General features: G+C 34.9%; 50 protein-coding genes, 1 rRNA gene, 1 pseudogene and 1 other annotated feature (1 of these 53 running past the window's edge). Of the genes and pseudogenes, 45 read left to right on the forward strand and 7 right to left on the reverse strand.

The window, feature by feature from the left end; translation table 11 throughout:
* Nucleotides 1-12: 12 nt before the first annotated feature.
* Nucleotides 13-127 (forward strand): 5S ribosomal RNA (rrf, locus tag E2558_RS10065).
* Between the two features lie 122 nt (nt 128-249).
* Here rrf and pdxR read toward each other — a convergent pair.
* Nucleotides 250-1,614: a MocR-like pyridoxine biosynthesis transcription factor PdxR gene (gene pdxR, locus E2558_RS10070; protein ID WP_126566068.1), complete on the reverse strand. Its 1,365-nt coding sequence runs from the start codon at nt 1,612-1,614 to the stop codon at nt 250-252.
* Nucleotides 1,615-1,712: 98 nt separating this feature from the next.
* Here pdxR and pdxS point away from each other — a divergent pair, with 98 nt between their 5' ends.
* Nucleotides 1,713-2,600: a pyridoxal 5'-phosphate synthase lyase subunit PdxS gene (gene pdxS / locus E2558_RS10075; RefSeq protein WP_126566066.1), complete on the forward strand. Its 888-nt coding sequence runs from the start codon at nt 1,713-1,715 to the stop codon at nt 2,598-2,600.
* 3 nt (nt 2,601-2,603) lie between these two features.
* Nucleotides 2,604-3,158 (forward strand): pyridoxal 5'-phosphate synthase glutaminase subunit PdxT, encoded by a 555-nt coding sequence (gene pdxT, locus E2558_RS10080; RefSeq protein WP_126566064.1) that lies wholly within the window; start codon nt 2,604-2,606, stop codon nt 3,156-3,158.
* A 104-nt stretch (nt 3,159-3,262) separates the two neighbouring features.
* On the opposite strand, the gene E2558_RS10085 is transcribed toward pdxT, so the two are convergent.
* Entirely contained in the window at nt 3,263-4,477 is a 1,215-nt protein-coding gene (locus E2558_RS10085) for a NupC/NupG family nucleoside CNT transporter (RefSeq protein WP_126566061.1), read from the reverse strand.
* Between the two features lie 156 nt (nt 4,478-4,633).
* On the opposite strand from E2558_RS10085, the gene E2558_RS10090 reads away from it, so the two are divergent.
* From E2558_RS10090 to tuf, 28 genes are all read left to right on the forward strand, one after another.
* A complete protein-coding gene (locus tag E2558_RS10090) occupies nt 4,634-5,095 on the forward strand; it encodes a CtsR family transcriptional regulator (RefSeq protein WP_103297547.1) in 462 nt (153 codons plus the stop codon).
* Between the two features lie 24 nt (nt 5,096-5,119).
* On the forward strand, nt 5,120-5,683 hold the full coding sequence (locus E2558_RS10095; protein WP_126566059.1) for a UvrB/UvrC motif-containing protein: 564 nt from the start codon (nt 5,120-5,122) through the stop codon (nt 5,681-5,683).
* Nucleotides 5,676-6,683, forward strand: coding sequence for a protein arginine kinase (locus E2558_RS10100; RefSeq protein ID WP_126566056.1), 1,008 nt, complete (start codon nt 5,676-5,678; stop codon nt 6,681-6,683). The genes E2558_RS10095 and E2558_RS10100 overlap by 8 nt, the downstream gene beginning before the upstream one ends.
* Before the next feature lie 15 nt (nt 6,684-6,698).
* Nucleotides 6,699-9,173: an ATP-dependent Clp protease ATP-binding subunit gene (locus E2558_RS10105; RefSeq protein ID WP_126566054.1), complete on the forward strand. Its 2,475-nt coding sequence runs from the start codon at nt 6,699-6,701 to the stop codon at nt 9,171-9,173.
* A gap of 200 nt (nt 9,174-9,373) precedes the next feature.
* On the forward strand, nt 9,374-10,738 hold the full coding sequence (gene radA, locus E2558_RS10110) for a DNA repair protein RadA (protein ID WP_103297551.1): 1,365 nt from the start codon (nt 9,374-9,376) through the stop codon (nt 10,736-10,738).
* Nucleotides 10,739-10,764: 26 nt separating this feature from the next.
* Nucleotides 10,765-11,832, forward strand: a complete 1,068-nt coding sequence (locus tag E2558_RS10115; RefSeq protein ID WP_126566052.1) for a PIN/TRAM domain-containing protein — start codon at nt 10,765-10,767, stop codon at nt 11,830-11,832.
* 383 nt (nt 11,833-12,215) lie between these two features.
* Entirely contained in the window at nt 12,216-13,670 is a 1,455-nt protein-coding gene (gltX, locus tag E2558_RS10120) for a glutamate--tRNA ligase (protein ID WP_126566050.1), read from the forward strand.
* Between the two features lie 380 nt (nt 13,671-14,050).
* Entirely contained in the window at nt 14,051-14,692 is a 642-nt protein-coding gene (gene cysE, locus E2558_RS10125; RefSeq protein WP_103297554.1) for a serine O-acetyltransferase, read from the forward strand.
* Nucleotides 14,676-16,076, forward strand: coding sequence for a cysteine--tRNA ligase (gene cysS, locus E2558_RS10130; protein WP_126566047.1), 1,401 nt, complete (start codon nt 14,676-14,678; stop codon nt 16,074-16,076). The genes cysE and cysS overlap by 17 nt, the downstream gene beginning before the upstream one ends.
* 1 nt (nt 16,077) lies before the next feature.
* Nucleotides 16,078-16,467, forward strand: coding sequence for a Mini-ribonuclease 3 (locus E2558_RS10135; protein ID WP_126566070.1), 390 nt, complete (start codon nt 16,078-16,080; stop codon nt 16,465-16,467).
* Between the two features lie 5 nt (nt 16,468-16,472).
* The gene (gene rlmB, locus E2558_RS10140; protein WP_126566045.1) at nt 16,473-17,222 is read left to right on the forward strand and encodes a 23S rRNA (guanosine(2251)-2'-O)-methyltransferase RlmB; all 750 of its coding nucleotides are present in this window, start codon (nt 16,473-16,475) and stop codon (nt 17,220-17,222) included.
* Nucleotides 17,219-17,746 carry an NYN domain-containing protein gene (locus tag E2558_RS10145; protein ID WP_126566042.1) on the forward strand — a complete coding sequence of 176 codons (528 nt, stop codon included), beginning with the start codon at nt 17,219-17,221 and terminating at the stop codon, nt 17,744-17,746. The genes rlmB and E2558_RS10145 overlap by 4 nt, the downstream gene beginning before the upstream one ends.
* Before the next feature lie 70 nt (nt 17,747-17,816).
* Nucleotides 17,817-18,407 carry a sigma-70 family RNA polymerase sigma factor gene (locus E2558_RS10150; RefSeq protein WP_126566039.1) on the forward strand — a complete coding sequence of 197 codons (591 nt, stop codon included), beginning with the start codon at nt 17,817-17,819 and terminating at the stop codon, nt 18,405-18,407.
* 95 nt (nt 18,408-18,502) lie between these two features.
* Nucleotides 18,503-18,646, forward strand: a complete 144-nt coding sequence (gene rpmG, locus E2558_RS10155) for a 50S ribosomal protein L33 (RefSeq protein ID WP_126566037.1) — start codon at nt 18,503-18,505, stop codon at nt 18,644-18,646.
* A gap of 63 nt (nt 18,647-18,709) precedes the next feature.
* Nucleotides 18,710-18,910 (forward strand): preprotein translocase subunit SecE, encoded by a 201-nt coding sequence (gene secE / locus E2558_RS10160; RefSeq protein WP_103297561.1) that lies wholly within the window; start codon nt 18,710-18,712, stop codon nt 18,908-18,910.
* A 91-nt stretch (nt 18,911-19,001) separates the two neighbouring features.
* Nucleotides 19,002-19,550, forward strand: a complete 549-nt coding sequence (gene nusG, locus E2558_RS10165) for a transcription termination/antitermination protein NusG (RefSeq protein ID WP_103297562.1) — start codon at nt 19,002-19,004, stop codon at nt 19,548-19,550.
* A 200-nt stretch (nt 19,551-19,750) separates the two neighbouring features.
* Nucleotides 19,751-20,173 (forward strand): 50S ribosomal protein L11, encoded by a 423-nt coding sequence (gene rplK / locus E2558_RS10170; protein WP_001832298.1) that lies wholly within the window; start codon nt 19,751-19,753, stop codon nt 20,171-20,173.
* Between the two features lie 299 nt (nt 20,174-20,472).
* Nucleotides 20,473-21,168, forward strand: a complete 696-nt coding sequence (gene rplA / locus E2558_RS10175; protein ID WP_126566036.1) for a 50S ribosomal protein L1 — start codon at nt 20,473-20,475, stop codon at nt 21,166-21,168.
* 153 nt (nt 21,169-21,321) lie between these two features.
* Nucleotides 21,322-21,472 (forward strand) — a sequence feature (ribosomal protein L10 leader region).
* Between the two features lie 39 nt (nt 21,473-21,511).
* Nucleotides 21,512-22,012: a 50S ribosomal protein L10 gene (gene rplJ, locus E2558_RS10180; RefSeq protein WP_103328829.1), complete on the forward strand. Its 501-nt coding sequence runs from the start codon at nt 21,512-21,514 to the stop codon at nt 22,010-22,012.
* Nucleotides 22,013-22,051: 39 nt separating this feature from the next.
* Nucleotides 22,052-22,420, forward strand: coding sequence for a 50S ribosomal protein L7/L12 (gene rplL, locus E2558_RS10185; protein ID WP_126566033.1), 369 nt, complete (start codon nt 22,052-22,054; stop codon nt 22,418-22,420).
* Between the two features lie 176 nt (nt 22,421-22,596).
* Nucleotides 22,597-23,205, forward strand: coding sequence for a class I SAM-dependent methyltransferase (locus tag E2558_RS10190; protein ID WP_126566030.1), 609 nt, complete (start codon nt 22,597-22,599; stop codon nt 23,203-23,205).
* Between the two features lie 210 nt (nt 23,206-23,415).
* Nucleotides 23,416-26,967, forward strand: a complete 3,552-nt coding sequence (gene rpoB, locus E2558_RS10195) for a DNA-directed RNA polymerase subunit beta (protein WP_126566028.1) — start codon at nt 23,416-23,418, stop codon at nt 26,965-26,967.
* A 197-nt stretch (nt 26,968-27,164) separates the two neighbouring features.
* The gene (gene rpoC / locus E2558_RS10200; RefSeq protein WP_168210249.1) at nt 27,165-30,758 is read left to right on the forward strand and encodes a DNA-directed RNA polymerase subunit beta'; all 3,594 of its coding nucleotides are present in this window, start codon (nt 27,165-27,167) and stop codon (nt 30,756-30,758) included.
* 198 nt (nt 30,759-30,956) lie between these two features.
* Nucleotides 30,957-31,217, forward strand: a complete 261-nt coding sequence (locus tag E2558_RS10205; RefSeq protein WP_103297568.1) for a ribosomal L7Ae/L30e/S12e/Gadd45 family protein — start codon at nt 30,957-30,959, stop codon at nt 31,215-31,217.
* Nucleotides 31,218-31,306: 89 nt separating this feature from the next.
* Nucleotides 31,307-31,720 (forward strand): 30S ribosomal protein S12, encoded by a 414-nt coding sequence (gene rpsL, locus E2558_RS10210; protein WP_103328833.1) that lies wholly within the window; start codon nt 31,307-31,309, stop codon nt 31,718-31,720.
* 70 nt (nt 31,721-31,790) lie between these two features.
* Nucleotides 31,791-32,261, forward strand: a complete 471-nt coding sequence (rpsG, locus tag E2558_RS10215) for a 30S ribosomal protein S7 (protein ID WP_001137495.1) — start codon at nt 31,791-31,793, stop codon at nt 32,259-32,261.
* A 126-nt stretch (nt 32,262-32,387) separates the two neighbouring features.
* A complete protein-coding gene (gene fusA / locus E2558_RS10220; RefSeq protein WP_126566023.1) occupies nt 32,388-34,469 on the forward strand; it encodes an elongation factor G in 2,082 nt (693 codons plus the stop codon).
* 210 nt (nt 34,470-34,679) lie between these two features.
* Nucleotides 34,680-35,864, forward strand: coding sequence for an elongation factor Tu (gene tuf, locus E2558_RS10225; protein ID WP_126566021.1), 1,185 nt, complete (start codon nt 34,680-34,682; stop codon nt 35,862-35,864).
* A 113-nt stretch (nt 35,865-35,977) separates the two neighbouring features.
* Here tuf and E2558_RS10230 read toward each other — a convergent pair whose 3' ends face one another.
* Complete coding sequence (locus E2558_RS10230) at nt 35,978-37,141, reverse strand: M20 family metallopeptidase (RefSeq protein ID WP_126566019.1); 1,164 nt, start codon at nt 37,139-37,141, stop codon at nt 35,978-35,980.
* A 257-nt stretch (nt 37,142-37,398) separates the two neighbouring features.
* Between E2558_RS10230 and E2558_RS10235 the strand changes: the two genes are divergently transcribed.
* The 4 genes from E2558_RS10235 to E2558_RS10250 all read left to right on the forward strand — a co-directional run bounded on the left by E2558_RS10235 (nt 37,399) and on the right by E2558_RS10250 (nt 40,976).
* A complete protein-coding gene (locus tag E2558_RS10235; protein ID WP_126566016.1) occupies nt 37,399-38,589 on the forward strand; it encodes a glycine C-acetyltransferase in 1,191 nt (396 codons plus the stop codon).
* Nucleotides 38,590-38,717: 128 nt separating this feature from the next.
* Complete coding sequence (locus E2558_RS10240) at nt 38,718-39,224, forward strand: GNAT family N-acetyltransferase (RefSeq protein ID WP_126566015.1); 507 nt, start codon at nt 38,718-38,720, stop codon at nt 39,222-39,224.
* Nucleotides 39,225-39,236: 12 nt separating this feature from the next.
* Nucleotides 39,237-39,656, forward strand: coding sequence for an NUDIX hydrolase (locus tag E2558_RS10245; protein ID WP_126566013.1), 420 nt, complete (start codon nt 39,237-39,239; stop codon nt 39,654-39,656).
* A gap of 363 nt (nt 39,657-40,019) precedes the next feature.
* A complete protein-coding gene (locus E2558_RS10250; protein WP_126566010.1) occupies nt 40,020-40,976 on the forward strand; it encodes an ornithine cyclodeaminase family protein in 957 nt (318 codons plus the stop codon).
* A 75-nt stretch (nt 40,977-41,051) separates the two neighbouring features.
* Here the strand turns inward: E2558_RS10250 and E2558_RS10255 are convergent, their stop codons facing one another.
* Entirely contained in the window at nt 41,052-43,988 is a 2,937-nt protein-coding gene (locus E2558_RS10255) for a 5'-nucleotidase C-terminal domain-containing protein (RefSeq protein WP_126566007.1), read from the reverse strand.
* Nucleotides 43,989-44,274: 286 nt separating this feature from the next.
* Between E2558_RS10255 and E2558_RS10260 the strand changes: the two genes are divergently transcribed.
* Together E2558_RS10260 and E2558_RS10265 are read left to right on the forward strand one after the other, a co-directional pair.
* The gene (locus E2558_RS10260) at nt 44,275-45,231 is read left to right on the forward strand and encodes an L-threonine 3-dehydrogenase (protein WP_126566004.1); all 957 of its coding nucleotides are present in this window, start codon (nt 44,275-44,277) and stop codon (nt 45,229-45,231) included.
* A gap of 473 nt (nt 45,232-45,704) precedes the next feature.
* Nucleotides 45,705-46,781 (forward strand): branched-chain amino acid aminotransferase, encoded by a 1,077-nt coding sequence (locus E2558_RS10265; protein ID WP_126566001.1) that lies wholly within the window; start codon nt 45,705-45,707, stop codon nt 46,779-46,781.
* A gap of 438 nt (nt 46,782-47,219) precedes the next feature.
* Here E2558_RS10265 and E2558_RS12620 read toward each other — a convergent pair whose 3' ends face one another.
* Nucleotides 47,220-47,345, reverse strand: a complete 126-nt coding sequence (locus E2558_RS12620; protein ID WP_371869285.1) for a BPTI/Kunitz-type proteinase inhibitor domain-containing protein — start codon at nt 47,343-47,345, stop codon at nt 47,220-47,222.
* A gap of 396 nt (nt 47,346-47,741) precedes the next feature.
* Here E2558_RS12620 and E2558_RS10275 point away from each other — a divergent pair, with 396 nt between their 5' ends.
* The 3 genes from E2558_RS10275 to E2558_RS10280 all read left to right on the forward strand — a co-directional run bounded on the left by E2558_RS10275 (nt 47,742) and on the right by E2558_RS10280 (nt 49,332).
* A complete protein-coding gene (locus E2558_RS10275) occupies nt 47,742-47,891 on the forward strand; it encodes a hypothetical protein (protein WP_168210246.1) in 150 nt (49 codons plus the stop codon).
* Between the two features lie 478 nt (nt 47,892-48,369).
* On the forward strand, nt 48,370-48,528 hold the full coding sequence (locus E2558_RS12380; protein WP_168210247.1) for a hypothetical protein: 159 nt from the start codon (nt 48,370-48,372) through the stop codon (nt 48,526-48,528).
* 105 nt (nt 48,529-48,633) lie between these two features.
* Nucleotides 48,634-49,332 carry an HAD family hydrolase gene (locus E2558_RS10280; protein ID WP_126565997.1) on the forward strand — a complete coding sequence of 233 codons (699 nt, stop codon included), beginning with the start codon at nt 48,634-48,636 and terminating at the stop codon, nt 49,330-49,332.
* 71 nt (nt 49,333-49,403) lie between these two features.
* On the opposite strand, the gene E2558_RS10285 is transcribed toward E2558_RS10280, so the two are convergent.
* Complete coding sequence (locus E2558_RS10285) at nt 49,404-50,066, reverse strand: deoxynucleoside kinase (protein WP_126565994.1); 663 nt, start codon at nt 50,064-50,066, stop codon at nt 49,404-49,406.
* Nucleotides 50,059-50,676, reverse strand: a complete 618-nt coding sequence (locus E2558_RS10290) for a deoxynucleoside kinase (RefSeq protein WP_126565991.1) — start codon at nt 50,674-50,676, stop codon at nt 50,059-50,061. The genes E2558_RS10285 and E2558_RS10290 overlap by 8 nt, the downstream gene beginning before the upstream one ends.
* Nucleotides 50,677-50,739: 63 nt before the next feature.
* On the opposite strand from E2558_RS10290, the gene tadA reads away from it, so the two are divergent.
* The 5 genes and pseudogenes from tadA to E2558_RS10325 all read left to right on the forward strand — a co-directional run.
* Nucleotides 50,740-51,213 (forward strand): tRNA adenosine(34) deaminase TadA, encoded by a 474-nt coding sequence (gene tadA, locus E2558_RS10295; protein WP_126565989.1) that lies wholly within the window; start codon nt 50,740-50,742, stop codon nt 51,211-51,213.
* Nucleotides 51,214-51,349: 136 nt separating this feature from the next.
* Complete coding sequence (locus E2558_RS10300) at nt 51,350-52,222, forward strand: Cof-type HAD-IIB family hydrolase (protein WP_126565986.1); 873 nt, start codon at nt 51,350-51,352, stop codon at nt 52,220-52,222.
* Between the two features lie 18 nt (nt 52,223-52,240).
* Nucleotides 52,241-52,807 carry an NADPH-dependent FMN reductase gene (locus tag E2558_RS10305; protein ID WP_103329973.1) on the forward strand — a complete coding sequence of 189 codons (567 nt, stop codon included), beginning with the start codon at nt 52,241-52,243 and terminating at the stop codon, nt 52,805-52,807.
* A gap of 498 nt (nt 52,808-53,305) precedes the next feature.
* Nucleotides 53,306-56,257: pseudogene (locus tag E2558_RS10320) on the forward strand (SdrD B-like domain-containing protein).
* A 185-nt stretch (nt 56,258-56,442) separates the two neighbouring features.
* Nucleotides 56,443-57,671, forward strand: the 5' portion of a protein-coding gene (locus E2558_RS10325) for an MFS transporter (RefSeq protein ID WP_126564934.1). 76 nt of this gene lie beyond the right edge of the window; the window shows 1,229 of its 1,305 coding nt (coding positions 1-1,229); it begins with the start codon at nt 56,443-56,445; the stop codon falls past the right edge of the window.

The following is a 57,671-nucleotide window of genomic DNA, read 5'->3' on the forward strand; positions in this document are numbered from 1 at the left end:
ATCATTCACTTGTCTGGTGACAATGGCAAGGAGGTCACACCTGTTCCCATGCCGAACACAGAAGTTAAGCTCCTTAGCGCCGATGGTAGTTGGATTTACGTTCCGCTAGAGTAGGACGTTGCCAGGCAATTAAATCGTATGGATGCGATGAGCCAATATCGAGACCGCAAGGTCTCTTTTTTTTATGTCTAAAAGAAGGGTGAAGCACAAATCAGTAATTAAAATGATTCGTACTTCACCTTTCTTTTCTTATATAGTTAATGCTTTTATTAATGCGTTTGTATGTGTTTCTAATTCGTCGTTTGGTATACCTCCAAAACCTAATATAAATTTTGGATGTTTTTGTACGATATTGTCATAATGATAGACTTTTAATTTTAAACTTAATTGTTCTGCATTTTCCATACATTCTTTTAATGTGAGACCATTTATAACTTTGATAGTAAAATGCATCCCCGTAAGCGCACCTTCTACGAGTAGTTGATCGTTATATGGTTTTAAACGTTTAAGTATATAATCTAGTTTCTCCCGATATATTCTTCTCATTTTATTTAAATGTCGCTCAAAGCTACCTGAAGCCATGAAATTAGCTATAATGTGTTGAATATGAACGGGAACCGTATTACTTTCTTTATGTGGCATGTCATAATATCTTTGTAATAATTTATTTGGAAGTACAAGATAAGCAATACGACAACTTGGAAATAATGATTTTGAAAATGTACTAATATAAATGACTTTTTCGTTTTTATCTAAACTTTGTAGAGCAGGTATAGGTTTACCATAGTATCTAAATTCTGAATCATAGTCGTCTTCAATAATATAATGTTCTTCTTTTTGATGTGCCCATTTAATCAGTTGGGTTCTTTTTTTTAAATTCATCACATAGCCAGTTGGAAATTGATGAGAAGGTGTAATATATAATATATCATTATTTGAATGAATAACTTGATTAGTGTTTATGCCATCTTTTTCTACTGTAGCTTGGATATAATCATGATTTTTCTTATCTAATACTTGTTTAATAGGAGGATAACTTGGCTTTTCTATAATAAATGAGGAATCTTTCAATAATTCTGTGACCATATTTAATAGTTGTTCTGTCGAAGAACCTATAATGATTTGTTTAGGATGAGAAGACACGCCACGACTATTAAATAAGTAATGAGCGATTTGTTGTCTTAATGACAACTCTCCTTGTATATCGCCCTTATCTAAAAGCGCTAATTGATTATCTTCAAATACTTCTTTAGCATATTTTCTAAATAAATGAAGAGGAAAATATTCTGCATCAATTTCAGCTAAATTAAAAGCATATTGATAGTGAGATTCGATGTATTCTTCTTTGTCAGTATTTATTTGAAAGTCATTTGTATTAACGATAGGAAGGGCTTGAATATCTGAAACATAATAACCTGAACGTGGTTTTGAATATATAAATCCCTCATCTAACAAAAGTTGATAGGCGTGTTCTATAGTAGTATGACTTAAAGATAAGTGTTCACTTAATTGGCGTTTAGATGGGAATTTATCATTGGCTTGATACTGACCCTCGATAATTTGGTTTTTTAACTTTTCATAAAGTGAAATATATAATTTTTGTTTATTAGACATAGTAAACTGGCCCCTAATTTTATAAATAAATTGTACCTTTTTAAATATCAGTTTATAACTTAAAATAGATTTAATCAATCGGAAAAGGGGTAAATGATATGTCTAAAATTGTTGGATCAGATAGAGTTAAACGAGGAATGGCTGAAATGCAAAAAGGCGGCGTTATTATGGACGTTGTCAATGCAGAACAAGCTAGAATTGCTGAAGAAGCAGGTGCAGTAGCAGTTATGGCTTTAGAACGTGTACCATCTGACATCAGAGCAGCTGGTGGGGTAGCACGTAGCGCTAATCCAAAGATTGTTGAAGAAGTTATGAATGCAGTATCTATTCCTGTTATGGCTAAAGCACGTATTGGTCATATTACTGAAGCACGCGTGTTAGAAGCAATGGGCGTAGACTATATTGATGAATCAGAAGTGTTAACTCCTGCTGATGAAGAATATCACTTAAGAAAAGATCAATTCACAGTACCTTTCGTTTGTGGTTGCCGTAATTTAGGTGAAGCAGCACGTCGTATTGGTGAAGGTGCAGCAATGTTACGTACTAAAGGTGAACCTGGTACTGGTAACATCGTTGAAGCAGTAAGACATATGAGAAAAGTTAACTCTGAAGTAAGTCGTTTAGTAGTAATGAATGATGATGAAATCATGACTTACGCTAAAGAGTTAGGTGCACCATATGAAGTGTTAAAACAAATTAAAGATAATGGCCGTTTACCAGTAGTTAACTTTGCAGCTGGTGGGGTAGCAACACCTCAAGATGCTGCATTAATGATGGAATTAGGAGCTGACGGTGTATTCGTTGGTTCAGGTATTTTCAAATCAGAAGACCCTGAGAAATTTGCTAAAGCTATTGTTCAAGCTACAACTCATTACCAAGATTATGAATTAATCGGTAAATTAGCAGCTGAATTAGGTACTGCTATGAAAGGTTTAGATATGAACAAAATTTCATTAGAAGAACGTATGCAAGAGCGTGGTTGGTAAGCTATGAAAATTGGTGTATTAGCATTACAAGGTGCCGTGCGTGAACATATTCGACATATTGAATTAAGTGGTCACGAAGGTATTGCAGTAAAAAAGGTTGAACAATTAGATGAAATAGATGGCTTAATTCTTCCTGGTGGTGAATCTACTACTTTGAGAAGACTTATGGATCTATATGGTTTTAAGGAAAAGTTACAACAGTCTGACTTACCAATGTTTGGTACATGTGCAGGATTAATTGTCCTTGCGAAAGATGTCGAAGGTGAAACAGGATATTTAAAAAAATTGGATATTACCGTTGAACGTAATTCATTTGGTAGACAGGTTGATAGTTTTGAAGCTGAACTTGATATTAAAGGCATTGCTGAAGATATAGATGGTGTATTTATACGTGCGCCACATATCTCTAGCGTAGAAGATGGTGTAGAAGTATTGAGTACTGTAGGTGACAAGATTGTTGCCGTTAAACAAGGCAAATATTTAGGGGTATCATTCCACCCTGAATTAACTGATGATTATAGAGTGACACAGTACTTTATTGATCACATGGTTAAGTAATATAAATTCTTAGGAGGCGCTCAAAATGAGTGCCTCCTTTTTCAAAAATAAAAACCTAGAACTTTCTACATAGTGAAAAGTTCTAGGTTTATTTAAACTCTATATTAAATAAAGAATCCAGCGATTGCTGCTGAGATGAATGAAACTAATGTCGCACCGAATAAAAGTTTAAGACCGAAGCGGGCTACGACGTCACCTTTCTCAGAGTTAAGTGATTTAATAGCACCTGAAATGATACCGATTGAACTGAAGTTAGCGAATGATACTAAGAATACTGAAGTAATACCTTTCGCATGTTCAGAGATACCTTTTAAGTGACCTAATGATTGCATCGCAACGAATTCATTAGATAATAATTTAGTTGCCATTACTGAACCTGATTTAACAGCATCTTCCCAAGGTACACCAGCTAAGAATGCTAATGGAGCAAAGACAAATCCAATTAAAGTTTGGAAATCCCATTTAATTGTACCACCAGATACTAAACTAAAGGCACCACTTACTAAACCATTTAATAATGCGATGATAGCGATATAACCGATTAACATAGCGCCAACGATAACGGCAACTTTAAATCCATCTAAAATGTATTCCCCTAACATTTCGAAGAAAGATTGTTTCTTCGTTTCGCTCTCATCTACTAATAATTTATCTTCTTCTTCATTAACTTTATATGGGTTAATGATTGAAGCGATAATGAAACCACCAAATAAGTTTAGAACAACGGCTGTTACAACGTATTTAGGTTCAATCAATGTAAAGTATGCACCGATGATTGATGCTGATACTGTAGACATTGCTGAAGCGGTTAATGTGTATAAACGTTGTTTAGGAATGTAAGGTAACTGTTGTTTTAATGAAATGAAAACTTCAGATTGTCCTAAAATAGCAGCGGCTACTGCGTTATAAGATTCTAAACGTCCCATACCATTAATTTTAGAAATTAAGAAACCTAACACGTTAATAATCCAAGGTAAAATTCTAGTGTATTGTAAGATACCAATTAATGCTGAAATGAATACGATTGGTAATAATACGCTAAAGAAGAATGGTGGGTTCTTAGGATCTACATATTTAAATCCACCAAATACGAAATTAACCCCTTCTGCTGCTTTTTGTAATAAGTAATTGAATCCTTCTGAGATTCCACCAATGACTGTAATACCTACTGTTGTTTTTAATAGAATAAACGCGAAAATAAGTTGGATAACAAGCAATATTCCAACATATTGCCAGCGGATATTTTTTCTGTCAGAGCTAAATAAAAATGCAAGTGCTAAAAAGAAAATTATCCCTATAATCCCAATAAGAATATGCATGATTCTACTCCTTTAAATTTTTACTTTACCTTATATAATACAATAAATTAGTGTAAGTAACATCATAATTTTTAAAATTATAAAAACAAATTGGTTGAAAAAGGTCAAAGATGCTCATATAATATAGTCAAAGAAGGTCAAAAGAGGTGGTAAATCATGCACAACATGTCTGACATCATAGAACAATACATTAAAAAATTATTTGAAGAAACTAATGAAGACGTGGTAGAAATTCAAAGAGCAAATATTGCTCAACGTTTCGACTGTGTACCTTCTCAATTAAATTATGTGATTAAAACAAGATTTACAAATGAACATGGCTATGAAATAGAGAGTAAACGTGGTGGCGGAGGTTACATCCGAATCACAAAAATTGAAAATAAAGATGCAACGGGGTATATTAATCACCTAATGCAACTTATCGGGCCATCTATTTCACAACAACAAGCGTATTACATTCTAGATGGTCTATTAGATAAAAATCTAATTACTGAAAGAGAAGCTCGAATGATACAAGCTGTTGTCGATCGTGAAACGTTAAAAATGGACGTGGTTGCTAGAGATATTATTAGAGCAAATATTTTAAAACGTTTGTTACCAATTATTAATTACTATTAATAGAGAAAAGCGAGGTGTCTATGTGTGCTTTGCGAAAATTGTCATTTAAATGAAGCAGAGGTTAAACTCACAGTTAAAAGTAAAGAAGGTGCTTCTGAAAAGTGGGTCTGTTCGATTTGTGCGCAAGGAGATAATCCATGGCATCAAAATGAACATACGTCGTCACATTCCCAGTTTCAAGATGATATAGAAGAAGCATTTGTGGTGAAACAAATTTTACAACATCTTGCTACTAAACATGGAATTAATTTTCACGAAGTGGCTTTTCAAGAAGAAAAACGATGTCCAACATGTAATATGACGTTAAAAGATATAGCGCATGTAGGGAAATTTGGATGTGCAAACTGTTATGCTACATTCAAAGAGGACATTATAGATATTGTGAGGCGAGTACAAGGTGGACAATTTGAACATATAGGTAAAACACCTCGCTCTTCACATAAAAAACTTGCTATAAAAAAACAGATTGAAGAAAAAACAAAATATTTAAATATATTAATAGAAGAACAGAACTTCGAAGAGGCTGCTGTGGTTAGAGATGAAATTAAAGCCTTAAAAGATGAGAGCGAGGTGGGACGTCATGAGTGATATCAACCCTCACATTAGTGATTGGATGAAAGAAACTTCTGAAGCGCCTATCGTTATGTCGTCACGTATTCGGTTAGCGCGTAATTTAGAAAATCATGTCCACCCATTAATGTTTCCATCTGAGCAATCAGGTTTTAGAGTGATTAATGAAGTTCAAGACGCATTACCTGAGTTAACATTGATGAGACTAGATACTATGGATCAACAAAATAAAATGAAACTAGTGGCAAAACATCTGATTAGTCCTGAATTAATTAAACAACCTGCCTCAGCGGTGTTATTAAATAATGATGAATCGATGAGTATCATGCTTAATGAAGAAGATCATATTCGCATTCAAGCAATGGGAAGTGATTTATCATTACATGAGTTATATCAACAGGCCTCTGAAATTGATGATCAGCTCGATGAAAAGCTTGATATAAGTTATGACGAGCATCTAGGTTATTTGACGACTTGCCCTACTAATGTAGGTACGGGTATGAGAGCAAGTGTCATGCTTCATTTACCTGGCCTATCTATTATGAAAAGAATGAATCGTATCGCTCAAACAATTAATCGTTTTGGATTTACGATTCGAGGTATATATGGAGAAGGCTCACAAGTTTACGGACATATTTATCAGGTTTCAAATCAGCTTACACTTGGTAAAACTGAAGAAGAAATTATTGATAATTTAACAGAAGTTGTTCAACAGATTATTAATGAAGAAAAACAAATCCGTGAACGATTAACTCAATATAATGAACTTGAAACATTAGATCGTATATATCGTTCATTAGGCATATTACAGAATAGCCGAATGATATCAATGGAAGAAGCGTCTTATAGATTAAGTGAAGTGAAATTAGGCGTAGATTTAGGCTATCTATCGTTAAATAATTTTAAATTTAATGAGCTAATGGTTAGCATACAATCCGCATTCTTATACAATGACGAAGATGAAACGGTATCTGTCAATCAACGTCGAGCAGATATTTTAAGAGAACATACAAAATAGGAGGTATAGAACGATATGCTATTTGGTAGATTAACTGAGCGCGCACAACGTGTGTTGGCACATGCGCAAGAAGAAGCAATCCGTTTGAACCATTCAAATATAGGTACAGAACATTTATTACTTGGTTTAATGAAAGAACCTGAAGGTATCGCAGCTAAAGTTTTAGAGAGCTTCAATATTACAGAAGATAAAGTGATTGAAGAAGTTGAGAAACTCATTGGTCACGGCCAAGAGCAAACAGGCACACTTCATTACACACCAAGAGCGAAGAAAGTGATTGAACTATCTATGGATGAAGCTAGAAAGCTACACCATAACTTTGTAGGTACAGAGCATATTTTATTAGGCTTAATCCGTGAAAATGAGGGCGTAGCAGCACGCGTCTTTGCCAATTTAGATTTAAATATTACAAAAGCACGTGCACAAGTAGTGAAAGCATTAGGTAGCCCAGAAATGAGCAATAAAAATGCTACAGTAAATAAATCTAATAACACACCAACATTAGATGGTTTAGCGCGTGATTTAACAGTCATTGCTAAAGATGGAACGTTAGATCCAGTTATTGGTAGAGATAAAGAAATTACACGTGTGATTGAAGTATTAAGCCGTCGTACTAAAAACAACCCAGTTTTAATCGGTGAACCTGGTGTGGGTAAAACAGCAATTGCTGAAGGTTTAGCACAAGCAATTGTAAATAATGAAGTACCTGAAACATTAAAAAATAAACGTGTCATGTCATTAGATATGGGTACAGTTGTTGCGGGTACAAAATATCGTGGCGAATTTGAAGAACGCTTGAAAAAAGTAATGGAAGAAATTCATCAAGCAGGTAATGTCATTCTATTTATCGATGAATTACACACATTAGTAGGTGCTGGTGGCGCTGAAGGTGCTATTGATGCATCAAATATTTTGAAACCTGCGTTAGCACGTGGTGAATTACAATGCATTGGTGCTACTACATTAGATGAATATCGTAAAAACATCGAGAAAGATGCAGCATTAGAACGTCGTTTCCAACCTATTCAAGTGGACGAACCTACGGTAGAGGATACAATTGCTATCCTTAAAGGTTTACGCGATCGTTATGAAGCACATCACCGCATTAACATTTCAGATGAAGCACTTGAAGCGGCTGCAAAATTAAGTGATCGTTATATTTCTGATCGCTTCTTACCAGACAAAGCAATCGACTTAATTGATGAAGCTAGTTCTAAAGTAAGATTAAAAAATCATACAACACCTAGTAATTTAAAAGAAATTGAACAAGAAATTGAAAAAGTGAAAAACGAAAAAGATGCTGCTGTTCATGCACAAGAATTCGAAAATGCAGCAAACTTACGTGATAAACAAACTAAATTAGAAAAACAATATGAAGATGCTAAAAATGAATGGAAAACATCTCAAGGTGGCCAATCTACTTCATTATCTCAAGAAGACATCGCTGAAGTGATTGCTGGTTGGACTGGTATTCCATTAACTAAGATTAACGAAACAGAATCTGATCGTTTATTAAACCTTGAAGACACATTGCATCAACGTGTTATTGGGCAAAACGATGCTGTCACTTCTATTAGTAAAGCAGTGCGTCGTGCTCGTGCTGGATTGAAAGATCCTAAACGTCCAATTGGTAGCTTTATCTTCTTAGGACCTACTGGTGTAGGTAAAACAGAATTAGCTCGTGCATTAGCTGAGTCAATGTTCGGTGAAGAGGATGCTATGATTCGCGTTGATATGAGTGAATTTATGGAGAAACATGCAGTGAGTCGTTTAGTCGGAGCGCCTCCAGGTTATGTAGGCCATGATGATGGTGGTCAATTAACTGAAAAAGTAAGACGCAAACCTTATTCAGTTATTTTATTCGATGAAATCGAAAAAGCACATCCAGATGTATTTAACATCTTGTTACAAGTTCTTGACGATGGTCATTTAACTGATACTAAAGGGCGTCAAGTTGACTTCCGTAATACAGTAATTATCATGACATCAAACGTAGGTGCACAAGAATTACAAGACCAACGTTTCGCTGGTTTCGGTGGTGGCACTGAGGGCCATGATTACGAAACAATTCGTAAAACAATGATGAAAGAATTGAAAAATGCTTTCCGCCCAGAATTCTTGAACCGAGTTGACGATATCATCGTCTTCCATAAACTTACTAAAGATGAATTGAAAGAAATCGTAACAATGATGGTTAATAAATTAACTAAACGTCTTTCAGAACAAGATATTGATATCATTGTAACGGATAAAGCAAAAGAAAAAATTGCTGATGAAGGATATGATCCAGAATACGGTGCACGTCCGTTAATCAGAGCGATTCAAAAAACAATTGAAGATAACTTAAGCGAATTAATCCTAGAAGGTAATCAAATCGAAGGTAAAGAAGTTATCATCGACCATGATGGTAATGAATTTAAATATGATATTCGTGAAAAAAATAATGACGACGTAACTGATGAAGAAACAACATCTGACGTTGAAGCGTAAATGATTTATCAAATTTAATTATGATAATACGAGGTCAAGACGAGTAGTAAGTCTTGACCTCGCTTTTATATAGCAGTGGTGTAGTTTGCTCTAATGATATATTAGACTTCTGCGCCACTTATTTTTCTATCTTTACATTTGTCATTATTAATCGATACATATAAAATAGATTTGTTCATAGAAAAATCGGAGGTGCAATTTTGGCCAAAAAGAAAGTGATTTTTGAGTGTATGGCTTGTGGCTACCAAACACCTAAATGGATGGGTAAATGTCCAAATTGTGGTGCATGGAACCAAATGGAAGAAATAGTTGAAAAAGCTGCAAACCCTAAACATGGCGTTAAAGCTAAAGAGTCTAGCGCTAAAGTACAAAAATTAAACAATATTAAGCATGAAGCAACACCAAGAGTTCAAACAGAATCTAAAGAATTTAACCGTGTTTTAGGTGGCGGTATTGTTAGCGGCTCATTAGTACTTATCGGTGGTGACCCAGGTATCGGTAAGTCTACATTGTTATTACAAATTTGTGCATCGCTATCACAAAAATTAAATGTACTCTACATTACGGGTGAGGAATCATTAAATCAAACTAAATTACGTGCAGATCGTCTTGAAGAAGATTCAAGTAATTTAAATGTTTTAGCTGAAACGGATTTAGAAGTTATTCACCAAACTGTACAACAAGAACAACCAGACATTTTAGTAGTGGATTCTATTCAGACGATATATCATCCTGAAATTAGTTCGGCCCCTGGTTCTGTCTCACAGGTACGTGAAAGTACGCAAAGTTTAATGAATATTGCTAAACAAATGAACATTGCTACTTTTATCGTTGGACACGTGACTAAAGAAGGACAAATTGCTGGGCCACGATTATTAGAACATATGGTAGATACAGTATTGTATTTCGAGGGCGATGAACATCACGCTTATCGAATTTTGCGCGCAGTTAAAAACCGTTTCGGTTCAACAAATGAAATGGGCATTTTCGAAATGAAACAAAGCGGGTTAAAGGGTGTACAAAACCCATCCGAAATGTTCTTAGAAGAACGTTCAACTAATGTTCCGGGCTCTACTATTGTTGCAACAATGGAAGGAACGCGACCACTACTTATTGAAGTGCAAGCTTTAGTAACGCCAACTACTTTTAATAACCCAAGACGTATGGCGACTGGTATTGATCATAATCGCTTAAGTTTATTAATGGCTGTATTAGAGAAGAAGGAAAATTATTTATTACAGCAACAAGATGCTTATATTAAAGTAGCAGGTGGCGTACGTTTAACAGAGCCTGCAGTAGATTTAAGTGTGATTGTAGCTACTGCCTCCAGCTTTAAAGATAAAGCAGTAGATGGCCTCGATTGTTATATTGGTGAAGTCGGTTTAACGGGTGAAGTTAGACGCGTATCACGTATTGAACAACGTGTGCAAGAAGCAGCGAAGTTAGGATTTGAAAGAGTAATTATTCCTCAAACGAATATTGGCGGCTGGACGTTCCCAGAAGGTATTCGTGTAGTAGGTGTGTCAACAGTACATGAAGCTTTAAAGTATGCGTTTAAAGCATAATTAAGACGGCTAAAGAGGTGAGATTTATGAAGGTATTGAAGGGTATAGTAGTGATTATCTATATCATCCTCGGTACATCGCTTGGGATTCTGTTAATACCCGAGATACTCCATGATTTAAATATAAAGAATCATCCTATTTTAACGAATTACTACGTCGATGGTTTCATAGGCATCGTGTTGTTTTTCTTAATATTTGGTTTGTTTATAAATAAAGTAACTAAAACATTAAAAAATGTAGAACAATGGATTCTACAACGAAGTGCAGTTGAAATATTATTTGCAACGCTTGGTCTTATTATCGGTTTATTCATCTCAGTGATGGCGTCTTTCATACTTGAAATGATTGGCAATTCCATTTTAAATCATTTAGTGCCGATCATTATTACACTACTATTATGTTACTTAGGTTTCCAATTTGGTTTGAAAAAGCGCGACGAAATGCTTATGTTTTTACCAGAGAATATGGCACGTTCAATGTCTAAAAATAATGTCAGTGCGATACCTAAATTATTAGATACAAGTGCAATTATCGATGGTCGTATTCTAGATGTTATCCGTTGTGGATTTATTGATGGGGAGATTCTTATACCTCAAGGCGTGATTAATGAGCTTCAAGTGGTAGCTGACGCTAATGACAGTGTGAAACGTGAAAAGGGCCAACGTGGTTTGGATATTTTAAATAAATTATACGACTCGGATTATCCCACGCGCGTTATTCATCCTCAAAAATCACATAGTGATATCGATGAGTTATTAGTGGAATTGGCGCAATCTTACCATGCGCATGTCATTACGACAGATTTTAATTTAAATAAAGTATGTCATGTACAAGGGATTAAAGCGTTAAACGTGAATGATTTATCTGAGGCAATTAAACCGAATGTGCATCAAGGCGATCATATTAACATCTTATTAACTAAGATGGGTAAAGAACCGGGTCAAGGTGTAGGTTATCTCGATGACGGTACAATGGTGGTTGTAGACAATGCGAAGCAACTTGTGGGTAAACAAGTAGAATTAGAAGTCATCAGTTTATTGCAAACGTCATCTGGACGTATTATTTTTGCTAAAAAATTAGGTGACGTTAATTAGAGTGGCTAAGTGAGTGAGCGATGATATTATACAACTAGCATGAAATACATGCGAAATGGATGAGGTAGCAGAATCGTTAGAGACGCATGGGTTTCATGTGGAACGCTAGCTGTTTAGGGCACTCTTTTCAAAAATAAAAAATGCTGTATACGGAGATGACGTGAGACTTATCAAAGTGTTGATTTAGTGCTACAATAGTGTAGAAATGTGACGTTTTATCTAAGTATAGAGTGGGTGAGGAAAGTTATTCAAAAACGCGTCTTTATAGATAGTTTGGGATAGCTTTTTTCTAATGGAAGAAGATGTTTCTGAGGTGCCTATAGTGTGCCCTGTGGTTAGATGAACCGTGATTGATTAATGAATAATTATTAGGAGTGAATATAATGAGTGAACGCGTAAGAGTTAGATATGCGCCGAGTCCAACTGGATATTTGCATATTGGTAATGCGAGAACGGCATTGTTTAACTATTTATTTGCTAAGCATTATGATGGAGATTTCGTAGTGCGTATTGAGGATACTGATAGTAAACGTAACCTTAAAGATGGCGAAGCTTCTCAGTTTGAGAACTTAAAATGGTTAGGTTTAGATTGGGATGAATCAGTGGATAAAGATAATGGCTATGGTCCATATCGTCAATCTGAACGTGGTGATATTTATAATCCACTTATTCAACAATTGTTAGATGAAGACAAAGCTTATAAATGTTATATGACTGAAGATGAGCTTGAAAAAGAACGTGAAGAGCAAATCGCGCGTGGTGAGATGCCACGTTATGGTGGTAAACATGCGCACTTAACAGAAGAAGAGCGCCAACAATTTGAAGCGGAAGGTCGTAAACCATCAATCCGATTCCGTGTACCACAAGATAAAACTTACACGTTTAATGATATGGTTAAAGGCGAAATTTCATTTGATTCTAATAATATTGGCGACTGGGTTATCGTGAAGAAAGATGGTATTCCTACTTATAACTTTGCTGTAGCAGTCGATGATCATTACATGGAAATTTCAGATGTTATTCGCGGTGATGACCATGTATCTAACACACCTAAACAATTAATGATTTATGAAGCATTTGTTTGGGAACCACCTCGCTTCGGTCATATGTCATTAATCGTTAATGAAGAGCGTAAGAAATTAAGTAAACGTGATGGTCAAATTTTACAATTCATCGAGCAATACCGTGATTTAGGTTATTTACCTGAAGCGTTATTTAACTTCATTACATTATTAGGTTGGTCTCCTGAAGGCGAAGAAGAAATCTTCTCTAAAGAAGAATTTATTAAGATTTTTGATGAAAAACGTCTTTCTAAATCACCAGCAATGTTTGATAGACAAAAACTTGCTTGGGTTAACAACCAATATATGAAAGAGAAAGATAACGAAACAGTATTTGAACTTGCTTTACCTCATTTAATTAAAGCAAACTTAATTTCTGCTGAACCTAATGAAGAAGAAAAAGAATGGGGCCGTAAACTTATTGCACTTTACCAAAAAGAAATGAGTTATGCCGGCGAAATCGTACCATTATCAGAAATGTTCTTTAAAGAAATGCCTGAATTAGGTGAAGAAGAACAAGAAGTACTTAATGGTGAACAAGTACCTGAATTAATGTCTCATTTATATGGTAAATTAGAAGCATTAGAACCATTTGAAGCTGCAGAGATTAAGAAGACAATTAAAGAAGTTCAAAAAGAAACTGGCATTAAAGGTAAACAACTATTTATGCCAATTCGTGTAGCTGTTACTGGTCAAATGCATGGTCCTGAATTACCAAATACTATCGAAGTATTAGGTAGAGACAAAGTGTTATCACGCTTGAAAAAACACGTTTAAAACAAAGATTTGAACGACGGTGGATGTAGCTTTGTACTTGAAATTTTACATTAAAGCTCATATGATTAGGTTACACATGAAACAAAGGATTAGTAAATATCAGATAATGTATTCAGAGAGTGTGCGGTAGCTGCGAGCACATCATTATCAATATTGAATGCACCTTTGTATTAAGAATCAATTGAATATGTAAATGAGTATGATAAAGAGACTGTCTTGATGAATAGAAGGATGGGTAATCTTTATCTAAATACAGAGTGGAACCGTGCGGTAGCGCCTCTAGCATATATGTGTTAGAGGTGCTTTTTTATTAACTAAAATTTAGATTGAGTAGTCGTAATTGTGGAATTAATTACTTTTAAACTGAGGGGGAGACAGTCTTGATAAAAAGAATTAGAGACGATGTGAAAATGGTATTTGAACAGGACCCAGCAGCACGTACAACATTTGAAGTTATTACAACTTATGCTGGTTTGCATGCAGTATGGAGTCACTTAATTGCGCATAAATTATATAACAAAAAACGATATGTCCTTGCTAGAATCATATCTCAAGTTTCTCGCTTCTTTACAGGAATTGAAATTCATCCTGGTGCCAAAATTGGGAAACGTTTATTTATCGACCATGGTATGGGCGTCGTGATTGGCGAAACATGTACGATTGGCGACAATGTAACGATTTATCAAGGTGTAACACTAGGCGGTACAGGTAAAGAAAAAGGAAAACGTCACCCAGATATAGGCGATAATGTGCTGATTGCGGCAGGTTCAAAAATATTAGGTAATATTCAAATAGATTCTAATGTTAATATTGGAGCGAATTCAGTTGTATTACAATCTGTACCTAGTTATACAACCGTCGTTGGTATTCCAGGTCATATTGTAAAACAAGAAGGAAAACGTATAGGTAAAACATTCGATCACCGTAATTTACCGGATCCATTATATGAACAAATTAAGCAACTAGAAAAGCAACTTGAAAAAGCTAAGAACGGAGAGATTAAAGATGATTACATTATATAATACATTAACACGTCAAAAGGAGACGTTTGAGCCTATTGAACCAGGGAAGGTGAAAATGTATGTATGTGGTCCAACAGTATATAACTACATTCATATTGGTAACGCGCGTCCCGCTATTAATTATGACGTGGTACGTCGTTACTTTGAATACCAAGGCTATGAAGTCACATATGTATCAAACTTTACGGATGTAGATGATAAATTAATTAAACGCTCACAAGAGCTTAACGAGAGTGTCCCAGAAATTGCAGATAAATATATCAAAGCATTCTATGAAGATGTCGGTGCTTTAAGCGTTAAAAAAGCCTCTTCAAATCCTCGAGTAATGGACCATATGGATGAGATTATTGCATTCATTAAAGAGTTAGTAGATGAAGGGTATGCGTATGAAAGCAATGGTGACGTTTATTTCAGAACCCGTAAATTTGATGGCTATGGTAAATTAAGTCACCAATCTATTGATGATTTAAAAGTAGGTGCCAGAATCGAAGCGGGTGAACAGAAAGAAGACGCTTTAGATTTCACTTTATGGAAAAAAGCAAAACCAGGTGAAATTAGCTGGGAAAGTCCATTTGGTGAAGGACGTCCAGGTTGGCATATTGAATGTTCAGTAATGGCTTATCATGAATTAGGTAAAACAATTGATATTCATGCTGGTGGTTCAGATTTACAATTCCCTCACCATGAAAATGAGATTGCACAATCTGAAGCACATAACCATGCGCCGTTTGCGAACTACTGGATGCACAATGGTTTCATTAATATTGATAATGAAAAAATGAGTAAATCTTTAGGTAACTTTATTTTAGTACATGACATTATTAAAGAAGTGGATCCAGACGTACTACGTTTCTTCATGATTAGTGTGCATTATAGAAGTCCAATTAACTATAACTTAGAATTAGTTAATGCTGCGAAAAGCGGTTTAGAGCGTATTCGTAATAGTTATAAATTAATTGAAGAACGTGAATCTATCGCAACAGATATTACAGATCAGTCTGATTATATTGAACAAATTGATGCTATTTTAGAACAATTTGAAACAGTGATGAATGATGACTTTAATACTGCCAATGCAGTAACTGCATGGTATGATTTAGCAAAACTTGCGAATAAATATGTATTAGAGAATACAACATCAACACAAGTAATTGCACGCTTTAAAGAAGTGTATCAAATCTTTAGTGATGTTCTTGGAGTACCACTTAAAGGTACAGATTCTGACATGTTGTTAGATGAAGATATTGAAAAACTTATCGAAGAACGTAATGAAGCACGCAAAAATAAAGACTTTGCTCGCGCTGATGAAATTAGAGATATGTTGAAAGAACAAAATATTATTTTAGAAGATACGCCTCAAGGTGTACGTTTTAAACGTGGTTAATATGGATCCTAAATTATTGAACCCTTTAACATTAGCGTATATGGGCGATGCAGTATTGGATCAACATGTTCGCCGTTATATCGTATTGAAATTACAAAGTAAACCGAACCGTTTACATCAAGTGTCTAAACGTTATGTTTCTGCTAAAAGTCAGGCGCAAACATTAGAAAAGTTGATTGAAGCGCAATGGTTTACAGACGAGGAATTAGACATCGTTAAAAGAGGTCGTAATGCTAAAAGTTATACTAAAGCTAAAAATACAGACATACAAACATATCGCAAAAGTTCAGGCTTAGAAGCAGTCATAGGATTTTTATATTTAGATTATCAAGGGGCTAGATTAGAAGCGTTGCTTGATGAAATTGTTCAATTAGTCAATGAAAGGGAGTGAAATTAGTGGAAGATATCGTAATTGTCGGTAGACACGCTGTTAAAGAAGCGATTGTCTCTGGACATACTATCAATAAAATTTGGATACAAGAGGGCATAAGAAAACAACAAATTAATGACATATTACAAAATGCAAAAGAACAAAAATTAATTGTTCAAACAGTACCAAAATCAAAATTAGATAATTTAGCAAATGCACCTCATCAAGGGGTAGCAGCATTAATTGCACCATATGAATATGCAGATTTTGATCAATTTGTTAAAGCGCAAAAAGAAAAAGAAGGTCTATCTACAATTGTTATTTTAGATGGGCTTGAAGACCCACATAACTTAGGTTCTATTCTAAGAACTGCAGATGCGAGTGGTGTCGACGGTGTCATCATACCTAAAAGACGATCTGTTGCCTTAACTCAAACAGTAGCAAAAGCATCAACAGGTGCTATTCAACACGTGCCAGTCATGAGAGTGACTAACTTAGCTAAAACCATCGATGAGTTAAAAGATAATGGTTACTGGGTAGCTGGTGCTGAAGCGGATAACGCTACTGACTATCGTGAAATGGCGGCTGACATGCCACTAGCGATAGTCATTGGTAGTGAAGGTCAAGGTATGAGTCGATTAGTTAAAGATAAATGTGATTTCTATATAAAAATACCAATGGTTGGTCATGTTAATAGCCTTAATGCATCGGTAGCAGCTAGTTTAATGATGTATGAGGTATACCGTAAAAGACATCAACTTGGAGATAACGCATGAAGGATAGATATTTAATTATCGATGGCTATAATATGATAGGTCAATCTCAAGAATTGAGTAAGATTGCACGTGAGAATTTGCAAGAAGCACGTGAACAATTGCTTGATGCTATTGCCAATTATAATGCTGTTGTCGCAGATGAGATTGTATGTGTATTTGATGCTTACGAACAATCAGGTATTGAAAGAGAGTATATTTATCACGGTGTGAAGACAGTGTTTACTAAAGAAAAAGAAACTGCAGATAGCTATATCGAACGCTATGTTTATAATTTATACAATAAGCATACAACGCATATCACAGTAGTAACGAGTGATATGAGTGAACAGCATGCGATATTTGGCGCAGGTGCCTATCGTGTGTCATCTAGAGAAATGTGGCGTGATTTGAAAGAAAATGCAATCACAGTGAGTAAGTCTTTAGATGATTTTAGTGAAAGCAAGCCGAGAACTCGAATTTCGCTATCAAATGATGTTCTAGCAGAATTTGAAAAGATTAGACGAGGTAATCATAAAAAAGATTAAATATGGCTACTTGCCATTTGATATCAGTTCTTTATACACTATGTCTAATTTAATATGAAAGGTATAGTGTATGACTCAAAATTTCAATCAACTAGAACAAGTATTCATTAACTTCCAACAAAGTCGAAATCGCTGCGAACAAGATCAATTATTTACAACTATAGTAAGCCAATTGCACTCGAGCCTTTCAATAAAGTTTAAGCAAGCGGGTGTGTCTGCTTCGGATATTGAAGATTTAGTACAAGAATTATTGATTAGAACATATTTGTCACTACAGACTTTTGATTTTACGTTGAACATTCCATTTGAGCACTATTTAAATTGTATGGTTCGCTCGCTTAGGAATGATTTTTGGAGAAAAAGATATGCAGAGACCAATAGAAATGAATCTCTAATCAATGAATATATTGTGAGATATAAATGGAACAAATCTTCTAACCAAACCGAAGCGTACTGCTTAACACAAGCTCAAAATGAGGAAATACAAGAGAGTTTATTATATTTAAGTGATTTAGAAAGAAATGTAGCGCAATTAATGTTATGTGACTATTCTCCAACAGAGATAGCTAGAAAATTAAATATTAAAGATAAAGTAGTTTACAATAGTATTCAACGTTGTAAAATGAAAATGAAAGACTATTTAATCCAGCGTTATTGCTAGCTAATTAGGGCAACGACACTATTACGCTAGTTTGACATTTCTTGTAAAATTTATGTATAGTATACTGGTATTAAAATGAGTAAAGGTGAATTGTTGTGAAAAAAGTACCTTTAATTTGTGAAGTTTGCGGTAATAGAAATTATAATGTCCCGAAAAATGAAAATTCTGCAACGAGATTAGAATTAAAAAAATATTGTCCAAGATGTAACGCTCATACGATTCACAAAGAATCAAAATAAGCTTGTTAATGCATAATATTTTAAATAGATGGCTAATCAAGGGTAAGTATGGAGGTAATTTTGATGGCTAAAGATAAAGGCACAGGTAAAGAAAAAGAAAGTTTCTTCCAAGGCGTTAAAAGTGAAATGGAAAAAACAAGTTGGCCTACTAAAGAAGAACTTTTTAAATATACTGTAATCGTAGTATCTACAGTAATTTTCTTCATGGTGTTTTTCTGGTTGTTAGACGTAGGTATTGGTAATTTAATTCAATTATTTAGATAAGAGTTATAATTAAAGATAAGTTTATTGACAGAGTAATTTTAAGTATAAAGACTGAAAGGTTTATTTACAGTCTGAGAGAAGGAGTGACAACATGTCTGAAGAAGTCGGCGCAAAGCGTTGGTATGCCGTGCATACGTATTCTGGATATGAAAATAAAGTTAAAAAGAATTTAGAAAAAAGAGTAGAATCAATGAATATGACAGAGCAAATTTTTAGAGTTGTCATACCTGAAGAGGAAGAAACACAAGTTAAAGATGGAAAAGCTAAAAAACAAGTTAAGAAAACATTTCCTGGTTATGTATTAGTAGAACTAGTGATGACAGACGAGTCATGGTACGTTGTTCGTAATACTCCAGGTGTAACTGGTTTCGTTGGTTCAGCAGGTGCTGGTTCTAAGCCTAATCCATTACTTCCAGAAGAAATGAGATTCATTTTAAAACAAATGGGTCTGAAAGAAAAAACAATCGATGTCGAATTAGACATTGGTGAACAAGTTCGTATTAAATCTGGTCCTTTCGCTAATCAAGTAGGCGAAGTACAAGAAATTGAACCTGACAAATTTAAATTGACTGTATTAGTTGATATGTTCGGTAGAGAAACACCAGTTGAAGTTGAATTTGATCAAGTTGAAAAATTATAAAATTTAATCAGAAGAAAAAAGACACTGAAAAATAAAGTCTCTTAAAAAAGATGAAATTTTACTATTGATTTTTAAGTGAGTTCAGTGTTAAAATAATGTGGTCGCGTTTTTAGAACGCTCATTTCGTCACGAAATGTTTATGAGTGGGAGGGCAAAACTGAGCCCTGTGACCACATCACGATATCAAGGAGGTGCACATCGTGGCTAAAAAAGTAGAAAAAGTAGTTAAATTACAAATTCCTGCAGGTAAAGCGAACCCAGCACCACCAGTTGGTCCAGCATTAGGTCAAGCAGGTGTGAACATCATGGGATTCTGTAAAGAATTCAACGCACGTACGCAAGAACAAGCAGGTTTAATCATTCCGGTAGAAATCAGTGTATATGAAGACCGTTCATTTACATTCATTACTAAAACTCCACCGGCTCCAGTACTACTTAAAAAAGCAGCTGGCGTAGAAAAAGGTTCTGGTGAACCTAACAAAACTAAAGTTGCTACAGTAACTAAAGATCAAGTACGTGAAATTGCACAAACTAAAATGCAAGACTTAAACGCTGCAGACGAAGAAGCAGCTATGCGTATTATCGAAGGTACTGCACGTAGTATGGGTATCACTGTACAATAATTTTTGAACATAAAAGTTAGATTATCGAAATAAAATTTAGAGGTTGAAGCAAAAGTTTACTTTTTAAGAGCTGTTATCGGCTCCTAGATTATAAATGCTTTTGTCCATACCTCGTTAGACGATGGCAGGTAACAGAAACGACAACCAATAATATTGTCTGTGATGAATTTTTATAAGTTTTAATACCTTAAGGTGATTTAAAACAGTAGATATTCATCTGTTATCTGCTCTTAACTTGTGTAATACACAAGTAAGCGTGGGAGGAAATTCCGCTAAAACCACTAAAGGAGGAACAATAAATGGCTAAAAAAGGTAAAAAGTATCAAGAAGCAGCTAATAAAGTTGATCGTACTAAACACTATAGTGTTGAAGAAGCAATCAGCTTAGCTAAAGAAACAAGCATTGCTAACTTTGACGCATCAGTTGAAGTAGCTTTCCGTTTAGGAATTGATACACGTAAAAATGACCAACAAATCCGTGGTGCAGTAGTATTACCAAACGGTACTGGTAAATCACAACGTGTATTAGTATTTGCTAAAGGTGATAAAGTCGCTGAAGCAGAAGAAGCAGGTGCAGATTACGTAGGTGAATCTGAATATGTACAAAAAATCCAACAAGGTTGGTTCGACTTTGACGTAGTAGTAGCTACTCCAGACATGATGGGCGAAGTTGGTAAATTAGGTCGTGTATTAGGACCTAAAGGTTTAATGCCAAACCCTAAAACTGGTACTGTAACTATGGACGTTAAAAAAGCTGTTGAAGAAATCAAAGCTGGTAAAGTTGAATACCGTGCTGAAAAAGCTGGTATCGTACATGCTTCAATCGGTAAAGTTTCATTCAGCGATGAACAATTAGTTGAAAACTTTAAAGCTTTACAAGATGTTTTAACAAAAGCTAAACCATCTTCAGCTAAAGGTACTTACTTCAAATCTGTTGCTGTAACTACAACAATGGGTCCTGGAGTTAAAGTAGACACTGCTTCATTCAAATTATAATTTAAATAATAAATGATATAGATTAAAGACTGAGAGAATTTGATGTAATTTCGATATAGCATATATGATTATATATTTGCTTAAGAAGTTTAAAATTAATTTCTTTCAGTCTTTAAAAAAATGTTGACATTTCACAATAAACAGGTTATATTACTTATTGTGATTATTTTACCTAAGACAGTAGGAGTTATTGATAACTTAAAATTTATCCTACCGAGGCTAAATTGACTTGAACGTGATGATTATTAAAATGATCTTTCAAGCACTTTTTGCCGTGGGTAGAAAGTGCTTTTTTTATTGAAAAATAAAAAAAAGCACCAAAAATAAAAATGGAGGTGTCTGAATGTCTGCTATTATTGAAGCTAAAAAACAACAAGTTGATGTTATTGCTGAACAACTTAAAAATTCAGTTTCAACTGTTATCGTTGACTACCGTGGCTTAACTGTTGCCGAAGTAACTGAACTTCGTTCACAATTACGTGAAGCTGGTGTTGAGTATAAAGTATACAAAAACACAATGGTTCGTCGTGCAGCTGAACAAGCAGGTATCGAAGGCTTAGATGAATTCTTAACTGGTCCTACAGCTATCGCTACTTCTACTGAAGATGTAGTTGCTCCAGCGAAAGTTATCGCAGGATTTGCTAAAGAACACGAAGCTTTAGAAATTAAAACAGGCGTTATGGAAGGTAGCGTTATCTCAGCAGAAGAAGTTAAAACTGTTGGTTCATTACCTTCACACGATGGTCTTGTATCTATGCTTTTATCAGTATTACAAGCTCCAGTACGCAACTTCGCTTATGCGGTTAAAGCTGTTGGAGAACAAAAAGAAGAAAGCGCTGAATAATTGCGCGTAAAATATTAAAATAAATGGAGGAATAATAAAATGGCTAATCAAGAACAAATCATTGAAGCAATTAAAGAAATGTCAGTATTAGAATTAAACGATTTAGTAAAAGCAATTGAAGAAGAATTTGGTGTAACAGCAGCAGCTCCTGTAGCAGCAGCTGGCGCAGCTGGTGGCGGCGACGCAGCAGCTGAAAAAACTGAATTTGACGTTGAATTAACTTCAGCTGGATCTTCAAAAATCAAAGTTGTTAAAGCTGTTAAAGAAGCAACTGGCTTAGGCTTAAAAGATGCTAAAGACTTAGTTGACAACGCTCCTAAAGTAATCAAAGAAGGCGTTGCTAAAGAAGAAGCTGAAAAACTTAAAGAACAATTAGAAGAAGTTGGAGCTACTGTAGAATTAAAATAATTCTAGTATCTTAACTTAATATTAAAGTTGTCTGTTAATATGATTACTTTTTTAAAGTAAAAGAATTAAAGATAGCTTGAATTCTTTGAGAAATTAAAACCCCGTTATCACGATAACGGGGTTTTTACTTCATTTTCTAGCAAATAAAAGATGAACAATGATAGAGAGGTGTAATAATGGGGCATTATTATGATGAGAATCCTGAGGTGCAAAGTGATGAGAAGGTCATCAGTTACCATTATCATCAACATGAATTAACCTTAACTACGGATGCTGGCGTGTTCTCTAAAGGTAAAGTTGACTTTGGTTCTGATACGCTTGTTCAAACATTTCTAAATGAACATCCTCCAGGTCCAAGTAAAAAGGTGATTGATGTTGGCTGTGGTTATGGACCAATAGGTCTAATGATTGCGAAAGTTTCACCACATCACCACATCACAATGGTTGATGTGAATCACCGTGCTTTAAATTTAGCTGAAAAAAATAGAAAAGCGAATCACATAGATAATGTAGATATAAAAGAAAGTGATGGCTTATCGCAAGTTGAAGATAATAGTTATGATTTTGTTTTAACTAATCCTCCTATCCGTGCAGGTAAAGAGGTTGTTCATCGTATTTTTGAAGAGGCATATTCAAAATTAAGAGATCAAGGTGAATTATACGTGGTCATCCAAAAGAAACAAGGTATGCCTTCCGCTAAAAAGAAAATGGAAGAAATATTTAATAATGTAGAAACTGTGAATAAAAATAAAGGCTACTACATCTTGAAAAGTCGAAAAGGTTGATTTCAAGGTAGTATTCTGATATAGTAATAAAATGTAAAAATTTATGTTCAATAAGTGTGTACTTTTACGCAAAATGAGTACGAAAAACAAGAATAATTGCAGAATCGAAAATGGTGTCATCAGTTGTGTTGCCGTTTTCTTTTTGTCTTGTTATGCGACTTTTTGTTTTGTGTATCAGTTTATCACACAATATTTGAGGGGTGAATCTGTTTGGCAGGTCAAGTTGTCCAATATGGAAGACATCGTAAACGTAGAAATTATGCGAGAATTTCAGAAGTATTAGAATTACCAAACTTAATAGAAATTCAAACTAAATCTTACGACTGGTTCTTAAAAGAAGGTTTATTAGAAATGTTCCGTGACATTTCACCAATTGAAGATTTCACTGGTAACCTTTCTTTAGAATTTGTAGATTACAGATTAGGTGAACCGAAATATGATTTAGAAGAATCTAAAAACCGTGACGCTACTTATGCTGCACCTCTTCGTGTTAAAGTACGTCTAATTATCAAAGAAACTGGAGAAGTTAAAGAACAAGAAGTGTTCATGGGTGACTTCCCATTAATGACAGATACAGGTACGTTTGTAATTAATGGTGCAGAACGTGTTATTGTTTCTCAATTAGTACGTTCACCATCCGTTTATTTCAATGAGAAAATTGACAAAAATGGTCGTGAAAATTATGATGCGACAATCATTCCTAACCGTGGTGCATGGTTAGAATATGAAACTGATGCTAAAGATGTAGTTTATGTACGTATTGATAGAACACGTAAATTACCTTTAACAGTATTATTACGTGCTTTAGGTTTCTCTAATGATCAAGAAATTATTGATTTATTAGGTGATAGCGAGTATTTACGTAATACGCTTGAGAAAGACAGCACTGAAAATACTGAACAAGCATTATTAGAAATTTATGAACGTTTACGTCCTGGTGAACCACCAACAGTTGAAAATGCTAAGAGTCTATTATACTCACGTTTCTTCGACCCTAAACGTTATGATTTAGCAAGTGTTGGTCGTTACAAAACAAACAAGAAATTACATTTAAAACACCGTTTATTTAACCAAAAATTAGCTGAACCAATCGTTAATAGCGAAACTGGTGAAATTGTTGCTGAAGAAGGCACAGTTTTAGACCGTCGTAAATTAGACGAAATTATGGAAGTTTTAGAAACTAATGCTAATAGTGAAGTGTTTGAATTAGAAGGTAGCGTTATTGACGAGCCTGTTGAAATTCAATCTATTAAAGTATATGTACCAAATGATGAAGAAGAGCGTACAACTACTGTAATCGGTAATGCATTGCCAGATTCAGAAGTTAAATGCATTACGCCTGCTGACATCATTGCCTCAATGAGTTATTTCTTTAACTTATTAAATGGCATTGGTTACACAGATGATATTGACCATTTAGGTAACCGTCGTTTACGTTCAGTTGGTGAACTTTTACAAAACCAATTCCGTATCGGTTTATCAAGAATGGAACGTGTTGTACGTGAAAGAATGTCAATCCAAGATACTGATTCAATCACACCACAACAATTAATCAATATCCGTCCTGTAATTGCATCAATTAAAGAGTTCTTCGGTAGCTCTCAATTATCACAATTCATGGACCAAGCTAACCCATTAGCTGAGTTGACACATAAACGTCGTCTTTCTGCCTTAGGACCTGGTGGTTTAACTCGTGAACGTGCTCAAATGGAAGTACGTGACGTTCACTACTCTCACTATGGTCGTATGTGTCCTATCGAAACACCAGAGGGACCAAACATCGGTTTAATTAACTCATTATCAAGTTATGCGCGTGTTAATGAATTTGGTTTCATTGAAACACCATACCGTAAAGTTGATTTAGATACTAATTCTATTACAGATCAAATCGACTACTTAACAGCTGATGAAGAAGATAGCTATGTAGTAGCCCAAGCGAACTCTCGCTTAGATGAAAATGGCCGTTTCTTAGATGACGAAGTTGTTTGTCGTTTCCGTGGTAACAACACAGTTATGGCTAAAGAAAAAATGGACTACATGGACGTATCTCCTAAACAAGTAGTATCAGCTGCGACAGCATGTATCCCATTCTTAGAAAACGATGACTCTAACCGTGCATTAATGGGTGCGAACATGCAACGTCAAGCGGTACCATTGATGAATCCAGAAGCACCTTTCGTAGGTACTGGTATGGAACACGTAGCAGCACGTGACTCAGGTGCGGCAATCACTGCTAAACACAGAGGTCGTGTTGAACACGTTGAATCAAATGAAATATTAGTACGTCGTTTAGTTGAAGAGAACGGTACTGAACACGAAGGTGAATTAGACCGTTATCCATTAGCTAAATTCAAACGTTCTAACTCAGGTACTTGTTATAACCAACGTCCAATCGTTGCTGTTGGCGATGTAGTTGAATACAACGAAATCTTAGCTGACGGACCTTCAATGGAACTAGGCGAAATGGCTTTAGGCCGTAACGTCGTTGTTGGTTTCATGACTTGGGACGGTTATAACTATGAGGATGCCGTAATCATGAGTGAACGTTTAGTTAAAGATGACGTTTACACTTCAATTCATATTGAAGAATATGAATCAGAAGCGCGTGACACTAAACTAGGACCTGAAGAAATCACTCGTGATATTCCTAACGTTTCTGAAAATGCACTTAAAAACTTAGATGATCGCGGTATCGTTTATGTTGGTGCTGAAGTTAAAGATGGTGACATCTTAGTAGGTAAAGTAACGCCTAAAGGTGTAACTGAATTAACAGCCGAGGAAAGATTATTACACGCTATCTTCGGTGAAAAAGCACGTGAAGTACGCGATACATCATTACGTGTACCACATGGTGCAGGCGGTATCGTGCTAGATGTTAAAGTATTCAATCGTGAAGAGGGCGATGATACTTTATCTCCAGGTGTCAACCAATTAGTACGTGTTTACATCGTTCAAAAACGTAAAATCCACGTTGGGGACAAAATGTGTGGTCGTCACGGTAATAAAGGGGTTATCTCTAAAATCGTTCCTGAAGAAGATATGCCTTACTTACCAGATGGACGTCCAATCGATATCATGTTAAACCCACTTGGTGTACCATCACGTATGAACATCGGACAAGTTTTAGAGTTACACTTAGGTATGGCTGCTAAAAACTTAGGCATCCACGTTGCATCACCAGTATTCGATGGTGCTAACGATGATGATGTATGGTCAACAATTGAAGAAGCTGGTATGGCGCGTGACGGTAAAACTGTTTTATATGATGGTCGTACTGGTGAACCATTCGACAACCGTATTTCTGTTGGTGTAATGTACATGCTTAAACTTGCACACATGGTTGACGACAAATTACATGCTCGTTCAACTGGTCCATACTCACTTGTTACGCAACAACCACTTGGTGGTAAAGCACAATTCGGTGGACAACGTTTCGGTGAGATGGAGGTATGGGCACTTGAAGCATACGGTGCTGCATACACATTACAAGAAATCCTAACTTACAAATCTGACGATACAGTAGGACGTGTTAAAACTTACGAAGCTATCGTTAAAGGTGAAAACATCTCTAGACCAAGTGTTCCTGAATCATTCCGCGTATTGATGAAAGAATTACAAAGTTTAGGTTTAGATGTAAAAGTAATGGATGAACATGATAATGAAATCGAAATGGCTGACGTTGACGATGAAGAGGCAACTGAGCGCAAAGTAGATTTACAACAGAAAGATGTTCCAGAAACTCAAAAAGAAACTACTGACTAATTTGCAATTAAGTATAGAAATAGTATGAAGTAAAAGATAAAGGTGCTAAGGAAAGTTAAGGTTTCCACTTTAGCTTTCCTAGACACTATCTTTTCTAACTTATTTTTAGTTTCAATAAATGTGAATCAATCAAATAGCACAGCTAATCTAAATTGAAGGAGGTAGGCTCCTTGATTGATGTAAATAATTTCCATTATATGAAAATCGGTTTAGCCTCACCTGAAAAAATCCGTTCTTGGTCTTACGGTGAAGTTAAAAAACCTGAAACAATTAACTATCGTACTTTGAAACCAGAAAAAGATGGTCTTTTCTGTGAAAGAATTTTTGGACCTACAAAAGACTGGGAATGTAGTTGTGGTAAGTACAAACGTGTACGTTACAAAGGCATGGTATGTGATAGATGTGGCGTAGAAGTAACTAAATCTAAAGTACGTCGTGAAAGAATGGGACATATTGAATTAGCAGCTCCTGTATCTCATATTTGGTATTTCAAAGGTATCCCAAGTCGCATGGGTCTTTTATTAGACATGTCTCCTAGAGCATTAGAAGAAGTTATTTACTTTGCTTCTTATGTTGTAGTAGATCCAGGTCCAACTGGCTTAGAGAAGAAATCTTTATTATCTGAAGCAGAATTCCGAGATTATTATGATAAATACCCAGGCCAATTTGTGGCTAAAATGGGTGCTGAAGGTATTAAAGACCTATTAGAAGAAATCAACTTAGATGAAGAATTAAAAACATTACGTGATGAGTTAGAATCTGCGACTGGTCAAAGATTAACTCGTGCCATCAAACGTTTAGAAGTTGTAGAATCATTTAGAAATTCTGGTAACAATCCTTCATGGATGATTTTAGATGTACTTCCAATCATCCCACCAGAAATTCGTCCAATGGTTCAATTAGATGGTGGACGTTTTGCTACAAGTGATTTAAACGACTTATATCGTCGTGTTATCAACCGTAACAACCGTTTAAAACGTTTATTAGATCTTGGTGCTCCTGGCATCATCGTTCAAAACGAAAAACGTATGTTACAAGAAGCAGTAGATGCTTTAATTGATAATGGTCGTCGTGGTCGTCCGGTAACTGGTCCAGGTAACAGACCATTGAAATCACTTTCTCACATGTTGAAAGGTAAACAAGGACGTTTCCGTCAAAACTTACTTGGTAAACGTGTAGACTACTCTGGACGTTCAGTTATCGCAGTAGGACCAAGCTTGAAAATGTATCAATGCGGTCTTCCAAAAGAAATGGCTCTTGAATTATTCAAACCATTCGTAATGAAAGAATTAGTTCAACACGAAATTGCTACAAACATTAAAAATGCTAAAAGCAAAATTGAGCGTATGGATGACGAAGTATGGGATGTATTAGAGGATGTAATTAGAGAACACCCTGTATTACTTAACCGTGCACCTACACTTCACAGATTAGGTATCCAAGCATTCGAACCTACTTTAGTAGAAGGTCGTGCAATCCGTCTTCACCCACTTGTAACAACTGCTTACAATGCGGACTTTGACGGTGACCAAATGGCCGTTCACGTACCTTTATCTAAAGAAGCACAAGCTGAAGCACGTATGTTAATGTTAGCTGCTCAAAACATCTTGAACCCTAAAGATGGTAAACCTGTAGTTACACCATCACAAGATATGGTATTAGGTAACTATTACCTAACATTAGAACGTACAGATGCTGTTAACACTGGTGTTATTTTCAATGACACTAACGAAGTGCTTAAAGCTTATGCAAATGGTTATGTTCATTTACACACTCGTATTGGTGTACATGCTAAATCATTTAACAATCCAACGTTCACCGAAGAACAAAACAATAAGATCTTAGTTACATCAGTAGGTAAAGTTATATTCAATGAAATCATTCCAGATTCATTTGCTTACATTAACGAACCTTCTCAAGCTAACCTTGAAGATAAAACACCAGATAAATACTTCATCAACCCAACTGAATTAGGTGAAGGTGGTCTTAAAGAATACTTCGAGGACAAAGAACTTATCGAACCATTCAATAAAAAATTCTTAGGAAATATTATCGCTGAAGTCTTCAACAGATTTAGCATTACAGATACATCTATGATGCTTGACCGTATGAAAGACTTAGGTTTCAAATATTCATCTAAAGCTGGTATCACTGTTGGTGTATCTGACATCGTGGTACTTCCAGATAAACAACAAATCTTAGATGAACACGAGAAATTAGTTGAACGTGTATCTAAACAATTCAACCGTGGTTTAATTACTGAAGATGAACGTTATAACGCTGTTGTTGAAATTTGGACTGACGCTAAAGACCAAATTCAAGGCGAATTAATGCAGTCTCTTGAGAAAACAAACCCAATCTTCATGATGAGTGACTCTGGTGCCCGTGGTAACGCATCTAACTTTACACAATTAGCTGGTATGCGTGGATTAATGGCTGCGCCATCAGGTAAAATTATCGAGTTACCAATCACATCATCATTCCGTGAAGGTTTAACAGTATTAGAATACTTCATCTCTACACACGGTGCGCGTAAAGGTCTTGCCGATACAGCCCTTAAAACAGCTGACTCAGGTTACCTTACTCGTCGTCTTGTTGACGTTGCACAAGATGTTATCGTTCGTGAAGAAGATTGTGGTACAGACCGTGGTTTATTAGTTTCTGACATCAGAGAAGGTACAGAAATGATTGAACCATTCATCGAACGTATCGAAGGTCGTTATTCTAAAGAAACAATTCGTCATCCTGAAACAGATGAAATCATCATTCGTCCAGACGAATTAATCACAGCAGAAATTGCTAAACAAATTACAGATGCTGGTATCGAACAAATGTACATCCGTTCAGCATTTACTTGTAACACACGTCATGGTGTATGTGAAAAATGTTACGGTAAAAACCTTGCTACAGGTGAAAAAGTTGAAGTTGGTGAAGCTGTTGGTACAATCGCCGCTCAATCAATCGGGGAACCAGGTACCCAACTTACAATGCGTACATTCCATACAGGTGGGGTAGCCGGAAGCGATATCACACAAGGTCTTCCACGTATCCAAGAGATTTTCGAAGCGCGTAACCCTAAAGGTCAAGCGGTAATTACGGAAATCGAAGGTGTAGTTGAAGATATTAAATTAGCTAAAGATCGCCAACAAGAAATTGTGATTAAAGGTGCTAACGAAACAAGATCTTACTTAGCTTCAGGTACTTCAAGAATTGTAGTTGAAGTTGGTCAATCAGTTGAACGCGGTGAAGTATTAACTGAAGGTTCTATTGAGCCTAAGAACTTCTTAGCTGTTGCTGGTTTAAATGCGACTGAAAGCTACTTACTTAAAGAAGTACAAAAAGTTTATCGTATGCAAGGTGTAGAAATCGACGATAAACACGTTGAAGTAATGGTTAGACAAATGTTACGTAAAGTTAGAATCATCGAAGCTGGTGACACTAAACTATTACCAGGTTCATTAGTTGATATCCATAACTTTACAGATGCTAACAGAGAAGCATTCAAAGAACGTAAACGCCCAGCTACTGCTAAACCAGTATTACTTGGTATTACTAAAGCTTCTCTTGAAACAGAAAGTTTCTTATCAGCTGCTTCATTCCAAGAAACTACTCGTGTACTTACTGATGCTGCTATAAAAGGTAAACGTGATGACTTATTAGGTCTTAAAGAGAACGTTATTATCGGTAAGTTAATTCCTGCTGGTACAGGTATGAGACGTTATAGTGACGTTAAATACGATAAAGCTGGAACACCAGTTTCTGAAACTGAAGAAGTTGAAGTTACTGAATAATAGATGAGATAACACTGCTTAAGATTTATCTTCATTGTTAGTGAGACGAGACTTATCAATCTTTTGAGGTTGAAGTCTCGCTCTCATTTTTTATTATTTGAAAATGAGTAAAAAGTCTACAAAAATTGTTGACTTGATACGTTTAAAAGTGTTACTATATTAAAGGTTGATGCAAGCAGAACTTTGGAGGATATGTTAATGTCTAATGAAAAAGTTGCACGCTTTAACAAACAACACTTTGTGGTTGGTCTTAAAGAAACGCTTAAAGCGTTAAAACGAGATCAAGTTGCATCATTGATTATTGCTCAAGACGTTGAAGTCCATTTATTGGCTCGCGTATTTAGTCAAATCAATCATAAAAATATATCTATTTCATATTTTCAAAGCAAACAAGCTTTAGGGAAATATGTAGGTATCAATGTTAATGCAACCATTGTTGCGTTATTGAATGAGAATTAGTAAGTATATTGCTTACTAAATTTTATTTAATCTAAAAATGAACCACCTGGATGTGTGGAATTAAAAAGTGAAGAGAGGAGGACATTTCAATGCCAACTATTAACCAATTAGTACGTAAACCTAGACAAAGCAAAACTAAAAAATCAGATTCACCAGCTTTAAACAGAGGTTTTAATAGTAAAAAGAAACAATTTACTAACTTAAACTCACCTCAAAAACGTGGTGTTTGTACTCGTGTAGGTACTATGACACCTAAAAAACCTAACTCAGCTTTACGTAAATATGCACGTGTGCGTTTATCAAACAACATTGAAATCAACGCATACATTCCTGGTATCGGCCATAACTTACAAGAACACAGTGTTGTACTTGTACGTGGTGGACGTGTAAAAGACTTACCTGGTGTGCGTTACCATATCGTACGTGGTGCGCTTGATACTTCAGGTGTTGATGGACGTAGACAAGGTCGTTCATTATACGGAACTAAAAAACCTAAAAATTAAGATTAAGATTGTGTAAATTTTAATATCAATTTTTGAGAATATATTATAATAGGAAGGGAGGATTTTCATTATGCCTCGTAAAGGATCAGTACCTAAAAGAGACGTATTACCAGATCCAATTCATAACTCTAAGTTAGTTACTAAATTAATTAACAAAATTATGTTAGATGGTAAACGCGGAACAGCTCAAAGAATTCTTTATTCAGCATTTGACCTTGTGGAACAACGCAGTGGTCGTGATGCTTTAGAAGTATTCGAAGAAGCAATCAACAACATTATGCCAGTATTAGAAGTAAAAGCTCGTCGTGTGGGTGGTTCAAACTACCAAGTACCAGTTGAGGTACGCCCAGAACGTCGTACTACTTTAGGATTACGTTGGTTAGTTAACTATGCTCGTCTTCGTGGTGAAAAAACTATGGAAGATCGTTTAGCTAACGAAATCTTAGACGCTGCTAATAATACAGGTGGTGCAGTTAAAAAACGTGAGGATACTCACAAAATGGCTGAAGCGAACAAAGCATTCGCTCACTACCGTTGGTAAGATAAAAGCTTTAACCCTGAGTGTGTTCCGTCGACAAATTGGTTTACCAAGTTAAAGATGGTTCGTGCTTAGGGCATCGCCATATTCTATAGTACTTATTCAGTAATAACTGGAAGGAGAAAAACAATGGCTAGAGACTTTTCATTGAAAAACACTCGTAACATCGGTATCATGGCTCACATCGATGCTGGTAAAACAACTACGACTGAACGTATTTTATACTATACAGGTCGTATCCACAAAATTGGTGAAACACACGAAGGTGCTTCACAAATGGACTGGATGGAACAAGAACAAGACCGTGGTATTACTATCACATCTGCTGCTACAACAGCACAATGGCAAGGCCACCGTGTAAACATTATCGATACACCAGGACACGTAGACTTCACTGTAGAGGTTGAACGTTCATTACGTGTACTTGACGGTGCGGTTACTGTACTTGATGCTCAATCAGGTGTAGAACCTCAAACTGAAACAGTTTGGCGTCAGGCTACTACTTATGGTGTACCTCGTATCGTATTCGTAAACAAAATGGATAAATTAGGTGCAAACTTCGATTACTCTGTAAGCACAATTCACGATCGCTTACAAGCTAACGCTGCGCCTATCCAATTACCAATTGGTGCCGAAGACGAATTTGAAGCTATCATCGACTTAGTTGAAATGAAATGCTTCAAATATACAAACGACTTAGGTACAGAAATCGATGAAATTGAAATTCCTGAAGATCACAAAGATAGAGCAGAAGAAGCTCGTGCTAACTTAATCGAAGCAGTTGCTGAAAGCAATGACGAATTAATGGAAAAATATCTTGGTGACGAAGAAATTTCAGTTGAAGAATTAAAAGATGCTATCCGTCAAGCTACTACTGACGTAGAATTCTACCCAGTACTTTGCGGTACAGCATTCAAAAACAAAGGTGTTCAATTAATGCTTAACGCAGTAATCGATTACTTACCATCTCCTTTAGATGTTAAACCAATCGTTGGACACCGTGCTGAAAATCCAGAAGAAGAAGTAATTGCTAAACCAGACGATTCAGCTGAATTCGCTGCATTAGCATTCAAAGTTATGACTGACCCTTATGTTGGTAAATTAACTTTCTTCCGTGTATATTCAGGTACATTAACTTCAGGTTCTTATATTAAGAACTCAACTAAAGACAAACGTGAACGTGTAGGTCGTTTATTACAAATGCACGCTAACTCACGTCAAGAGATTGATACTGTTTACTCAGGTGATATCGCTGCTGCAGTTGGTCTTAAAGATACAGGTACTGGTGACACATTATGTGGTGAAAAGAATGACATTATCTTAGAATCAATGGAATTCCCAGAACCAGTTATCCATTTATCAGTAGAACCAAAATCTAAAGCTGACCAAGATAAAATGACTCAAGCTTTAGTTAAATTACAAGAAGAAGACCCAACATTCCATGCTCACACAGATGAAGAAACTGGACAAGTTATCATCGGTGGTATGGGTGAGTTACACTTAGACATCTTAGTTGACCGTATGAAGAAAGAATTCAACGTTGAATGTAACGTAGGTGCTCCAATGGTTTCATATCGTGAAACATTCAAGCAATCTGCACAAGTTCAAGGTAAATTCTCTCGTCAATCTGGTGGTCGTGGTCAATATGGTGATGTTCACATTGAATTCACACCAAACGAAACTGGTGCTGGTTTCGAATTCGAAAACGCTATCGTTGGTGGTGTAGTTCCTCGTGAATACATTCCATCAGTTGAAGCTGGTCTTAAAGATGCTATGGAAAACGGTGTCTTAGCTGGTTATCCTTTAATCGATGTTAAAGCTAAATTATTTGATGGTTCATACCATGATGTCGATTCATCTGAAATGGCCTTCAAAATTGCTGCATCTTTAGCACTTAAAGAAGCTGCTAAAAAATGTGATCCAGTTATCTTAGAACCAATGATGAAAGTTACAATCGAAATGCCTGAAGAATACATGGGTGATATCATGGGTGACGTAACAGCTCGTCGTGGACGTGTTGATGGTATGGAACCTCGTGGTAATGCACAAGTTGTTAACGCTTATGTACCACTTTCAGAAATGTTCGGTTATGCAACTTCATTACGTTCTAACACTCAAGGTCGCGGTACTTACACTATGTACTTTGACCACTATGCAGAAGTTCCAAAATCAATTGCTGATGACATCATCAAGAAAAATAAAGGTGAATAATTAAACTTGTTTTAACTAGTAAATCTAGTTAAAATACAGCTTGAGCTTATTATTTAAGCTATCATCTTTATGAATTGATTTTTTGCGAAAAATGCATTATAAAAGAACTATGAATTCTTTTAATAACAATCATTATTTCTCATGATGGTGAGAAACTATCATGAGAGATAATATTGAAATAACTTTTACTAGAATAGGAGAGATTTAATAATGGCAAAAGAAAAATTTGATCGCTCAAAAGAACATGCCAATATTGGTACTATCGGTCACGTTGACCATGGTAAAACTACTTTAACAGCTGCTATCGCAACTGTATTAGCTAAAAATGGTGACACTGTAGCACAATCATATGACATGATTGACAACGCTCCAGAAGAAAGAGAACGTGGTATTACAATCAATACTGCTCACATCGAATATCAAACTGACAAACGTCACTATGCTCACGTTGACTGCCCAGGACACGCTGACTATGTTAAAAACATGATCACTGGTGCTGCTCAAATGGACGGCGGTATCTTAGTAGTATCTGCTGCTGACGGTCCAATGCCACAAACTCGTGAACACATTCTTTTATCACGTAACGTTGGTGTACCAGCATTAGTAGTATTCTTAAACAAAGTTGACATGGTTGACGATGAAGAATTATTAGAATTAGTTGAAATGGAAGTACGTGACTTATTATCTGAATACGACTTCCCAGGTGACGATGTACCTGTAATCGCTGGTTCAGCATTAAAAGCTTTAGAAGGCGATGCTCAATACGAAGAAAAAATCTTAGAATTAATGCAAGCAGTTGATGATTACATTCCAACTCCAGAACGTGATTCTGATAAACCATTCATGATGCCAGTTGAGGACGTATTCTCAATCACTGGTCGTGGTACTGTTGCTACAGGCCGTGTTGAACGTGGTCAAATCAAAGTTGGTGAAGAAGTTGAAATCATCGGTTTACACGACACTTCTAAAACAACTGTTACTGGTGTAGAAATGTTCCGTAAATTATTAGACTACGCTGAAGCTGGTGACAACATCGGTGCATTATTACGTGGTGTTGCTCGTGAAGACGTACAACGTGGTCAAGTATTAGCTGCTCCAGGTTCAATCACACCTCACACTAAATTCAAAGCAGACGTATACGTTTTATCTAAAGACGAAGGTGGACGTCACACTCCATTCTTCTCAAACTATCGTCCACAATTCTATTTCCGTACTACTGACGTAACTGGTGTTGTTAACTTACCAGAAGGTACAGAAATGGTTATGCCTGGCGACAACGTTGAAATGACAGTAGAATTAATCGCTCCTATCGCAATTGAAGACGGTACTCGTTTCTCAATCCGTGAAGGTGGACGTACTGTAGGATCAGGCGTTGTAACTGAAATCATGGAATAATTTTAATTATTCAATATTTCAAGACTCCCTTTTGGGAGTCTTTTTTTATACAAATTTATTTAAAAAACGTCTATGCGTTTTCATAAAAAATGATGTCGCATAGACGTTTATAATTAAAATACTTGTTCTATTTCTAAAATCTTTAAAAACTCACTAGCTGCATACTTAAATGCTGCTTCATCGATATCAAAATGTGGATTATGATGAGGCACTGTAATGCCTTTATCATGATTACCACAGCCTGTTAAGAAAAATGCTCCTGGACGCACTTTTAAATAATGAGAAAAGTCTTCGCCAATCATCATAAGCTCTGATTCATTAAAGCGTAAATGCATCTCATTCGCTGCTTGTTTTACCACTTCATATCCACTTACATGATTATGAACTGGTAAGTAACCACGAATATATTCCATTTCATAAGTGATATCATTGGCTAGCGCGAGACCTTGCAATAATTTATCCATTTTATTTTGAATGTGTGCCTGTAACTCTGTATCAAACGTACGCACGGTACCTTTACAAAATGCTGAATCTGGAATAACACTATCTGAAGAACCAGCTTGTACCATGCCAAATGTTAGTACTGCTTCTTTTACCGGGTCGATAGTACGTGAGACGATCTTTTGCGCACTAAGAATAAATTCGGCCATAATTACAATAGGATCGATTGTTTCATGAGGTTTTGCGCCATGACCACCTCTACCTTTTATTGTAATTGAGAATTCATCTGGAGAAGCCATAATCGCTCCAGGACGTGAATAAATCGTACCTGTAGGGTAACCACTCCACAAATGCGTACCATATATCTTATCAACATCTTTAAGACAACCATCATCAATCATTTCTTGTGAACCACCAGGCATAATTTCCTCGCCGTACTGGAAGATAAATACCACATTTCCTTTTAATAAATGACGATGTTCATGCACAATCTCAGCCACACCTAATAGAATAGCGGTATGTCCGTCATGACCACATGCATGCATAAAGCCTTCATTTTTAGATTTATAAGGAACATCATTTAATTCTTGTATAGGCAACGCGTCAAAGTCAGCTCGGAAGGCTACAGTTGGGCCATTTCCTTTCCCTCTAAACGTAGCTTTAATACCATTACGGCCTACTGGCGATTCAATTTCACAATCTAAATGACTTAATTGATTAAGAATATAATTATGTGTCCATGATTCTTCGAAAGAAGGTTCAGGATATTGATGCATATATCGACGCATCTGAATCATTCTATTTTCCTTTTTACTGGCTAATTGAAACCAATCCATTACACTAACGCCTTCTTCCTCTTTATTATGATTTTTAGTATATCAAACTCTTAAATCTCTCAATAGTTTCTTTTCTTATTTTTTGAAAATGAAGTACCAAAATAGCTAAAAATACGTAATAAATACACATTGAAAATACAATTGTACATGGTATGAAGAATATGAAATATATTGAATTTACAGGCATGATAGTGCTTTCATGTTCTTCAAAAATCAGTTATGATAATGTTGATAAATAAATAAAAGGGGAAATGACAATGGTTCAATCTTTACACAACTTTTTAGAAGAAAATATCCAATATTTAAAAGATAATGGATTATACAATGAAATTGATTCAATTGAAGGTGCGAACGGCCCAGAAATTACTATCAATGGAAAACAATACATCAACTTATCTTCAAACAACTATTTAGGACTAGCTACAAACGAAGATTTAAAAACTGCTGCTAAATCAGCTATCGATTCTCACGGTGTAGGTGCAGGTGCTGTACGTTCAATCAACGGTACTTTAGATTTACATGATGAATTAGAACAAACATTAGCTGAATTCAAAGGTACTGAAGCAGCTATCGCTTATCAATCAGGATTTAACTGTAATATGGCAGCTATTTCAGCAGTAATGAACAAGAATGATGCTATCCTTTCAGATGAATTAAACCACGCATCTATTATTGATGGTTGTCGTTTATCAAAAGCTAAAATCATCCGTGTTAACCACTCTGATATGGACGATTTAAGAGCAAAAGCTAAAGAAGCTGTTGAATCTGGTCAATACAACAAAGTAATGTACATCACTGATGGTGTATTCAGTATGGATGGAGACGTTGCTAAATTACCAGAAATCGTTGAAATCGCTGAAGAGTTTGGCTTAATCACATATGTGGATGATGCACATGGTTCAGGCGTAATGGGTAAAGGCGCAGGTACAGTTAAACATTTCGGTTTACAAGATAAAATCGACTTCCAAATCGGTACACTTTCAAAAGCAATCGGTGTAGTTGGTGGCTATGTAGCAGGTTCTAAAGAACTTATCGATTGGTTAAAAGCACAATCAAGACCATTCTTATTCTCAACATCATTAGCGCCTGGTGACACTAAAGCCATCACTGAAGCTGTAAGAAAATTAATGGCTTCTACTGAACTACATGATAAATTATGGGATAACGCTAAATACTTGAAACAAGGATTAGAAAAATTAGGTTTCAACACTGGCGAATCAGAAACACCAATTACTCCAGTTATTATTGGTGATGAAAAAGAAACACAAGAATTCAGTAAACGTCTTAAAGACGAAGGTATCTATGTTAAATCTATCGTCTTCCCAACAGTTCCACGTGGTACAGGTCGTGTAAGAAATATGCCTACTGCAGCACATACTAAAGAAATGTTAGATAAAGCTATCGCTGCTTATGAAAAAGTAGGTAAAGAACTAGGAACAATTAAATAATAAAATGACTACATTTTATAATATCGAAACATCCATAGGCTATTAGGCTTATGGGTGTTTTTTGTATTATGGAGTGATAAACTGAAAATGATATAACGTATAAACATTTTAGAAAGAGAGAGAAGTTTATGCATGAATTAAGACAATTAAGTTATCAAGATGAAGCGGCATTAGTGCAGTATTTAAAAGAGTGGTATGACAATAATGAACAAATTGTACCTTCTAATACAGATTTAGCGAAATACGATGCTTTTAATCAAATGGTGGATGAGCTTAATAAAGAGGAAGCAGATGCAGATTGGGTGCCTACTACGACATTGTTCTATTTTAAAGATAATCAAATTGTGGGAGCAGTCGATATTCGTCATAGATTAAATAAACGTTTAACGAATATAGGCGGGCACGTAGGTTATGGTGTAAGGAAGTCCTATAGAGGACAAGGTATTGCTTCAACAATGCTTAAAGAAGCTTTGAAAATTTTGAAAACGCTAGGTGTCGAGACAGTGTTGATGACATGTAATCCTAAGAATTATGCTTCACAAGCCGTAATGAAACATTGTGGAGGATATGAAATAACACCTTATACAAAGAAAAATGGTAACTTAGTTAGTCGCTTTGAAATACCAAATGAATGAAGGGAAAAGTGTATGAAGGATCTTAAAGTAGTTTATGCATTAATTCAAAATGAAAATGGCGAGGTATTACTTGTTCATAATACAGATGACGATGGATGGTCATTACCGGGGGGGAAAGTAGAATACGGTGAAACCTTAGTTGAAGCATTAGAACGTGAAGTGATGGAAGAAACTGGTTTAATTGCTAAAGTAGGCGATATTGTTAGTATCAATGAAGGCAAATCAACACGTATGGACGTACATACATTATTTATTATGTTTAAAGTTACAGTAGATGAATATAAAACAGAAATTCATATGAAAGATGAAATTGCAGAATTACGTTGGCTTACAGTAGAAGAAGCGGATGAAAAATTAGTGTACTATCATCATAGTTTGAAGGAGTTCTTATCTAACAGAGCGACATATTATAACGAAGGCTACGTGGATTAAAGTCTGAAAGTTTTTAGTTTAGAAAAAATCATTCTTCACTGGTGAAGAATGATTGGCGTCAAAAGTTTATAAATAGTTTCATATTAATATGAAATCGCAAGGTTTCTCTTATGAGTATCCTTTTATTTATAGTATAAAGATAACACCATTTAAACATCTTCACAATACTAAGTTAATGTTTTTTATAAAATAACTTAATATTCATAGTAGACTATAGAGTATTACTTTTAATCTTTAAACTTTTAAATTCTCTTGTTCAAAAATGCTATACATTATTTAGTTTTTTGGATTAAAAAATGTATTTATTTGAATTAGTTGTAGGGTAATGAGTAAATATAAATATACATATATGGAGGCGTTTAAATGCTAGTATTAAATGAGCAAGATCAACAGCAATTGTTAAATATGGAAGAAGTCATTGAGGAAGTAGCGCAGTCATTGCAAGCATTTTCAGAGGGAAAAACAGAAACGCCATTGCGCTACGTCTTACCATTCAATAATGAAAATAGATATTTAGTCATGCCAGCACTTTCAGATGAATTAAAAATAGTCGGTATCAAAACTGTGACATTTGCACCAGATAATCCTAAAAAAGGTAAAAAAACAATCACAGGGTCTGTATTATTAAGCGATTATGAGACAGGAGAAACTTTAGCAGTTTTAGACGGAAGTTACTTAACTAAAATTCGTACCGGTGCAATTTCAGGCGTAGCTACTAAATATTTAGCCCGTGAAGATGCGAAAACATTATGTGTCATTGGATCAGGAGATCAAGCTGAAGGGTTAATTGTAGCAGTGATGGCGGTTAGAAACATAGAAACTGTGCACTTCTCAAGCCGTACTAAAGAAAATGCTGAGCGTTTAGCACAGAACGTAGAGAAAGAATTTAACGTATCTACAAAGGTATTTGACGAAGCAGACGATGCGATGGAAGAAGCGGATATTGTAGTGACAGCAACTAATTCTACGAAACCGGTCTATTCGCACTCATTACATCCAGGCGTTCATCTTAATGCAGTCGGTTCTTTCAAACCAGAAATGCAAGAATTACCATCTGAATCTATGCTAGTTGCTAATAAAATTGTGGTGGAATCTGTTGAAGCAGCTATGGAAGAAACTGGTGATTTGAAAGTACCTCAAGAAGAAGGAATTATTACACAAGAATCATTACATGGAGAACTTGGGGATATCGTAGCAGGTAAAATTCCTGGACGTGAAGATGATAAAGAAGTTACTTTATTTAAGTCAGTAGGATTAGCAATTGTAGATATTGTAGTAGCGAATTATTTCTATAAAAAAGCAGTGGAAAATAATAAATAAAAATCCAAAAATAAGAAACCGTGTAGATGGCATCTAATTGTTCCATTTACACGGTTTTATCATTATTAATTATAGTTATGCTGATTTTTTGCGGTTACGTAAGTATACTAAACTTGCGCCTGTAATCACTAATACGATAGCAATACCATGCTCTGCAATATCGCCATTTTTACCTGTGTTAGGTAATTGAGCAGTAGGTGTGTGAGGAGATGTCATAGGTGAATTAGTCGTTTCATTTGTATTACTTTTAGCTACATTATGTGACTGATGTACATGAGTTGCACTTACATCTAAATGTTTATTATCGAAGGCATGTTTTCCTTCATGAGAAGGTTGTTTCATTGATGCCACTGTGTTAGATGATTGATGTGATTTCTCATTAGTATGTGTCACGTTAGAGCATGCTTTTGTTGCATTATTATGATTAGCGTTTTGATGATGCGTTTTACCTTCATTTGTTTTACCATTTTGACCGTTTGTGCCTACTGTATTTGTATTGTTATGTTGATGTTGCGTAGGGAATATGATGATGTTGTCGCCTTTATGATAGTGATGTTTACCACTTGCTACGTGACCTTTTGTTGCTTCATTTTCAGAAGAAGCGTGATGACCTGTACATTGATGTGCACCATGCTCTTCATGGTGAGCAACTTCGCCATTATGTTTAGGCGTATCTACGTCTGTATTGTTATCGTTGTTACCGGGTTGAGGTGTACCGTTAGCGTTATTATTGTTATCGCCAGTGTGAGTGCCTGTATTAGGCTGTTCATCACTTTCAGGCTGACCATTAATAATACGTACAGGCTCTGTCGTATCATATTTGTTTAAATCCGCTTCTTTAATATACTGTGCCACGACGGCATCTAGTGAAATGCCTTCTTCACGTTGTCCACCGAACATATCATAGCCATCTCCTTGATTAGCGGTGAAATCATTTGTTGTGACATAATATGTGCGATTTGGGTCCAAGTCTTCGTACGTACCTGTGTCCTTATTCAATACTTTAATCGCATTGACGCGATGTCCTGCTTCTTTATTAATATCATAGTACACGCGAATTGAGTCAGATACTTGTAAAAAGCCTCCGTTTGGCGCTAATACCGTTTTGCCATCTTGCATTTCTGTATCTGAACCAAGACTATGTTCGAATGCTTTTTCTACATCTGAACCTTTAACTTGAATTTGTGAAATTAAGTTTCCGAATGGTAATACTGTAATAATGTCGTTTTCTGTTACTTTACCTTTTTCAATAGAAGCGCGAATCCCACCACCATTTGTCACTGCGAAATCTGGTTGATGTGAGAAGTTCTTAGCGCCATATGCTTCCATCGCATCGGTAATTAAGTTGCCTAAATTCGTTTCTTGTGTACGCGCTTGAGCACGTTCTCCGTTAAATGTCACGGTGTTGTTAGGAATGACCACTGTAGACGTTTCTTTTAAGAATTCATCGTTCGCTTTCTTCGTTTGAGCCTCGATTTGAGAATCAGCCGTCACGTCTTTAGCATCCGCTACATTGATTAATGAAGCGTTGACGTCAGATGCTTTTTTATTTTGAAAATTAAAATCAACACGGCCAACATTAGCTAGTGCCGTTCCAGTCTGAGCAAGGACATTATTTGAACCATAATGTTCACCATGATCAATCACTGTATGTGAATGACCATCTAGTACAAAAATGGGCTGTTTGAAAGCGCCACTTTTAGTTAATTGATCGATAAGGTAATCCCCACGCCAAATAGACTTTGTTGATTTATCTACACCTAAATGAGATAAAATGACGAACACATCGACCTTATTTTTAATATCTGTCATTGCTTGCGTCACACTAGGAAGTGGATCTTTAAATTCGACACCTTCTACAGCAGTAGGAGAAGTCTTTGTCTTCGTTTCAGGCGTCGTCACACCTACAATTCCATAACGAATATTATTTTTATTGACGATAGTAGAAGGTTTGAACACACGATGTCCGTTTTTATAAATATTTGAAGAAACCATTGGGAAGTTAAGCTGTTTCTGTAAATGCATTAATTGATCATAACCAAAGTCAAATTCATGATTTCCGATAGTCATAGCGTCGTAGCCCACGCCATTCATCGCTTTAGCCATTTCTTCACCTTTAGAATTATTAGATACTGGTAACCCTTGAAAAGCATCGCCAGAATCAACGACTAAATCTGGATGATATTGCGCTTTAAGTCCCTTAACTTTAGCCATACCAATTACTCTGCCTTCATCTTCTACAAAACGGCCATGAATGTCATTAGTATGTAAAATTGTATGTTTTGCAGTATTAGTAGAAGTCTTAGGAGTTGGTGCAACTGCTTTTGTTGAAGGTGTAGCAGGTTCTGCTGATTTTGTGTCTTGAGTTTTATCTTTAGGAGTTTCTGTTTGAGCTTTTTGTGTCACATCTGAGTTGGTATTTGGTGATTCTATAGTGTTGTTATGTTGAGGTTGTTGCACTGAATCTTGTGCAGTTTTTGAACTTTTGTTCTCTTGCGTAGAAGGTTGTGTCGCTACTTCTTGAGTAGGCGCTTCAGTAGTTGCTTTCTCTTCAGTTTGAGAAGGTGGTTCTACCTCTTCAGACGCTGGCGTAGCAGTTTTTTTAACTTCTTGAGAAGGTGTTTCTACCTCTTCAGACATTGACATAGCAGTTTTTTTAATTTCTTGAGAAGGTGTTTCTACCGATGTTTCATTTTTTGAAAAGGCAGAACCTTGAGATGAATCAAGGGGCTTCTCTGAAGTAGCAGATTGTGTAGAGGATGAGATTGTATCTTGATGTGATGTAGCTGTATCTTGATGTGATGGTGTTGAGTCTTGTTGTGTTATAACTGTATCTTGTTGTGTTGATGACTTATCTTGGTGCGCTGGTGTTTGTACTGATGTAGTTGTTTCAGTATTAGTAGCATTATTAGTCGAGTTAGTATCTTGTATTTCGGCAGCATAGGATGTGCCAGATACTAAACCGAATGCTAAAAATAAAATAAGTAAGAATGGAACGAGATACTGTTTCATATTAGCCTCCTTTATGAATAAAATTTACATTCTCATCTTAGCATAAGGCGAAGGATATAAAGCTTTCTTGTGGGATTATTTACGTTAACTTTAAAAATAATTAATAAATATAGTGTTTTGTGTGCTAAGTATCTCTGACTTTTCAAAAAAAGAGAAAAAACAAAAGCATGTACTTTGTGAGTATACAAGAAAGCGCTTTTATACTATAATAAACATGTAATCAGGGACTATGTATTCTCTGAGAGGACAATTATACGTGTAAAACACACAAAGGGAGCTTTTATTTATGGAAAGAATTGTTATTACAGGAGCGCTTGGTCAAATCGGGACTGAGTTGGTATTAAAATGTCGCGAAATTTATGGGAATGATAATGTTTTAGCGACGGATATTAGAGAGCCTGAAGAGGGATCACAGGTTGCAAATGGACCGTTTGAAATTTTAGACGTAACGAATCGTGAAGCGATGATGGCTACCGTTGAGAACTTTAAAGCGGATACGTTAATGCATATGGCAGCGTTACTATCAGCGACTGCTGAAAAGAATCCGTTATTGGCATGGGATTTAAATATGGGCGGTTTAATGAATGCATTAGAAACGGCTAGAACATATGATTTACATTTCTTCACGCCAAGTTCTATTGGAGCGTTTGGTGATTCTACGCCTAAGAAAAATACGCCACAAAATACGATTCAACAACCTACTACAATGTATGGTGTGAATAAGGTTGCTGGTGAGTTATTATGCCAATACTACTTCAAGAAATTCGGCGTGGATACGCGTAGTGTGAGATTCCCTGGACTTATTTCTCACGTTAAAGAACCAGGTGGCGGTACGACTGACTATGCGGTTGAGATTTACTTTGAAGCGGTTAGAAAAGGTCGTTATACAAGCTATATCGCGAAAGACACTTACATGGATATGATGTATATGGATGATGCGATTGATGCGATTATTAAATTAATGGAAGCGGATGCTGACAAGCTTGAAACACGTAATGGTTATAACTTAAGTGCGATGAGTTTCGAGCCTGAGGAAATTAAAGCGGCGATTCAAAAACATTATCCTGATTTCGTGTTAGATTACGAAGTGGATCCTGCACGTCAAGCGATTGCGGATAGCTGGCCTGATAATATTGATACGAGTTATTCTCGTAAAGAGTGGGGCTTTGATCCTAAATATGATTTAGCTGGTATGACTGAATTAATGTTAAAAGCGATTGAAGAAAAAGAGCAAAATAAATAAGTTTGATATATTGAACTAGCAAGGTGATAGTACCTTGCTAGTTTTTTGTGTGAAAAGGAAGTTCTAAAATGGAGTCTCATTTCACTTAAGTTGAGATGCTTGCCTAGGGTACAGTTTCAGCCAGAAATTCCGCACAAATAAATTTGTGGGAATTTCTAAGGTCTTCAACTTGTACTGTTCCCTCAGGCGTCACTCAACTACGTTTCATTATCCATTTTAGAACTTCTTACTTAAGTGTGTAATTACTTATAACTAATATTTTTATTGTGCTACCAATCCTTTTAAATTTATTTAATTACTGTTTTTCAATGTTAATGATAGATTTAAATTAAGTATTAAAGTATGTTACTTTTAAGGAAAGGGTTTACAATAAGTATTTAGTTTGAATTTTTTGAAAATTTATTGAATAGAAAATACGAGATTGCTATAATTTAAGTTACTATTAATCAGGAAAACATTAGGAGGTTTTCATCATGTCAGGAAAAGTTAAATTTGAACAACGCGACACACTTAAAGAGAAACCAGAAGGCAATTTGGGATTTGGTCAGTACTTCACTGATTACATGTTAAGTTTAGACTATGATGCTGATAAAGGATGGCATGATTTAAAAATCGTTCCTTACGCACCAATTGAAGTATCTCCAGCTGCACAAGGGCTTCACTACGGTCAAGCAGTATTCGAAGGATTAAAAGCTTACAAACATAATGGCGAAGTAGTATTATTCCGTCCAGATCAAAACTTCAAACGTATCAACGATTCATTAGCACGTTTAGAAATGCCTAAAGTGGATGAAGAATTATTATTAGATGGATTAAAACAACTAGTTGATGTTGAACGTGATTGGGTACCTGAAGGCGAAGGTCAATCATTATATATTCGTCCATTCGTATTCGCAACAGAAGGTATTTTAGGCGTTAGAGCTTCTCATCAATATAAATTATTAATTATCTTATCTCCATCTGGTGCATATTACGGTGGCGACACATTAAAAACAACTAAAATTTATGTAGAGGATGAATATGTACGTGCTGTACGTGGCGGTGTAGGTTTCGCTAAAGTAGCAGGTAACTACGCAGCAAGCTTATTAGCACAAACAAATGCGAACCAATTAGGTTATGACCAAGTATTATGGTTAGACGGGGTTGAACGTAAATACGTTGAAGAAGTAGGTAGTATGAATATCTTCTTCGTTGAAAATGGAAAACTCGTTACACCAGCATTAAATGGTAGTATTTTACCAGGTATCACACGTAAATCAATTATTGAATTAGCTAAAGAACTTGGCTATGAAGTTGAAGAACGTAAAGTAGGCATCGATGAATTATTCGAAGCATACGATAAAGGTGAATTGACAGAGGTATTCGGTTCAGGTACAGCAGCAGTTATTTCACCAGTAGGCGTATTAAAATATGAAGATCGTGAAATCGTAATTAACAATAACGAACCAGGTGAAATCACTAAAAAATTATACGATACTTACACAGGCATCCAAAGCGGTAAATTAGAAGATAAACACGGCTGGAGAGTAGTCGTACCAGAATATAAATAATAGAGAATTTAATTAGCTAGAAACGCTGAAATAAAGCAGTTTCTAGCTTTTTGTTATATTCTTCGTTATCTTTCTTATAACTACATTAGTAACGAGCAATCTTTTATTCATTAGTATCGCTTCATTTATTTTACTTATTCAATTAGTCATTTCTTATAATCGTTTTGAAAACAGAAAGCACTCGTAACTTAATACACAAATAAAAAGATCAACATTAGTTGGTCTTTTTTAATGAAATAAATTGTTATATTAAAAATCTGAAATAATAAATAGCTATTTACCGTCTAAATGACGCCCTATATAACCTAAAATTGAACCAATAACGAAAAGCAATATAATATATATTATATTTGATAATTGATTATCTAAATCTAACGATGGTTGAATAAAAAAGTAGCAATAATAACTATTATTAAAAATATAACACCAGCAATTAATCTATATCTTAGTGTACGCATTTTTGTTCCCCTTATCTTTACCATATTGTTGTGCTTCACATTTAGCAGTATTCATTTTGAATTGAAAATTGTGAAGATAGATTTGGCAGTGACAAACTTTATGCATTAACTTCAGTTCTACTTTATCAATGTATATAAAAAATAGTAATTACATCATTACAAAAATACCATATTTAACTAACATATCTAGAAATTTTAGAAAGATAAATAATGTGATAGTTTGAAAATATAAAGTAAGAAAGGGGAGGAATCTAATGCCTCAAGTTATAATGTTGATTATAACTATCATTTGTATACTATATATTGTTTATTGTTTAGTAAAAGACAAACCAATTATTAATGTGTTTATTGCGGCTGTAGTACAATCAATTTTGCTTTTTTTAGTACGTTTTCTTTGGGTTAAAGAATCTTTTAGTCAATCAATTATAGCTTCGTTTGACTTAATAACGATTATATTTGTAATTATTTATGTAATATATAAGTTGGCAAAGAGGTAAAAGAATTGAGAGATATTGTAAGTTACTCAAGAAATAAGGTTAATGAAGTAATCTCTAAATATGAAGATAAACTGGTTAAATTAAAAAGTAATCCAGTAGTTTATGAATTGAAAGACAGTTATGTAGAAGAATTGCTTTCGATTGAATTGAATTAATTACTTTAATAACAGATTTGCATGTTAAATAATCATTTACGCAAGAATGCCCAAAAATTTCTAAATGAAGCTAAACTATAGGTATAAGACAAATATACAAGGAGTGAAATCAAATGGTAGACGTATTCGGCTTCATTAAAAAAGTCATCGATTTAGTAAGTGGCATTCTTGTACACGGCGAACCTAAATAAGTTGTTAAATTGTATAGTAAATACCTCCTAAAAGTTAGATGAAATTCTAACATTTAGGAGGTATTTTTTTAATAAGAACGACCCCACTAATCTATTGACTAATGGGGTAAGCTTTTACGATTTATGAAATTGAATAACCGTACTTAATTTTACCCACCTATAATAGTTGTAAACTACATATTTTGATAAAAAATTAGATTTTTTATCAAATAGCATGTTCAAATGTTATATTATTGTTAAAAGTAATATGTTCCACTTTAAAAAATAAAAGAAAGGTGATAAATATTATGATTATTCGTGCGATAAAAGAATTTATCAAAGGTGCTAAAAAAGGTGTAAATGAAGCAAAAGAAAATCCAGAGAAATTTGAATATGGCGTATCTAAGGAAGAGGCGCGTCGTAGAAAATTTAGAGAAGACCGTAATAACCAAAAAGATAATAATTAAAAATCACAGCTTTGCTCCACCCATTTCACATTTCTATGCGAATCATAGCTATCTATATTACAATAGAAACGTTATAAATTTTGAGTGGTAGGAGTGTTAGTTGAAATGGAATGGATATTATTTGATAAAGACGGAACATTAATTGAATTTGATAAGAGCTGGGAGAAGATTGGCGTTCGTCTTGTAGACAGCTTTTTAGATAAATTTCCAATTGCTGATAAAGAAGCGGCACATCGCCAACTTGGAGTTATTGATGATGCGATTGTGCCGAATTCAGTCATGGGCTCTGGATCTTTAGATGACATGGTAAAAGCGTTTAGTGATATAGCGGGTGAAGATGTTTCGGATTGGACACGTAATACAAGTCAAGATCTTGTAGATAATCGAGTACCAGAGAATAACTGGATTGATGGTGTTTATGAAACGGTTAAAGCCTTGAAAAATGAAGGCTACAAAATTGGTATTGTTACTAGTGATTCTCGAAAAGGTGTCATGCAATTTTTAGAAGATACAGATTCAAAAGATGCTTTTGACCTAGTCATTTCTACTGAAACACATGCAGCAGAAAAACCTAATCCAGCAGTACTGAATCCATTATTCGATCACTATGATGTTAGACCTGCAGACATTGCTATCGTAGGCGATACCAACAATGATATGAAAACAAAAGTAAATGCAGAATTAGGCTTAGCAATCGGCGTATTAAGTGGCATTGCTAAAAAAGAAGAACTAGAAGATGCAGATTATATCATCGATACAGCTGTAGACGTACCTAAAATATTAAAACAACACAGCGAAAAATAATTATATTTAAAAATTATAATAAATACACAAAACGCTGCACAATTCGACTGATTGTGCAGGCGTTCTCTCTATTATCTATTATCTACATTACGATACGTATTAATAATGTGCGCAATTTTATCAATGATTGGGTCTAAAGAATCAGGATTTTCATGAATATCATACTCATTAATATTAATACGAACTACAGGACATGCATTAAAGTTATTAATCCAGTTCTCATAACGTTTAAATAATTTTTGCCAATATTCAGGATCGGTATTAATCTCCATATCTCGACCACGACGCTTAATACGCTCAATAACCTCATCATAATCACATTCTAAATAAATCAATACATCTGGCTTTGGAAAATATGGCGTCATTACCATTGCATTAAATAATTCTGAATACGTCTTAAAGTCATCCGCACTCATCGTACCTTGTTCTTCATGCATCTTCGCAAAGATATCTACATCTTCATAAATTGAACGATCTTGGATAAAACCGCCACCATATTCAAACATACGTTTTTGTTCTTTAAATCGCTCTGCTAAAAAATAAATTTGTAAATGAAAACTCCAACGCTCAAAATCATCATAGAATTTATCTAAATAAGGATTATGGTCTACATTTTCAAAAGAAGTTTTAAAATTCAATTTGTCAGCCAACGCCTGTGTTAACGTTGACTTTCCTACACCCACTGTCCCAGCAATTGTAATAATTGCATTCTGGGGTATGCCATAATTATTCATGTTCACTATCTCCTATCATTGGTTTAATTTGTTCTAAAATATTCTGATAATCTGCTTCATTATTAACAAAATCAATGTCACTCGTATTAATTAATACCACATTTGCGCCTTCTTGTTTTAGAGCTTCATACAATGCTAAATAATCTCTTTTTAAATTTAATAAATAATTATCTTCAATTTGATGCTCAAAACTACGATTACGTTTGGCAATACGCTTTTTCAAAATATTTAAATCAGCATCTAGGAAAATAATCATATTTGGCATTTCAATATCTTCTGTCAAAATATCAAAAATACGATTGAATTTATCAAATTCTGCATCGTCTAAAGTATTACGGGCAAAAAGTTTATTCTTATAAATGTGATAATCACTCACAACACCTTGTGTCATTTCTGCAATATCTTTGGCTTGTTTATAGCGATTACATAAGAAGAACATTTCTGTTTGAAAGCTCCATTTAGAAATGTCATCGTAAAAATCTGATAAAAAAGGGTTCTCGTCAATAATTTCTTTTTCTTCATAATAATTCAAAGTTTGGCTAAGTTTATGAGCTAAAGAAGATTTACCTACACCGATAGGACCTTCGATTGCGATAAATGGTTTATTCATAATCACATCTCCAAATGTTAAAATAGACAATGAGTATTGTATCACAAGTGAGGTAGGACACACATGGTAAATGATGAATATTACATGAATTTAGCGATTGAGGAAGCGGAGAAAGCACAACAGCTTGGCGAGGTTCCTATTGGGGCAATTATTGTAAAAGATGATGAAATTATAGCGCGTGCGCACAATTTAAGAGAAACTGCACAACAGCCAACTGCACACGCGGAACATATCGCGATTGAACGTGCTTCGAAAGTAGTGGGAAGTTGGCGTTTGGAAGATTGCACGTTGTATGTCACGCTTGAACCATGTGTGATGTGTGCGGGAGCGATTGTAATGAGCCGTATTCCTAAAGTGGTATTCGGCGCTATGGATCCTAAAGGTGGATGTAGTGGTAGTTTAATGAATTTACTTGAAGAACCTCGCTTTAATCACAGAGCCTCGGTAATTACGGGTGTTCTTGAAAATGAATGTGGTGATTTGTTGCGTAACTTTTTCCGAGAACTACGTGCGAAGAAGTCTAAAACAAACATTTAGGCGTACAAATTGTCGCAAATTTGTTAAAATAAACACTGAATTTAAAGTTTAAAATTTCATAGTTTTGTTAAGCAAATACCCTTTTCCCAAAAAAGAAAAATTGATAGGGATTAAGTCAATGAAACGAGGTAACTGTATGATTAAATTAATAGCAACGGATATGGATGGCACTTTATTAAATGCGGCACATGAGATTTCACAAGAGAATATTGATGCCATTAAATATGCGCAATCTCAAGGAATTACAGTCGTTATTGCGACGGGACGTGCGTTTTACGAGGCAAGTACACCTATCGCTGAAACTGATTTAAGTGTCCCGTATATCTGCTTAAATGGTGCAGAAGTGCGTGATGAAACACATAATATAATGAGTACGTCTAATCTAAATCATGAGTTAGTGGAGCGAATTAAATCTATCTTGAATAAAGATGATGTATATTATCAAATTTATACGAATAGAGGGATTTATACTGAAGATCCAACACGTGATTTAGATATTTATTTAGATATTGCGAAACAAGCGGGTCAGGAAGCTGATGTTGAAAAGATTAAAGCCGGTATTCAAAAGCGTATTGATAATGGAACGCTAAAAGTAGTGGACAGTTATGAAGATATTGAAGATATTCCTGGTGAATTAATTATGAAAGTATTAGCTTTCAACCCTGATTTAGAAAAAATAAATGCAATAGGCGAAGAACTAGCGGCTATTCCTAGTTTAGCAATTTCATCATCTTCACGTGGTAACTTAGAAATTACGCATTCAGATGCTCAAAAAGGAATCGCTTTAGAAACCATTGCGGACCAACTTAACGTTGATTTACAAGATGTGATGGCATTAGGTGATAACTTAAATGATGTTTCTATGTTAGAACGCGTCGGTTATCCAGTTGCTATGGAGAATGCAATGCCTGAAGTGAAGGAGATTGCTAAATACGTTACTGATACAAACGAAAATAGTGGTGTTGGTAAAGCAATTATGAAGTTATTAAAAGAAGAGCAGAATAAATAATTAAAGGAGTTTTAAATAATGAAAGGACTTATTATTGTAGGAAGTGCCCAAGTTGGCTCACATACAAACGCGTTGGCGAAATATTTAGTAGGTCAATTTGATAATCATGATATGGATGTCGATATTTTCGATTTAGCTGAGAAACCTTTAAATCAGTTAGACTTCTCAGGTACAACGCCTTCAGTTGATGAAATCAAAGCGAATACGAAAGAATTTAAAGAGAAGACGATGGAAGCGGATTTCTTAATTCTTGGTACACCAAACTATCATGGTTCATATTCTGGTATTTTGAAAAATGCTTTGGATCACGTTAATATGGATTATTTTAAAATGAAACCTGTAGGATTAATCGGTAATAGCGGTGGTATCGTAAGTTCTGAGCCATTATCTCACTTACGTGTCATTGTGAGAAGTTTATTAGGTATTGCTGTACCTACACAGATTGCTACACATGACTCTGATTATGGTAAATTAGACGATGGCACATTGTACTTAGACGATGAACAATTCCAATTACGCGCAAAATTATTTGTCGATCAAATTGTTTCATTCGTGAATAATAGTCCATATGAACATTTAAAATAAAAATTAATTATACAGAAAAACGTATATATAATAGAAGAAACTAGTTTAAAGAGCTTGAGATATAAATCTAAAAAAAATAGCCAATAATTGAATTTATATAAATGTTGTACACACCCCATAAAGTTGGACTTAAATCCAAGTTTATGGGGTGTATATTATTTTTAATAGAAATTTTTTCACTATCCAGTAACTAGATTTACTGGACTCAACTAATCTTAGTATATTTTTTATATAGGTCATTTAGAAAGAAAAGTCTTATTTTAATCCAATTTATATTAATTTATTATATATAAAATTATAGTTTAACCTATTTTGTATCGGGTATATTTAATTTGCATTTAATTAATCATTAATTATTTGCGACTAAATATATAAAAAGAGCTTTCAAATTGCTCTCTATTTATGTATAACTTTTATTGTATTTTACATATTATGATTGAGTGACTTGTAAAATACTTACTATTTTGGAAGGTTTTTCGAAATTAGAAAAGGGAGTGGATTTTTTTGAAGAAAAAACCTAATAAGAGATTGGATTTTCTGCCTAATAGATTGAATAAGTATTCGATTAGAAAATTCACAGTTGGGACTGCATCGATTTTAGTTGGTGCCACATTACTTTTTGGTAGTGCACATGATGAAGCAAAAGCTGCTGAAAGTAATCAAATTGAAAGCAATAGTCAAAATGGATAAGATGAAAACATTAAGCAAAAAGGTAGTGTACAAAATACTACTGAAGAAAATGCTACACAAACTGAACAAGTAGACATTACTAATCACTCAACAAAAGAAAGTAACGAAGCTCCAACAAAAGAAGTAGCAACAGAAGAAAGTAACGAAGCTCCAACAAAAGAAGTAGCAACAGAAGAAAATAACGAAGCTCCAACAAAAGAAGTAGCAACAGAAGAAAGTAACGAAGCTTCAACAAAAGAAGTAGCAACAGAAGAAAATAAAGAAGCTTCAACAAAAGAAGTAGCACAAACTTTTGATAGTATTAATAATGAAAACAACGCAGATAAGAAAAAAGAATTATTTACTAACATGGTTGCTAAAAACAATGATTCAACTTCTGAAGAAGCATCTAAATTAGTTAATGATTTAAATATTGATTTTAATAAAGCAGATGAAAATGAATTATTAGCAGCGTTTTTAAAAGCGGATAGCGAAAATAATGATAAATTTTCAGCGTTAGGTACTACTTCAGAAATTTCTACAAATAAAAGAATTAAACCGGTTAGTCGTATAGCTACTAATCTTAGAGCGGCTGTGACACAAAGTGAGACAGGTAAAAATGTAAATGATTTAGTGGAAATGACATCAGCTTCAATCGATAAAGACTATGTTCAACCTAACGATGGTCAAGGTTTCAACCTCACTTCTAATTTCAAAACTAATGGTCGCGTAAATGCAGGTGATTACTTTACAGTTGATATGCCAGAATATGCCAACTATGAAGGTATTGCTGATTATAAAGCATCTAATAACAAAATCTATCCAACTTTAACAGATGGTGATCAAGTCGTTGCAAATGGTGTTTACGACGTTGATACTAAAAAATTAGTTTATACATTTACTGATTATGTTAACAATAAAGATAATGTAAAAGGTTCATTTTCAATTCCTCAATACATTGATAGAAAAAATGCGAAAACAAGTGGAACATATGATTTAAACTATAATATTGCTGGTGAAAATGTAACTCTTCCTATTGATGTTAAATATACTAACTATAACACTGGACACGTAATTGCTAATGCAGATTCTCTTATTACAAAAGCTGATTTATTTAATGTAGGTTCATACGATTATACTCAATATATTTATGTGAATCCTAATTCAGTAGATAGCTACGATACTATATTAAATATTCTAGGTTACCAAGAAAATGTAGGTGACAGTAGTACATTATTAGACCCAAATAATTCTAATATTCGCATATTTGATGCCGGTAACTCAAATAATATTAATCCAAGTTTCTATGTAGATGAAAATCAATATGAAGAAGTAACTGATGAATTTAACATTGATCAAGTTGGTGAAAAACATGCACAAATTAATTTTGGACATATTGACCACCCATATATTGTAAAAGTTACTTCTAAAATTGATCCAAATTCTACGCAAGATTTAAGAACTAGAATAACAATGACTAATAAAAATTTTGAAGGAACATCAGATTTTTATGGCCATGATAACTATGTTGAGCGAAGTGGCTCAAATGGACAAGCAACAGGTAACGAGAGATTATATAGCTTAGGTGACTATGTATGGGAAGATACAAACAAAAACGGTCTCCAAGATGAAGATGAAAAAGGTATTCAAGGCGTTAAAGTTTCAATTATTAGAGACAATGGTATTAAAGAAGAAACTTATACAGATGAAAATGGTAAATATCGATTCGATAATTTAAGAAATGGATCATATGTTATCAACTTTGAAACACCTAAAGGTTATACGCCTACAAATGCAAATGTAAATAATAATAACGATGACGCTAAAGACTCTGATGGATTATCAACAATTGGTATTATTAAAGACGAAGATAACTGGACGTTAGATAGTGGCTTCTATAAAACTCCTAAATATAAATTAGGTGATTATGTTTGGTATGATTACAACGAAGATGGTAATCAAGATGAAGATGAAAAAGGTATTCAAGGTGTAACTGTTACATTAAAAGATAGTCATGGTAATACATTGAAAACTACTCAAACAGATGAAAATGGTAAATATATATTTGAAGACTTAGAGAGTGGGGAATATAACGTTCACTTTGAGAAACCAGACGGTTTAACTCAAACATCTGTAAACTCCAGCGATGACTCTAAAGATGCCGATGGTGAAAATGTTAAAGTAACTATTACTGATCATGATGATATGACCATTGATAATGGTTACTTTAAAAAAGGTGAATCTGAATCAGCTTCATTAAGTGAATCAGAATCTAAATCATTAAGCGACTCAGAATCAAAATCATTAAGTGAATCAGAGTCTAAGTCATTAAGCGACTCAGAATCTAAGTCATTAAGTGAATCAGAGTCTAAGTCATTAAGCGACTCAGAATCTAAGTCATTAAGTGAATCAGAGTCTAAGTCATTAAGCGACTCAGAATCAAAATCATTAAGTGAATCAGAGTCTAAGTCATTAAGCGATTCAGAATCAAAATCAACTTCAGAAAGTACAAGCAACAGCACATCTGAATCAACTTCAGAAAGCACAAGCAATAGTACATCTGAATCAACTTCAGAAAGCACAAGCAATAGTACATCTGAATCAACTTCAGAAAGTACAAGCAACAGCACATCTGAATCAACTTCAGAAAGTCATAAGCATTCAGATTCATTGCCTGATACTGGTGATAAAGATAATAATGGTACATTATTAGGTACATTATTAGCTGGTTTAGGATCAACATTGTTATTAGGTAGACGCCGTAAAAAAGAAGATAAATAGTATAAATATATTGTTTAGAAAGAGGCCGGATATTTAAAATTCCGGCTTCTTTTTTATGCTTTTTATATTTATTAAATTCAATAAGAAATATTATTTAGAGAATAACTTTTTTAATGATAACGCTTACACAAAGTATGCTAAACTTGAATAGTAAAGTAACTTGTAAACAAAGGGTGGGGATTAAAATGAAGAAATATCGTTACTTTATTATTGCGATGATTATTGTAATGACAATGATTAATTACATCGATAGAGGAGCTATTTCCTATGCTCAGAAAGACATCATCAATGAATATGGCTTTGATACTATCGCATGGGGCAAGATTTTAGGATATTTTGGTTATGGTTACATGTTTGGTTCATTAATCGGAGGATTAACGGCAGATAAAAGGGGACCTAAATTTGTTTGGATTATTGCTGGAACTGCATGGTCAATTACTGAAATAGCAATGGCATATGCTGGAGAACTCGGTATGGCACTATTTGGAGGTTCAGCGATTATTGGTTTCGGTCTATTGCGTGTATTATTTGGCGTGGCTGAAGGTCCAGTATTTTCAATAATTAGTAAGACGAACGCTAACTGGGCAGCACCCAAAGAACGTGGTTTATTATCGGCTTTAGGGTTAATTGGTGTGCCACTTGGTGCTTTAATTACAGCACCTATCGTTTCTGGATTTCTTACAATAGCAAGTTGGAGACTGTTATTTATTATTTTAGGAGCGTTAGGATTAGTATGGGTAGTCATTTGGGCCTTTGTGTTTACAGATTATCCTGAAGATAACAAACGCGTTTCACAAGAGGAGCTTGAAGAAATTCGTGCGACTGATAGTAGTTTAAATGTTGAGAAGACGGTTAACACTGAAAATAATAAAAATGAAAAATGGTATCATTTCTTTAAAAGTCCTACATTAGTAGGTAATATGTTTGGTTATTTTGGTTTCCAATATGTAAACTTTTTAATTTTAACTTGGACGCCTAAATATTTACAAGATGAATATCATTTTGAAATCCATTCCTTATGGTATTTAGGTATGGTGCCATGGATTGGAGCTTGTTTCACTATCTATTTTGGTGGCCATATCTCAGACTGGCTTCGTAAAAAAACAGGCAGTTTACGTATAGCACGATCATATTTTGCGATAGTAGGTATGATTTGCGCTGCGATTTGCTTCTTAATCATTCCCTTTACACATAGTATTGTAGCTATCATGATATTAATGATGATTGGGAATGCATTTATTTTCTTACCAAATGGTGTTTATTGGTCTGTTATTATTGATACTGCACCTAGTAAAACGGGTACATACGGTGGTATTACACATTTCTTCGTTAATACAGCAACAGTCATTGCACCGACTTTAACAGGATATTTAGTCGCAAGTTACGGTTATTCTTCTATGTTTATTTCAGCAGT

It is taken from the genome of Staphylococcus pragensis (assembly GCF_004785665.1).
GTDB classification, from domain to species: domain Bacteria; phylum Bacillota; class Bacilli; order Staphylococcales; family Staphylococcaceae; genus Staphylococcus; species Staphylococcus pragensis.

Bases quoted from the DNA above. Each gene is read 5' to 3' on its own strand.
- pdxR (WP_126566068.1), bottom strand. From the start codon at position 1,614: ATGTCTAATAAACAAAAATTATATATTTCACTTTATGAAAAGTTAAAA.
- pdxS (WP_126566066.1), top strand. From the start codon at position 1,713: ATGTCTAAAATTGTTGGATCAGATAGAGTTAAACGAGGAATGGCTGAA.
- pdxT (WP_126566064.1), top strand. From the start codon at position 2,604: ATGAAAATTGGTGTATTAGCATTACAAGGTGCCGTGCGTGAACATATT.
- E2558_RS10085 (WP_126566061.1), bottom strand. From the start codon at position 4,477: ATGCATATTCTTATTGGGATTATAGGGATAATTTTCTTTTTAGCACTT.
- E2558_RS10090 (WP_103297547.1), top strand. From the start codon at position 4,634: ATGCACAACATGTCTGACATCATAGAACAATACATTAAAAAATTATTT.
- E2558_RS10100 (WP_126566056.1), top strand. From the start codon at position 5,676: ATGAGTGATATCAACCCTCACATTAGTGATTGGATGAAAGAAACTTCT.
- E2558_RS10105 (WP_126566054.1), top strand. From the start codon at position 6,699: ATGCTATTTGGTAGATTAACTGAGCGCGCACAACGTGTGTTGGCACAT.
- E2558_RS10115 (WP_126566052.1), top strand. From the start codon at position 10,765: ATGAAGGTATTGAAGGGTATAGTAGTGATTATCTATATCATCCTCGGT.
- gltX (WP_126566050.1), top strand. From the start codon at position 12,216: ATGAGTGAACGCGTAAGAGTTAGATATGCGCCGAGTCCAACTGGATAT.
- cysS (WP_126566047.1), top strand. From the start codon at position 14,676: ATGATTACATTATATAATACATTAACACGTCAAAAGGAGACGTTTGAG.
- E2558_RS10135 (WP_126566070.1), top strand. From the start codon at position 16,078: ATGGATCCTAAATTATTGAACCCTTTAACATTAGCGTATATGGGCGAT.
- E2558_RS10145 (WP_126566042.1), top strand. From the start codon at position 17,219: ATGAAGGATAGATATTTAATTATCGATGGCTATAATATGATAGGTCAA.
- E2558_RS10150 (WP_126566039.1), top strand. From the start codon at position 17,817: ATGACTCAAAATTTCAATCAACTAGAACAAGTATTCATTAACTTCCAA.
- secE (WP_103297561.1), top strand. From the start codon at position 18,710: ATGGCTAAAGATAAAGGCACAGGTAAAGAAAAAGAAAGTTTCTTCCAA.
- nusG (WP_103297562.1), top strand. From the start codon at position 19,002: ATGTCTGAAGAAGTCGGCGCAAAGCGTTGGTATGCCGTGCATACGTAT.
- rplA (WP_126566036.1), top strand. From the start codon at position 20,473: ATGGCTAAAAAAGGTAAAAAGTATCAAGAAGCAGCTAATAAAGTTGAT.
- rplJ (WP_103328829.1), top strand. From the start codon at position 21,512: ATGTCTGCTATTATTGAAGCTAAAAAACAACAAGTTGATGTTATTGCT.
- rplL (WP_126566033.1), top strand. From the start codon at position 22,052: ATGGCTAATCAAGAACAAATCATTGAAGCAATTAAAGAAATGTCAGTA.
- E2558_RS10190 (WP_126566030.1), top strand. From the start codon at position 22,597: ATGGGGCATTATTATGATGAGAATCCTGAGGTGCAAAGTGATGAGAAG.
- rpoC (WP_168210249.1), top strand. From the start codon at position 27,165: ATGAAAATCGGTTTAGCCTCACCTGAAAAAATCCGTTCTTGGTCTTAC.
- E2558_RS10205 (WP_103297568.1), top strand. From the start codon at position 30,957: ATGTCTAATGAAAAAGTTGCACGCTTTAACAAACAACACTTTGTGGTT.
- rpsL (WP_103328833.1), top strand. From the start codon at position 31,307: ATGCCAACTATTAACCAATTAGTACGTAAACCTAGACAAAGCAAAACT.
- rpsG (WP_001137495.1), top strand. From the start codon at position 31,791: ATGCCTCGTAAAGGATCAGTACCTAAAAGAGACGTATTACCAGATCCA.
- fusA (WP_126566023.1), top strand. From the start codon at position 32,388: ATGGCTAGAGACTTTTCATTGAAAAACACTCGTAACATCGGTATCATG.
- tuf (WP_126566021.1), top strand. From the start codon at position 34,680: ATGGCAAAAGAAAAATTTGATCGCTCAAAAGAACATGCCAATATTGGT.
- E2558_RS10230 (WP_126566019.1), bottom strand. From the start codon at position 37,141: ATGGATTGGTTTCAATTAGCCAGTAAAAAGGAAAATAGAATGATTCAG.
- E2558_RS10235 (WP_126566016.1), top strand. From the start codon at position 37,399: ATGGTTCAATCTTTACACAACTTTTTAGAAGAAAATATCCAATATTTA.
- E2558_RS10240 (WP_126566015.1), top strand. From the start codon at position 38,718: ATGCATGAATTAAGACAATTAAGTTATCAAGATGAAGCGGCATTAGTG.
- E2558_RS10245 (WP_126566013.1), top strand. From the start codon at position 39,237: ATGAAGGATCTTAAAGTAGTTTATGCATTAATTCAAAATGAAAATGGC.
- E2558_RS10250 (WP_126566010.1), top strand. From the start codon at position 40,020: ATGCTAGTATTAAATGAGCAAGATCAACAGCAATTGTTAAATATGGAA.
- E2558_RS10255 (WP_126566007.1), bottom strand. From the start codon at position 43,988: ATGAAACAGTATCTCGTTCCATTCTTACTTATTTTATTTTTAGCATTC.
- E2558_RS10260 (WP_126566004.1), top strand. From the start codon at position 44,275: ATGGAAAGAATTGTTATTACAGGAGCGCTTGGTCAAATCGGGACTGAG.
- E2558_RS10265 (WP_126566001.1), top strand. From the start codon at position 45,705: ATGTCAGGAAAAGTTAAATTTGAACAACGCGACACACTTAAAGAGAAA.
- E2558_RS12620 (WP_371869285.1), bottom strand. From the start codon at position 47,345: ATGCATAAAGTTTGTCACTGCCAAATCTATCTTCACAATTTTCAATTC.
- E2558_RS12380 (WP_168210247.1), top strand. From the start codon at position 48,370: ATGATTATTCGTGCGATAAAAGAATTTATCAAAGGTGCTAAAAAAGGT.
- E2558_RS10280 (WP_126565997.1), top strand. From the start codon at position 48,634: ATGGAATGGATATTATTTGATAAAGACGGAACATTAATTGAATTTGAT.
- E2558_RS10285 (WP_126565994.1), bottom strand. From the start codon at position 50,066: ATGAATAATTATGGCATACCCCAGAATGCAATTATTACAATTGCTGGG.
- E2558_RS10290 (WP_126565991.1), bottom strand. From the start codon at position 50,676: ATGAATAAACCATTTATCGCAATCGAAGGTCCTATCGGTGTAGGTAAA.
- tadA (WP_126565989.1), top strand. From the start codon at position 50,740: ATGGTAAATGATGAATATTACATGAATTTAGCGATTGAGGAAGCGGAG.
- E2558_RS10300 (WP_126565986.1), top strand. From the start codon at position 51,350: ATGATTAAATTAATAGCAACGGATATGGATGGCACTTTATTAAATGCG.
- E2558_RS10305 (WP_103329973.1), top strand. From the start codon at position 52,241: ATGAAAGGACTTATTATTGTAGGAAGTGCCCAAGTTGGCTCACATACA.